Origin of the sequence: Paenibacillus monticola, from assembly GCF_009664975.1 — a bacterium.
Lineage (GTDB): Bacteria > Bacillota > Bacilli > Paenibacillales > Paenibacillaceae > Paenibacillus_AQ > Paenibacillus_AQ monticola.
The window spans coordinates 345,341-403,011 of the sequence record NZ_WJXB01000002.1 but is presented as its reverse complement, the minus strand read 5'-3'; the positions used below and the strand labels follow the sequence as shown (position 1 = coordinate 403,011).

The following is a 57,671-nucleotide window of genomic DNA, read 5'->3' as shown; positions in this document are numbered from 1 at the left end:
AGCAAATATCATGTTCGACAGCACAATACCAGCCGGAAGCACGATCAGACTGCAAAAGGATACAGCCAATACCTCGCAGTATGCGATCGACTTTGTCAGTCTGGAGCAGGTAACACTGATTGCCAATCCAGATCCGGCTAAATATGCAGTACCTACTGGCTTCACGCATCAAGATGTGCAAAATGCGCTGGATAAAGTCCGTATGGATACAACTGGAAACCTTGTAGGTGTATACTTGCCTGCGGGTACGTATGAGACCTCCAGCAAATTCCAAGTCTATGGCAAAGCGTTAAAAGTCATTGGCGCTGGACCATGGTATACACGGTTTGTCGCTCCTACTTCTCAAGCGAATACGGATATTGGATTTAGAGCAAGCGATACGGCTAACGGATCAACCTTTGCGAATTTTTCGTACTTTGGCAACTATACCTCCCGTATCGATGGTCCTGGTAAAGTATTTGACTTCGCGAATGTCGCCAACATTACGATTGATAATATCTGGACCGAGCATCAGGTATGCATGTATTGGGGTGCAAATACCGATAACATGGTGATCAAGAATTCCCGTATCCGCAACACCTTCGCCGATGGAATCAATATGACTAACGGCAGCACAAACAATCTGGTGTCCAATAATGAAGCCCGGGCAACGGGGGATGACAGCTTCGCGTTATTCTCGGCGATTGATTCCGGCGGGGCGGATATGAAGGACAATGTCTACGAGAACCTGACTTCAATCCTGACCTGGCGTGCAGCGGGTGTAGCGGTCTATGGTGGTTATGCCAATACCTTCCGTAACATTTACATCGCAGATACGCTTTGTTATTCCGGGATTACCATCAGCTCGCTGGACTTTGGTTATCCGATGAATGGATTTGGCGCCTCTCCAACTACGAACTTCCAGAACATTTCGGTTGTGCGGGCAGGTGGTCATTTCTGGGGATCACAGACCTTCCCGGCGATTTGGGTCTTCTCAGCCTCCAAGGTGTTCCAGGGTATTCGCGTCAGTGATGTGGATATTATCGACCCAACCTATCACGGCATCATGTTCCAGACCAACTATGTCGGTTCCACAGCCCAATTCCCGGTCGCTGACACGATATTCACGAATATCACCATTTCCGGTGCGCAAAAGAGCGGGGATGCTTTCGATGCGAAATCGGGTGTCGGCATTTGGGCCAATGAAGCGGCTGAAGCCGGTCAAGGTCCGGCAGTCGGTTCGGTTACCTTTAACAATCTGAAGATTACCAACACAGTAACCAATATTAAAAATACGACATCAACCTTTACGATTAACGTTAATCCGTAACCATGTACGATTACAGTTAGCATGAGAAAACCGTCTTCCGCTTTTATAGGGGAGGCGGTTTTTAGGTTGGATTTCGTATGCTGGCTTATCCCTTGGAATCGACAGGAGGCAGTGGTCGCGCTACAATGGGGGTTAAATAGTAGGAATGAAGGAGGCTCTCCCATGTCGCAACGGGTAGTTAACAATATCATCGAGCTGATCGGAAATACACCAGTCGTAAGGCTTAACAGGTTGACTGGACCTCTCGATGCCGAAATTTATGTGAAGCTGGAGCTCTTCAATCCCAGCGGCAGTGTAAAGGACCGGGCGGCATACAACCTGATTCTGCAAGCAGAAATAGCAGGATTATTGAAGCCAGGGGGCACCATTATTGAACCCACGAGTGGCAATACAGGCATCGGACTGGCGATGAATGCGGCAGCAAAGGGCTATAAGGCCATTATGGTTATGCCTGATAATATGACGAAGGAACGGATTAATATTCTAAAAGCCTATGGTGCAGAAGTTGTGCTGACTCCTGCTGCGGAGCGAATGCCTGGGGCCATTGCCAAAGCTCTTGAGCTGGGGCAGCAGGTTGCCGACAGCTTTATTCCGCAGCAGTTCGAGAACAAAGCCAATGCAGATATCCACCGAACTACAACTGCTCTGGAAATTTTGGAGCAGCTGGAGGGAAGACTGGATGTATTCGTCGCTACTTCAGGTACTGGCGGTACCATAACCGGAACTGGTGAGGTGCTGCGCCAGCATCTTCCGGATATCCGGATTGTTGTCGTGGAGCCACAAGGCTCGCCGGTACTATCCGGCGGCAAACCTGGACCTCATAAGCTGGTTGGCACCAGCCCGGGATTTATACCAGCCATTCTAAATACAAAGGTTTACGATGAGATTGTTCAGGTCTCTGATGAGGCTGCACTCGATACAGTGAGAGCCATGGCTACACAGGAGGGAATATTGATCGGCCCCTCCGGTGGAGCAGCGGTATGGACAGCGCTGCAGGAAGCAAGGCGTCTTGGTCCCGGAAAACGGGTGCTTTGTATTGCCCCCGATACTGGAGAGCGTTATCTCAGCATGGACATATTCTGATCTTTTGCCTGGAGGAATGCGTATGAATAGACACTTAGGGAGTTTCGTTGTTCTTCTTATGCTGGTAGGCTGCTCAGGACCAAACACGAATACAGCGGCAGTAGATCCGACTCCGATATCTACACAAGCGCCTACACTAACACCTGCTTCAACACCTTCTCCAACAGTAGAGCTTTCGTCTGCTTATCTAGAAACGGGGCATCTAGGGGCGATTTTCGGTTTTGCCGACGGGGATGGCAAGCACCTGCTTGTTACGGGGCAGGATGAAGGGAAAGAGCAGGAAATGGCGCTGCTGAATAAGGCAATTGGCAACAATGGCCAAGTGCTTACCATAAAATTCGAGAAATGGCAGGCAGGGAACGAGCAGAATAACGGCAGAGAACTGGCGCTTAATTTCATTAACCTGCCTGGCTATCTTTTTACTTTGGAAGAAGGCAGCGCAGTCCCGGATGAAACCTATTATGTGGTAGATGCTGCGGACTTCAATCTGCAGTCGCTTTTACCGATAAAGCTAGCGGGTGTGAATCAGGAAACAGCTACGGCAGAAGACAGTGTGCGAAGCAGTATGGTGGAAGCAAAAGGTCGGGAAGTCTTGCATCTTTGGAAGCTTGCGGATGTGTCTGTAGAGCAGGAACTATTTCTCGTTCAATTCGTAAAACAAGACGATAATATGCTATTCTGTCTCGTTCTGAAAGATAGTAATGGACTAGTCTTTGCTGATTACCCAGCTGTACTTCAGGATGATGGAAACTCAGTGTGGCGGGTGGATGATGGGGGTGAAGTCACACCGGAGATGTTCTCGTTGCTATTTGCAGCCCAAACCGCAAACGGTCTAGTGCTTGGGCTGGAGTGGTGGGGAGCAGAAGGGGTGAACACCTTTTTATTGCATAAAGATGGGGTTTCATTCAATGAGATGGACATCCAGTACAGCCGGTACACCTCTCCGATATAAGATGAACAGGTGCATCGAGAGATGCATCTGTTGTTGCTGGAAAGATAAGGATTTATATGTTTCACGTGCTCTTTCAGAGAACGGGGAAACCGTTTCTTCTTAGATCGCCAACTCTATTCGTAATTTAAAATACTTATATTTGTAACATTATTAATACTTAGATAGCTTGAATATAGCCCGAAAGAGTCATGTGAATGATGCGGGAGCGATGATATTCTTATCCGTAACGTTAATGGGAGGGGACAGCAACGTATAAACGAATCAAGTTAATGATCCTGCTGATTCCTACACTGATGGTTGGGATCTGGGAGATCTTACGCCATCAGCTTCTGATGCCTTATCTCTCCATGAATGTGGGCAATTATTTAACGCCTATTCTCGTGTTTGTATTCACTATTATTTTGCTCGTTCCCTTGTTCTCGATTATGGAGCGCAACCAGCAGGAGCTGGAGCGGGAACGTGCGGCGAAGGATGCCATGGAGGCCCGGGAAGGACTAGCCAAGTCGCTTCATGACGGGATCGCTCAATCCTTATTTCTGTTATCTGTCAAAATAGATCGGCTGGAGCAGAACCGCAGAAACGGAGAAGTCAGCGAAGAAAGTGTGCATCAGATTCAGAAAACCGTACATGAAGTGAATCATTATGTGCGGCAAGCGATCGCTGATCTGAAGGTTCCTTTCTCTGATCCGCAAGCGCTCTCACTGGAACAGTCGGTGCAAGCCCAGCTTGCTGGGATCGCCAATGAGGTAATGATTGAAGTTTCGCTGGATTGGAGCCTGCCTGATGATATCTTCACACCTTTGGAGAAGGTCGAGCTGTTGTCCTGTATCCGTGAGGCAATTATTAATGTGCGCAAGCACACACGGGCAGCGAAGGTATCCATCTTCGGTAGTGGTGACAAGTATCGCTGGAGAGTCGCGATTATGGACAATGGCGGAGGTTTTCAGCAAGACCCCTATTCCGAGAGCGGCAGCTACGGGCTGCAGATTATGCAGGATCGTACCGTAGAGATGGGTTGGAAGCTGCGACTGGAATCGGGGAGTGAAGGGACACTTGTAGAGATAACCAAAGGGGGAGCTTCATGATGAATCGCTGCCGAGTCCTGGTCGTAGATGATCATGCGCATGCGCGTGAAGCGATGTGCGAGATTTTATCCATGGATGATAGCTTTGAGGTAATTGGAGTAGTGGAGAGCGGTGCTGAAGCCATTGTGTTTACGGGCCAGTGGATGCCTGATCTGATTCTGATCGATATTGGGATGCCGGATATGGACGGACTGGAGACTACACGGCGCATTAAGCAGGAGTACCCCTATGTCAAGATCGTTATCGTTACAGTCTCCGATGATATCGCCTATTTATTCGAAGCGTTGAAGCAGGGGGCACAGGGCTATTTGCTCAAAAATCTATCCCCCTCCACCTGGATTGAATATTTGCGGGCCATCGTTAGTGAAGAGGTTCCGCTTAGCCGGGAGCTGGCTTTTCAAATATTGAAGGAGTTTGCAGTTACCTCTCAGACAGAGGAAAGAGAGGCATTGACCGCGCGCGAGAAGGAAATACTGAGCTGTGTATCCTCCGGTTCGCCGAATAAGGAGATTGCTGCAAACCTCGGAATATCGGAGCACACGGTAAAAAACCATCTCAAAAATATTCTGCAGAAGCTCCAACTCCAGAACCGGACGCAACTGACACGTTATGCTATGGAGCAGGGCCTGGCTTCGCGGGAGCGGGATTTCCCCCATTACAAGAAATAGCCAGCATCCTAAATAATGAAATGAGGGTTACCGTGAAAAGCTTATATCACAAAATGATGACTCTAATCGCCCCAACAGCTGCAATCCTGCTGTTGTTCGCGGCCGTTGCTAGTGCCCATGTGTCGGTAGTTCCGGCACAATCGAGTACTGGAGCATGGGAGACCTATACCCTAAAAGTCCCTTCAGAAAAAGCTGTGGCCACCGTGCAAGTGGATCTGCGTATACCCGAAGGCGCAGCATTCAAGCAATATGAATCTACGCCAGGCTGGGATGTTACCATCGAGGGCAATAAGGTTAGCTGGAAAACAACCGGAGAAGGGATCCAAGCAGGACAATTTCAACGTTTCTACTTCACTGTCCAGAATCCTGCTGCTGCGGGAGAACTCGCATGGGACGCCTACCAGCATTATGCGGACGGAAGCCTAGTAGAGTGGTCCGGGGAGGAAGGGACGGAAACTCCGCATGCGATTACCGCGATTGTTCAAGCTGCAGTTGGAGACAGCCATTCCCATGATTCCATGAATATGGATGGGGATGAGTCGATGGTGACGGATGAACAAAAGTCCTCTTCTTCTACTTCGCCAATCGTTTATATCGCATTAGTAGCCGCTTTGTTGGCGCTGGTACTGGCTATAGTTGCTGTATTCAGACGACGGAACGTGTGACTTTCCTAATTGATATGTATTCCTAATCAAAAAACCTGATGACCTTAGATGGTTATCAGGTTTTTTTGTCTTGAAGGAGTGGAGTAGGTTCATTTTGTTGCTAGCGGAACATGTAAGTGTGTCTTTAATGTGGTTTGATATCGATGATTTCAAGTGCATTACTGATAAATTCGGCCATATTGCTGGCGATCAGGTGTTAACCGATTTTTTTCTGATTCTGCAGAAAGCTGCTGGTAACGGTACATTGGTGGGAAGATTCGGTGGTGAGGAATTTGCAGTGTTCTTAATGGGGATGGACAAACAGCAATGCAGCAAAATGGCCGAACATCTACGGGAATCAATCGAAAGTGCAACCATGTGGTTATATATGGGAAGCCAGGTCAGCGTTACTACAAGCATGGGTATGGTGTTTACTGCGAGTGACAGAGTTGAAATCGAAGAGTTATATCAACGTGCCGATAAAGCCTTTTATGGGTCAAAAGAGATGGGGAAGAACAGAGTTACTTTGGATGAGCTAAACTAATGGATTTGACTTCTAGCTTGGCTGGAGGCTATCGTTAGTAATAGAAGGTTAAGGAGGAAAGGCAAGTGAAGGACTACAAATCTATCGTTATCATAGGAGCAGTTATTATTATATTGATCTTAGTAGTGGTTGGATTGGAATGGTTAAAACGCTTGGAGAGCCCTGCCGCTTCCGCGGTGCCGTATGATATAGTGACTACCATTAAGGGAGATGCTGGAACTAGCCGAGCATTTACCTGGTATACCGGGGACCCGGATGCAGCAGGCAGGCTTGAGATTGTTAAAGGCGAGAAGACCTCTTTTACTACGGGTGGCGTCAGAAAAGTAAAAGCGGATAGTGCATCCCTAAAGACGGATATTGGCAAGCGGGGTGTACATAAAGCAGAAGCAACGGGGCTTGAGCCGGGGACAACCTATACCTATAGAGTAGGCAGCGGAGTAGAGGGAGCATGGAGCACAGCCGCTGTATTTACTACAGCGGAGAATGGAAACGACAGTGTTACCTTTATCAATGTAACGGATTCCCAAGGGGCAGCAACGGCTGATTTCAAGTTATGGGGAAACACCTTGGATAAAGCAATCAAGACCTTCCCGCAAGCCAGTTTTATTATGCATAACGGCGATTTGACGGAGAACCCGGAGGATACTGCAGGCTGGGATGAGTTTTTTGGCAACGTGCAGACCTGGATTGCTGAGATTCCACTGATGCCGGTTACTGGCAACCATGATGAGGTAGAGGGTGTTGCGGATAACTTTACCTCACATTTTAATCTGCCGGAGAATGGTGCGAAGGATTCTATTGACGGAACCTCTTATTCCTTCGATTACGGTCCCATTCATGTAACGGTGTTGAATACGGAGAGCAATCTGAAGAAGCAGAGTGAATGGCTGGAGGAGGATCTTGCAGGTACGGATAAGCAATGGAAGATCGTCGCCATGCACCGTCCGGCTTATGGAGGGAACACCTACAAGAAGGTGGAGGATTGGACGGAGATTTTTGATGAATATGAAGTCGATCTGGTCTTGCAAGGGCATAATCATGAGTACTCCAGATCTTATCCACTATTGGATGGGAATATTGTGCCGGAAGGTGAGAACCCCGTGGGGACCGAACGTGGAACAGTCTATGTAGTGACCAATGCCGCGGGTGCGAAGTTTAATGAGCAGAAAGAGGAACAGTTCTACCACTCGGTTCATTTTCAGAACAATAAGCAAATGTTCGCGGGGATTACAGTCACCGGAGAAACATTGACTTACCAAGCGTATGATGTGGATGGCGTAATGAAGGATGAGTTCGTGCTGAAGCATTGATAGTTTATTTATTAGTAGACCTTTGAGAGTTATCTTCAAAGGTCTTTTTTTTGAACAATAATACAAGAAATAACAAATGTAATATTTAATGAGAAAACGGTACGATAATAGGCTACCATTTTCCGCCAAAAATAACCATTTTCACTAACTATTGATAAACTATTCACCTTATAATGGAAGCGTTAACAATAAATCATAGGAGGCGTAAAACGTGATTCGTAACCGTATCCGAAGAATGGGATTAATCGTCTTGCTTTCCGCAATGGTAGGTTCTTTATTCTCAGCGTTTCCAGCAACAACCCGTGCTGCGGCAAGCGAAGCCTACAATTGGAAAAACGTAGCTACGGGAGCTGGAGGGGGCTTCGTACCCGGTATTATTTTTAACCAGAGCGAGCCCAATCTAATCTATGCAAGAACGGATATCGGAGGAGCTTACCGTTGGAATCAGGCAACCGCAAGCTGGACTTCGATCAGTGATTCTGTAGGCTGGGTGGACTGGAACAAGAATGGTGTTGACGCTCTGGCAACCGATCCAATTAATCCGGACAAAGTTTATATGGCAACAGGGACGTATACGAATAGTTGGGACAACAATGGTCAGATTATGCGGTCCAGTGACCGCGGCAATACTTGGCAAGTAACTACGCTGCCCTTTAAAGTCGGCGGCAATATGCCTGGTCGGTCGGCGGGGGAGCGTCTCGTCATTGATCCGAACAAGAACAGCATTTTGTATTTTGGGGCGCGGAGCGGCAACGGACTGTGGAAAAGCACGGATTCTGGCGTCACTTGGGCAAAGGTAACTTCTTTCCCCAACGTCGGAACCTATATTCAGAACCCAACACTAGAATACGGCAATGATCTCGTTGGGCTGTCCTGGATCACTTTTGATAAGAGCACGGGCACACTTGGCAATGCTACACAAACTATTTATGTAGGTGTAGCTGACACGGCAAGCAGTGTTTACCGGAGTACAGATGGCGGAGCCACCTGGTCGGCTCTGGCTGGTCAACCCACAGGCTATTTGCCGCATCATGGTGTTCTTTCAGCGACAGGCGATCTCTACATCACTTACAGTGATGGCGTGGGTCCATATGATGGAGCTAAAGGTCAGGTCTGGAAGTTCAATACGGCTAGCGGGGTGTGGACTAATATCAGCCCATCCACCGGCACGGATAATTGGTACGGGTTCGGCGGACTGGCTGTAGATGCCCAGAATCCGAATACACTCATGGTGTCCTCATTGAATGCCTGGTGGCCGGATGAGGTTATTTTCCGCAGCACGAATGGTGGTTCGACCTGGAGCCGAATTTGGGATTGGGGCAATTATCCGGAACGGACTTATAAATTTAATATGGATATCACCGCTGCACCTTGGCTTGGCAATGCTAGTAACTCGACTTCTCTTGACCCTTCACCAAAGATGGGCTGGATGATGGGTGATCTGGAGATCGATCCATTCAACTCCAACCGGATGATGTATGGTACCGGAGCTACGATCTATGGTTCGAATAACCTGACCTCTTGGGACACCGGGGGAACAGTGAATATCTCAGTTATGGCTAAAGGTGTGGAGGAAACAGCAGTGTTGGGTCTAATTAGTCCGCCTTCAGGAACTTCCCATCTAATCACTGCACTTGGCGACGTATCTGGCTTCCGCTATGAGACGGATTTGACACAAGTGCCGGCCAAAGCGCAAACAAGTCCATCCTGGGCAACAACTAATAGTATCGATTTTGCGGAGTTGAATCCGTCCTTCGTTGTACGAATAGGTGGTGCGGACAAGGAAAAATCTCCAAGCATGAAATCGATCGGCCTGTCTAATGATGGAGGGGCGAATTGGTACATGCCCAACGCTGAGCCCTCTAATGGAACTATAACTACGGCGGGTCAAGGACAGGTTGCCGTATCTGCGAGTGGTACTTCCATTGTGTGGAGCACCTCGGACATTGGAGTATATTATTCCAAAAGCTCAGGAAACTCGTGGACCGCTAGTGCCGGATTGCCGGCAGGAGCAAAAGTGGCTTCTGACAGAGTAAACACGAACAAGTTCTATGCGTTCTATGCGGGAACCTTCTACATCAGTCTGGATGGCGGGGCAACCTTTAGTGCCACTGCGGCAGCGGGCTTCCCAACCAATAATGTAGGCGGTTTACAGCCGAACGAAGCCCAGATCAGCATAAAGGCTGTACCGGGAATTGAAGGCGATATCTGGTTTGCTGGCGGCAATACGGTTGAGAACATCTATGGTTTGTGGCACTCTACGAATTCAGGAGCGAGTTTCACCAAGCTGACGAATGTGCAGGAAGCCGATCTGATTGGCTATGGAATGGCTGCGCCAGGTCAAAGTTATATGGCATTGTATACCGTTGCGAAGATTGATGGCGTTCGTGGAGTGTTCCGTTCGGATGATGTTGGCGCCAGTTGGGTGCGGATTAATGATGATGCCCACCAGTATGCCAAAATCAATATGGCGATCACCGGCGATCCAAGAGTATTCGGCAGGGTGTATCTCGGAACGAATGGACGGGGTACTCTGTATGCCGATCCGGTAAATCCGCCAGCCAGCAGTTCTATTATTACACCAACAAGTGCAAGCTTTGATAAGAAGACCGCGAATCAGACGGATATAGCGGTGACCTTAACCCTAAATGGCAATACCTTGAGCACAATCAAGAACGGAACGGTCAGTCTGGTAGCCGGGACGGACTATGCCGTTAGCGGCTCAGCCGTGACGATCAAGAAAGCGTACTTGGCTACCCAAGCTGTAGGGACAACAACGCTAACCTTTAATTTTAGTGCAGGAGTAGCACGAACACTAGCCGTGACTGTAGTGGATACAACTGTAGCACCAACAGCAACGCCGACCGCTACCGCAACACCAACAGCAACGCCGACCGCTACCGCAACACCAACGGCAACGCCGACTGCTACCGCAACACCAACGGCAACGCCGACTGCTACCGCAACGCCAACGGCAACGCCGACCGCTACCGCAACACCAACGGCAACGCCGACCGCTACACCCACTACCGGTCTCAAAGTTCAGATGTATAATGGCACCTTGTCTTCTTCTGCCAATACACTGAGTCCAAAGTTTAAGTTGGTTAACACGACTACAAGCGCCATCGGACTTTCCAATGTGAAATTGAGATATTATTACACGATTGATGGAGAGCAAACACAGAATTTCTTCTGTGACTGGTCACAGGCTGGAAGCGCGAATGTGACCGGAGCTTTTGTGAAGCTGCCCACAGTTAAGACTGGAGCGGATTATTATGTGGAGATAGGATTTACTAATGATGCCGGATCTTTGGCGGCTGGTGCAAGCCTGGATATTCAGGTTCGGGTAGCAAAGTCAGATTGGAGCAATTACACCCAGACGGGAGATTATTCCTTTAATGCGGTGAGTACGAACGCAGTGGATTGGATTAAGGTGCCTGCCTATATTACAGGTAACCTTGTATGGGGGAACGAACCCTCCTAAAAGTAAAAGACGGATACAAAAGGACCGTACAAGCTAACCCTTGTCCGGTCCTTTTTGTTATACATCATAACGTCTGCCCACTGTCCACTGTAACTATCTGTCCAGTCATTGCTTCCTGTTCCAACGCGGAGCAGATAAATTTGGCAATATCTTCAGGCGTAGCAATACGCTGCAGCAGCAGATTAGGCGCCAATTTGTGCATCTGTTCTTCTCTGCCAGCCCACCATCGGGTCGCGACGGCGCCTGGAGCAATACAGTTGACTCTAATCTCAGGAGCCAAGGCGCGTGCTAATGATTTTGTAAGCCCATGGACAGCAGCTTTGGATACAGCATAAGGAAGGGAAGATCCTAATCCTGTCTGGCCCGCGATGCTGCCGAGATTGACGATCGCTCCTTGTTTATTCTTCTTCATATAAGGAGCAACGGCTCGGGCGCAGAAGAACATACCTTTGACATTCACATCAAATAACGTATCCCAAATCTCCTCTGTAGCGGCTTCCAAATTATCTAGGGGAATATGACTTGTGATACTGGCGTTGTTCACCAGTAAATCAATCGTGCCAAATTGCAAGGCGATTGTATCTACCATATGGCGTACTTCCTGATCCTTCGAAACATCAGCCTGTACAGCGATAACTTGCCCGCCTTGATGAGTTATCAGCTGTACAGTTTCTTGAGCCTCTGCTTCAGAACGGGAATAGTTTACTGCGAGGATTGCCCCGCGCCGGGACAACTCCAGGCAAACAGCCCTGCCGATTCCCGTACCCCCGCCTGTTACCAGGGCCACTTTATTTTTTAATTCCATTCTTATCGCCTCCATATGATGATGTATGCTATACATTAAGAGTATTTCATTTAATTGAATTTGTATAATTGAATTAATTGAAGATTTAGTTCAATAGTATTGAACTGTCTAGTGGAGGGAATAACTTATGGATCTCAAAATATTAAAAACCTTCCAAACCATCGTACATTCCGGAAGCTTTAATCGCGCGGCAGAAGAACTGAATTATGCCCAGTCTACCGTTACGATGCAAATGCAGAAGCTGGAGGCTGATTTGGGGGTTCAACTCTTCGTACGTGGGAAGCAGATTACTTTAACGGAAGCAGGCAGGTTGTTTCATGAACAAAGTATACCTATCGTTAAAGATATGGAGCGATTACTGAATAGCTTGGCAGATTTGAAAATAGGCGAAGCCGGCAGTATTCGTGTAGGGGTTACGGACCCGTCCGCCAGTTACCGCTTCCCGCAGCTGTTACAACAGTTTATGACTCATTTTCCTAAGATCAAATTGTCTGTGGATATTGCAGGCACATCGGTTCTCAGTGAGCGGCTTCTCCGTGGAGAATTGGATTTCGCGCTATGCTCGGCACCGGAGCTAGAGAAGGAGCTATATTTTGAGCCGCTGTTTACCGAGGAATTCGTCTTGTTAATGCCGGAACAGCACCCGCTAGCCCTTCAGCAGATTGTTACATCAGAGGACCTCCGGGGTCACCGTTTACTCATTACTGCTGCCAATTGTCCTTATCGCAAAAAACTGGAAAGTGTGCTGCAGGAATCCGGCGGCCCCCCAATGAATACCATGGAGGTCGGAAGCATGACCGCTCTGAAATATTATGTGGAGAGTGGATTAGGGATTGCCCTGGTGCCCGAAATTATGCTGAATCCGGCTCCTGCCGGAACCGCGGTCAAGAAGCTTGCGGGGCAGGACATTAATATGAGCTGCGGCATTCTTTGCCGAGTCGCCGATTATCCATTGAAGCAGGCGAGCTTAAGGCTGCAGCAATTTTTACGGCAGGAGTTAACGAAACAAAGCCGAGTGTAGCTGAGAAAAGGAAAGGTGAGCTGAGATGAGTGGAGCAGAGACTAAGTTGGATTTAGAGCGGATTGTGTTTATTGGCAGGACATTTGAGGAATATATGCGGATGTTCAAGCTGGAGCGGGAGGAGTTAGTCGGGCGTCGAATCCTCGATTGTCCATCAGGGGCCTGTTCGTTTACCGCTGTAGCACAGCGATTTGGAGCTGTGGCAACTGCAGCAGATATCACTTATTCCTACTCCGCTATAGAGCTTGAACAGAAGGGGCTGCAGGATATTGAACATGTTATGTTCCAACTGGATAAGGTGCAGGATAATTTCCGCTGGGATTTTTTCAAATCCATTACTGATTTAAGAGAGGCTAGAACTGAAGCGCTAATGACCAGCACACATGATAGACAACAAGCTCAGGAGCGGTATGTTCCTGTTACTCTGCCTGTGCTTCCGTTCTGTGATCAAGCGTTTGATCTGACGCTATCAGCCCATTTCCTGTTTATGTACGGCGATCGGCTGGACTATGACTTTCATGTGCGGACATTGCAGGAGTTGATGCGTGTGACGCAGGGAGAGATTCGGATCTTTCCTCTGGTTGATCTATCCGGCAAGAGATATGAACACTTGGACAGCCTAATGGAATATATTATCAGCCAAGGCTGGAGCGTTGAAGAAATAAAAGTTCCCTATGAGTTTCAAAAAGGTGCGAATCAAATGTTGCGGATAACACGTGGAGTATAAGACTATGACCCTAACCAATCCATTTCATAAGTACAAGGCTGCGCTATTGTCCCTTCCGCTGCATAAAGCTCTGACGATAGAGGATTTGCTTATTGAACCCTTTTTGATGGAGCGGCATGGGAAGCTAATACGAATGGGTAGGATAGTTCAATCACCTTGCCGGATACCTCAGGCATACGAAGATCGCGAAATATGAAAGGGTCGAAACAAATTAAACCTTTAAACCTGAAAATAATTTAGCGAAATATAAAAGAACCTAAATGAAAGTCCCCCAAACGAATCGGTTTGGGGACTGATCATTACCGTCAATGGAGAATTACATACGCCGATCATCAATTCAAACCCTCTAACAAACGTCCATCATCATGCCATTGACCATACATTTTATTTTGTCTGGTGAATTTGATGAACTTATCTAATCGTTTGTTGAATAATTCGGCATCTTTTTTATAGCTTTGGATCGTGTCGATTCGGACGGTTCGGTACAGGACCGGGAATTTGGTGAAATGCTCGTACACCACCGCATCCTCTTTCAGCCTTTGCTCAATGAGCGGATCTATTCTGAACGAATCCGGATGCAGATCCGGAAGGACGTTCCTGCCCTCCTCCGTCATCAGCCCCAGCCTTTCGAGACGGCGGGCCCGCTCTTTATTTAATTCGGTCCAGGAGCTTTTCGGTCTCCTCGGAGACAGTCTCTGCGCGAACTCCGTCTCAGAATATTTCTTTGTCGTTCCGTCGATCCAGCCAAAGCATAAGGCCTGTTCGACTGCGTCCAGATATAGCAAGATACCCGGTGTCGGTTTTAAACTGATGATCACCCAGCATGACCTTTCAGTCCTTCCCTTTTCGCTGAGCCAGGCTCTTAAGTCTTCTTTGGTTCTTACGTCAAGCAGATTGTCGATTTCCATAAGGCGACGCAGCTCCTTCTTACGACTGCTTCATCAAGAGCACACGATCCAGAAACTTGTCCGCATCGCTGTTAAACTTCCAGAGTATTCCGAATCGATCGACAAGCATACCAAAGCATGAAGACCAAGGCACTGAGGATAAAGGTGCGATCACGTGGCCGCCGACAGACAAGCGACTAAAGTAGGATTCCAGCGCTGGTTTGCTTTCGTTCGCGATGCTGATAAGCAGATTGTTTCCTTTGACCAGATCGCCCGCCTCTTGTTTCATCACAGACAACAGATCTGATATCATAATCTTTCCGCCGGCAAACGCGATCGATGACTCCATGATCATGTCTAATTCATTTTCCGGCAAGGGAAAGTTCGGATCCTGCGGGAGATCACCGTATTTCACTTGCTTTACTTCTTCTGCATTAAACACCTTCGCATAAAAATCGATCGCTTGTGCTGCATTTCCGTCAAAATTCAAGTACGCGATTACTGGCATGTTTAAAACCTCCTCTTGGTTTATATAAACAGTGTACGCTATAATAGGTGACAGCTAGTATGTCGCCTATAGGGAGCGGACAGGAGAAAAAAATGGAGAAAATCGAGCGGATGATAGCAATCGTAATGATCCTGCTTCAAAAGGAAATTATCTCGGCCACGGCGTTTTCACGGTTATTCAATGTATCTAAACGAACCATTCTCCGCGATATGGAGACGCTGTGCTTGTCGAATATACCGATCTATTCAATTCATGGGGCGAAAGGCGGCTACGCCATTATGGATGAATACAAAATCGATAAACGACTTTTAAGCAGCAGCGACTTGGAAAATATATTGGTTGCCCTGAGCGGCCTGGAACAAATCTTTATAAGCCTGGAGGTTGAAGTCACAATTAAAAAAATCGAATCGATGGTTCGTGGCACAGTGCTGAAAAACACCATTCATCTGTCCTTCCATGACTGGAACGGTCGTGATGAGATGCAGGAGGCCCTGAGTTTATGTCAACAAGCGATAAGACAGCACGTACAAGTGACCTTTGACTACATTGATAAAAATGGCGTGCCGACCGCTCGGACGGTCGAACCGTACCAGCTTCATTTTAACGAGATGAGCTGGTATCTAATCGGATTCTGCTTAACGCGCATGGAGTATCGAACCTTCAAGTTGTTCAGAATCGACAATCTGGTACTGGACAAGAAGTCATATGTTCCAAGATCGGACGCAGCGGACCAGGGGTTCGCAGAAGGAATATGGCCGAAACTTACTAAGGTAAGGGCGCTGATCTCGCCTGCGATCAAAGATCAATTCATTGAGAGGTACGGCAGCAAGTGCATCGAGCCTCATAGTGCCGAGTGGCTGTCGGCAACGATCCATATCCCGCAAAATCAAATCAGCTTTCGACATTTATCCGGCTTCGGAACGGAGCTTAAAATCGTAGCGCCCCTCTCATATGTGGAAGAGTTCCAGCGATATGTAGCGGAAATACTCAACCATTATCGATAACAAAAAGAGAGACGAATCCACCCCTCTGAGAACTATTAGTCGTTGGGAAAAGGAAAGGGGTTATCAGGAACGCTTTACAAATATCGGGGATTATTTCTAGATCGCAGAAACTGACTCAGTGGTAGTAGGATATATCATAGGAACAGTTCATGAAAGCGATGAAGTGTATGTTCATCCCGATCATCGGAGCGACAATAGCGGACATTTAATGGTTGATAAATTGCTCCAAACTGCTGAAAGAAAATCTATTAATCGTTCAATAGTGTATTCCGCGAGCAAACAGTGGCAGAAAATCATTGGTTTACGAAAAGCATGGTTTTAATATGTGGTTTGTTCAAATGTACCGTTAGCCACACTTGATAACGCTAACAGATAATGTTAGTTCAACAGCATAGCGGCAGTCTAATACTTTGTTCTTTGGACACTTATACTTTGATAAAAAAAGAAAACATCAGGACATACGCAAAACCCCTATTATTGATAGTTCATCAATAGTAGGGGTTTACGTTGTAATTACTATACCCATGTTCTTCTCAGACTCCTTATCCTATCCTTTGTTCTCATTCGATAGAAATCGTCCGAGGCGGCAACTTTTGGCCTATCCTGTTCGATAAATCTTCTCAATTCCATGCTCTTGTACCGAATAGGATTGATTATTCATCATTTAAGCTGTAAGAAGCTCATACCATTTCGTTCTAGAGATGAATTTGAAATCTTTACCGTTAGGATAAAAGATATAGTATCAATCTCAGAGGCTACGTCTACTAAAGATTGCTTTTCGAATAGATTTTACCTTTCCGCTAAGTTTTCCTTCTAGTAGAATGTTTTTCCTCGAGTTGATAGTTAAACTATACTTCCATTCTGCAGATTAGTAAAAACGCAAATAGTTTAAACTAGGGTATATATTCAATACATCGCTCTTGAAAGCGCTTTAATGCGGTCTCTTCCTTTGTTTTTCATTTGCTGGAGAGGTGATCTCGCCTGAATATAGAAATATATAACTTATATACATAATCGAGGATAAAAAGATGGAGGGCCACTATGCGAAAGAGAAATTATGTTCTGCCTTACATAGGGTTGGCAATAATGATAACGGGTCAGATTATTCAGATCAAAAGTGAATTTGTAAAGATGGGAATGTTGCACTTTGGCAGAACTATGACTATAGTTGGCATTTGTATAATGATTGTGGGGTTAGTTATTCGAGAAATTCAGAAATACCGTTTGAAGCACGGCAACGATATGGAGGAATAAATGATGAACCTATTCCAGATGACAACTAATCCTCATGGAATTGAACGTAAGCGTGAGTTTCTGAATGATAATTTTGTATGTATAGGTTGGCCGGGGATTGGTGATTTAACGAATATTAGTGCCGATGAACTCCAGAATAAGCTAGAGCAGACTTATCAATATAGCGAAGAAGAGATGAGTGCATCGCTTGCGGCTATTCACTGTTTCATACATACCATGCAAGACGGGGATTATGTGCTGGTTGCTGATGGCGATTGGGTACATCTGGGAGACCTTGGCGATTATTTCTACTATGAAGTATATGATACTCCGGAGGATGGCAAATGTCATCGGCGGGGTGTTACCTGGTTAAAGAGCCTTCCTCATTCCGTGCTACATGCCGGAGTCCAGAAATGGCTCACAGAAAGCGAGCCGATTTCACAGTACAAAGGACCACTGCCAAGTGCGCGACTGGATCTGTGGATTACGGCTGGAGCGGCCCCAGAGGCCACCCAACTAACGGAAAAAGGCCATGTTCAGGTGGATGAAGGGACGCTCGCCGAAGCGCTGGATATCTTGAAAAAGGCACTTCACAGTGAAGACTCGGAGCGGCGGGAACGGGCAGCGATAGCACTTCTGAACTATGCTAAATGAAGCTGACGTGAAAATAAAGCGTTTACCATATATAATGAGTATGATTAAATAGCATGTATGGTACCCTATCAAATAATTGAATTCACATGGAGGCAATCATGAGTATTTTCTATGATACGAAGGAACGGATCTTTCATCTGCAAAGTAAAGAAACCAGCTATATTATTCAACTGCTCCATACAGGCATTCCTGCTCATGTATATTGGGGTAGGAAAATTCGCTCCGGGGGATTGTCCACCATCCTGCAGCGGGCCGAAAGATGCTCCTTCTCGCCAAGTCCGTTTCCCGAGGATATGACACTTTCCTATGATACTTTAGCGCAGGAATATCCGGCTTATGGCGTAGGGGATTTTCGGCATCCCGCCTATCAGATTCAGGCGGAGAACGGCACGACGGCCTCAGAGGCTATTTATGACAAGCACCGGATTTATAAAGGCAAGCCATCTTTGGAAGGATTGCCGGCTACCTATACCGAGCATGAGGACGAAGCTGAGACACTGGAGTTAGAACTGCTAGATACTGTTGCTGGGCTACGGATTATTTTAAGCTACACCGTGTTCGGGGAATTGAACGCCATTACCCGCTCGGTTCGTTTTGTAAATGAAGGAATAAACTCTCTGAAGCTGTTGCGTGGGCTTAGTATGAGTGTGGATTTCCGTGACTCCAATTACGATCTGCTCCACTTGTCCGGCTCATGGGCGCGGGAACGATATGTAGAGCGTAGAGCGCTGGCTTCTGGCATGCAGGGTGTGGAAAGCCGCAGAGGTTCTAGCAGCCATGCGCAGAATCCCTTTATTGCTTTACTCTCCAAGGGTGCGGATGAGGATCATGGAGATGTGTATGGCGTCAGCTTGGTATATAGCGGTGGATTCTCCGCTCAAGTTGAGGTAGAGCCGTATAAGACAGCACGCTTGTCCATCGGTATCAATCCCTTTGATTTCAACTGGCTGCTGGAAGCGGGCCAGTCGTTTCAGACTCCTGAAGCCGTAATGGTCTTCTCGGCCGCGGGGATCGGCGCGATGTCAAGAACTTATCATAAGTTATACCGTACCCGCTTGTGCCGTGGCAGCTTCCGCGACCAGACACGACCGGTATTGGTGAATAACTGGGAAGCCACCTATTTCGACTTCAATGCAGAGAAGATTGAGGATATTGCCCGTGCCGGCAGCGAGCTGGGCATGGAATTGTTTGTATTGGATGATGGCTGGTTTGGACATCGTGACGATGACCGCAGTTCACTGGGAGATTGGTTCGTAGACGCTAAGAAACTGCCAGCAGGGCTTGAGGATCTGGCCCGGCGGGTCAATGAGCTGGATATGCAATTTGGGCTCTGGTTCGAACCGGAAATGATCTCGCCGGACAGTGAGCTGTACCGCCAGCATCCGGATTGGTGTCTACATGTGCCAGGCCGCCGCAGAACTGAGGCGCGGATGCAGCTTGTGCTTGATTTCTCGCGCGCAGATGTGTGTCAGGCGATCGGTGACCGGATTGCTGATGTCTTGCGCAGTGCGCCGATTTCCTATGTGAAATGGGATATGAACCGCAATATGACCGAAATTGGTTCCGCGTTGTTGCCTGCCGAGAGACAACGGGAAACGGCGCACCGCTATATTCTGGGCCTTTACGGTGTACTTGAACGGATAACCTCAGAGTTCCCGAACGTACTCTTCGAGAGTTGCTCCGGCGGCGGCGGCCGCTTCGATCCAGGTATGCTCTATTACATGCCCCAGACTTGGACAAGTGATAACACGGATGCGATCAGCAGACTCAAAATCCAGTACGGAACCAGCATTGTATATCCGCTCAGTTCAATGGGTAGTCATGTCTCGGCTGTGCCAAATCATCAGGTACACCGCAATACTTCATTAGAGCTGCGTGGGCATGTCGCTATGTCCGGCAATTTTGGCTACGAGCTGGATTTAACGAAGTTTTCAGATGCAGAGAAGGAAACCGTGAAGGAGCAGGTAGCTCTATACAAAGAGCTCCGTACACTTGTGCAGTTCGGAGAACAATACAGACTGCGTAGTCCTTTTGAAGGCAATGAGACAGCTTGGTTAATAGTTGCGGAAGATAAATCGGAAGCCGTTGTGGTTTATGCACGGGTCCTGGCTGAACCGAATGATTCCTTGTATCACCTGCGTCTGAAAGGTCTTGATCCGGAAGCGGATTATGAGTGGATTGAAGGAGGCGGCATATATGGTGGAGATCATCTGATGTATGCTGGATTACCGCTGCCTGACCTGCATGGAGACTTCCAAAGTATTCTATGGCGCTTCAAAAAAGTCTCAGATGGAGCAGCAGCAAAATTATAATTAATCAGCCTGAACCTAAAAAGCGGTCCTTTCGGAAATCATTCCGGGAGGACCGCTTTGCTGTATTTAATTTAACTTAGAAAAATTCAACAAATTCATTAACCGGCTTGCGGTAACCACGTGGTCTGACCTTTTGCTGGTTGTCTTTGCCGATCGTGATCAACATAACGGGAACCATATTATCCGGCAGGTTCAAGCTAGCACTGATTGCTTCGGCGTTGAAGCCGATCATAGGACAAGTATCCCAACCTTTATCTTTGGCAATCAGCATGAACTGCATGGCTGACAGGGAGGCATTTCGGATAGCTTCATCGCGCTGGAAGGCGTCATTTCCTATGTAGGCGCCATTAATGGATTCGATAACTCCGTCGTATTGCTCAGGGGTCATCGCTCCCAGCAATTTAAGCCCATTATAAATTTCTGGAGCTTGCAGATAGGCATGTTTGTCTCCGAGGACTACAATGACAGCGGAGGCCGAATGGATTTTATATTGTCCGTAGGCACCTTCGCGAATTTTTTCTTTCAAAGTATCATCGGTGATCACCATGTAATGCGCATGCTGCAGATTATATGCCGATGGTGCAAGCCGGGCGTAAGAGAACATCTCTTCCAGCTCACTATGAGGAATTTTGACACCCTCCACAAAATTATTAGCCGATCTGCGGGATTGAACCAACTCTGAAAAAGTACTCATAAGGTATGCCTCCATAATCTATTTTGGTTAACAATAATCAACAACTGATATTAGTAAATAAACTTACTATTTGTTACTTACTCAACATAACACAGCTAATATGGGTCGTCAATGATCAAACACATTTTTTTTTAACTTTTAGTGTGAAATGATGTTAAATATTAGGATTTCACCCATTTGATTAAGTAAAGGACAATGCTGAAGGAGTGGCGATTTTGAGCGACATAAGAGAGAAATTACGGATTGACCTGCAACGAATCGAAGATAATCAATACCTGCTTGGAGAAGGTGAAGAATTGTGGGACTACATTACATTGATGCTGCAATATATTGGGGACCCTCAAACGGAATTGCGGGACGAGCTGATATATCCGACCTTCTATGAATGGATCAGCGTGAGAAGATTGTTTACCGAAGTGGAGCTGCTTGATATGTTGTCTGTGCTGATTGATGAGCAGCATCTGTTTTATCATATCGGCAGTGAGGGAGAAGCGTCAGTATTTACTAGGACATTCTCTGTACTGGTCGTCACACTGATTATACAGCGGCATATACAGCAACCGTTCATAGACAAAAGCGGGTTTGTACGCCTGACTTCGGCCTTGATTCGATACTACAAAGAGGAGAAGGATTTGCGCGGATATGTGGAAGACGGAGGCTGGGCACACGCTGCAGCCCATGGAGCGGATGCACTTGAAGAATTAGTGCAATGCCCGGAGAGTGATGCATCGGTACAGCAGAAGGTATTAGCAGCTATTCAGGGGATGTTGTATAACGGGCGGTATTCATTCAGCGATGAAGAGGATGAACGGATCGCCAGCATTGTGGATGCAGTTATCAAATATGATAGGCTTCCGCAACAGACGGTTTCTGATTGGTTCGGGCAGTTGGAACAATGCGTAAGCTGGCCCAAAACACGGAATCAGGTTATAACACGGGTTAATTCAAAGGATTTCCTGCGTGCACTTTATTTTCGATTAATTCATCATCATCACGGAACTGATCTTATTACTGCCTTGCTTACAACAGAAGCTAAGCTAAATAAATTCGTGCAATATTAGAAGAAATGTTTGTCCGTTTTTCAATTTGAGTTTGATATAATGGATGAGGAAAAATAAATACATATTCAGTTCTTGAGGAGGATTCTTCACATGGGATTTAAACAAAACGACGTCGTCTTGTTTCAGGGCGACAGCATCACAGATTGGGGACGGAATTACGAAGATGCCTCATCGCTTGGCGTAGGGTATGCACTGATGCTTGCCGGTCGATTGGGTCATCTGTATCCCGAGAAGAATCTTACGTTTATAAATCGCGGAATCAGCGGCAACCGTGCGGTGGATTTGCAGGGACGCTGGGCTAAGGATTGCCTTGAGCTGAAACCGACTTGGGTGTCTATATACATTGGAATAAATGACACTTGGCGCTTCTTTGACCCAGGTGAGGAAACTACGCCAGCGCAATTTGAAGCAGCCTACCGTGATCTAATAGAGCGTACCAAGACAGCTCTGGATGCTAAGCTGGTGCTTATTGAGCCCTTCGTATTGCCTGTTCCAGAAGACCGTAAAAGCTGGCGTCAGGATCTGGATCCTAAGATCCACATTGTGCGTGAGCTGGCACGTGAATATGGTGCGCTGCTTGTACCGCTTGATGGTCTGTTTGCGGCGGCGTCCGCAAAGGCTGAGTCTGCGTACTGGGCACCGGATGGTGTACATCCTTCACCTGCTGGACATGCGCTCATTGCGGATGCCTGGTTGAGAGCAGTAGGGGTGTTAAGCTAAGCCGGACACTTGAGTCATATCTGTAAGATTTCTCTTGATATGAAAGGCTGGAACCGTTATCCAACTAGCGGATTCGGTCTTTTTTTCAAATTGTAAAACAATAATAGCCCCAGTAATGGAGCTTAAAAGGAGAATATACAATGAATGAACTAATTGCCGACGTTATCCGGTTCCGCGATGTGCGCGGCTGGACAAAGCGCAACAACCCTAAAGATATCGCGATCTCCATCAGCCTTGAAGCTTCGGAGCTTCTGGAGCATTTTCAGTGGGGGGACTGGCATGAACCGGCACAGAACAAACGCGAAGAAATCGGGGACGAGCTGGCGGATGTGCTCATCTACTGCATTACAATGGCGGATAGCATGGATTTCGATATCGAGACCATCATTCGCAACAAAATGGTCAAGAATGGGCAGAAGTATCCGCTTGATCCGAATTAATTCTGAAAATTGATGCGCAGGGAGTATCTCAATCTCTGTACAGACATTTCTCTTCACTTCTGGACACTGTTATAATTGGGTTATACATATGTCTTGGAGGTGGTTACCATTAGGCGGTTATTTCTAATTGTACCTTTACTTTTAGGTTTGGTATTAAGCGGATGTCAGAATGCATTTGGATTCATTAATGCGAAGTGGATCACCGAGATTTCCCTCAGCCAGCATCGGGTTGGACAGGAACAGCAGGACCCGATTCAGGCCAAAGTATATACAGAAGCTGCGTTTATTAAGACAATGGCGCAAGCGATGAACACAAGTAAGAAACTTTCCGGCGAGCTAGATTACGAACCTGAATTTGATATGGTGCTGACTTATGGAGATGGTTATACGGAACAGTACTATCTGGCTCTGGGGGAACAAAAGGGATATAATGGTCTGCTTGTTTCTGCTGAGAACAGCGGCAAAGGCTACTCGATTCCGGTAAAAAACTCCGATATACTCAGAGATCTCATCTCGGGATCCTCTGATACCACTGGTGCAACATCTGTAGATGCTAAGGTCTCAGTCACAGGTCCGATGACCCTCTCCCACAACGACTTTACTATCGGGCAATATGGTTCCAGCAATAACTCTATCTATAAGTTGTTTACATTTGGTAAAGATAATGCCATTGATGAGCTAAGGGTTGAGCCTGAGGCTGAGCTAGTTATCAGCAGCCCTGAGAGGTATTCCGTAATGCTGGATAGAGTAGATGAGCATAGCTTTAAAACAAGCTTTTACGATAATGCAGTGGGCAAGCAGGCGGAAAGTGTTTTTCAGTGGGACGGGACATCATTTCAGAAACTGAACAAGTAAAGATGCGAGAGGAAAGTGAGCTAGATGACGAGTGACACAGAGAAGGACTTGATCGGATTAAAAGCAGCGGGCAAAGTGGTAGGCTATACTATTGCTGAAATGAAGAAAAAAGTAGTGCCCGGCATGACGACGGCCGAGCTTGATCAGCTGGGCGCAGAAATACTGGAGCAATTTGGTGCCAAGTCCGCTCCCAAGGTTACATACAATTTTCCAGGCAGCACCTGTATCAGTGTCAATGAAGAGGTAGCACATGGGATTCCAGGCCCTAGAGTGATTGAGGCTGGTGACTTGATCAATATCGATGTCTCGGCTGAACTGAATGGGTATTATGGAGACGCTGGTGTTTCTTTTCAACTGCCTCCATATGATGATAAGATTCTGCACCTGTGCCGCAGTACGGAAGAAACGATGATGAGTGTGATCAATCATCTCAGAGCTGGCATGAAGGTTAATGAGATTGGCCGAGTGATGGAACAGGAAGCCCGTAAACACGGATATAGAGTAGTGCGAAATCTGTGTAGTCATGGGATCGGTAAGTCCCTGCATGAGAAACCTTTTGAAATTCTGCCGTTTTACAATCCGCGGGGGACTGCAATTCTGAAGGAGGGACAGGTGATTACGATTGAGCCATTTCTCTCTACTGGAGTAGATTATGTAGAACAGCAGGCAGACGGCTGGACACTCAGTGTGGGAGACAACAGTAGAGTAGCTCAGTATGAGCATACCATTATCGTGACCAAGGGTGAGCCGATTATTCTGACAAGCGCGTAAGGGAGGGTTAACAATGGGGGATTTACCGCGAGTAAGCAATGCCTTTTTGACCTTTATGAAGGATGCGCCGGAACAGCAGCAGGCATGGATGGAGACCGTTCAGAAACTTGAGGCAGCAAGCAAGCTTGACCCCAAAACGGAAGAGATCGCCTATATTGCGGTTCTTGCCGCAGCTAGACTGGATAGTGGGCTGCCCTTTCATGTGAAACATGCGAAATCACTAGGCGCAACTCGTGAGGAAATTATAAGCGCAGTCCTGATCGGTCTTCCGGCAGTAGGGAACGTTGTGATTCAGGCTTTGCCTATCGCGCTGCAAGCTTATGATACGGAGTAGAACAATCGGAGGGACCAAGGATGAGTGGGCTCAAGAATACGCTAGCGCCATTTCAGCAATGGATCAACGATAAGGAACAGTGGGAAGACCTTGCCGGATATATGCGGCAGGAGAGCAATCTGCCTGGACCACGGGCCAATCTGGGTCTGGCAGAGAGCTTTGCACAGCTTTATAGCCATTCGGCAGTAACGGAAATTGCCTGGGATCTACTTCTAGTTTGGGCTAATATTGCCGAAGCAGATGCAGGGACAAATGAGCCCCGCGAGTTTTTGCCGTTCAATGCCGTCTGTGCAGCCGGAGCGTATTATGGGTATGCAGAGGAAGAACGGCGCTGCGTAATTCAGGCTATGATTCAATCCGCCATGAATGATTCCAGGTGGCGGATGCGCGAAGCGGCGGCAATGTCCATGCAAAACATCGGAGAGTTTGACTTTTCACTCCTGCGGCAGCTGTTGGATACATGGAGAGTGGATGCTAACATGCTGGAGCAGCGGGCTTTTGTAGCAGCATTGGCTCATCCGCCCTTGCTTAAGATACAAGAGAACACCGTGTATTGCCTTAATCTTGCGGCTGGAATTATGGAGGAATTACTATTAAGTACGGGAGTGCCAAGCGACCGGGAGCATTTTCGCGTATTATCCAAAGGGCTGGAATATAGTCTCAGCGTATTCGTAGCGAGTGAACCGGAGGCTGGATTTGCTATGCTGCGGCGTTTCGCAGAGAGCGGCGATGCTCGGATCAGCAAGATTGTGAAGAGTAACCTAGGTAAAACAAGGCTGAGTAAAAAATATGACCAACAGGTTGCTGACCTCCTCTTACTCATGGGGTTGACAAGGGGCTGAAATGTAACTATTATTGTTGCATCTACTTGTCACCTGACAAGAAGAAACGGCTTTGCCGTCCTTTTAGGGATGGCATCCGTTTCTTCGAGAAATATAAGGATAAGTTATCGTGTGCAACATATAAATTCTTATATTTGGACAAAAGGAGTGACTCCCATGAACATCAGCACCCGATTTGCGGTTGCTATTCATATTTTGACATTGATCGACAGTAATAAAGACGGTAAAAGCACATCGGAATGGATAGCCAGCAGCGTCAATACTAATCCAGTAGTTATCCGCCGGATAACTAGCATGCTTCACAAAGCAGGTCTGGTGGACGTCCGCCCAGGCGTTGCAGGAGCCAAACTTACGCGTAGTGTAAGCGAAATTTCATTACTTCAGATCTACAAAGCGGTAAATGCGGTGGAAGAGGACTCCCTGTTCGCTGTACATGAACATCCCAATCCCGACTGTCCCGTGGGCAAGAACATCGCGGGTGCGATTGTCCCCGTGTTCTCACTCGCCCAGAAAGCGATGGAGAGTGTCCTCCAAGAGGTTACGCTAGAACAAATAGTAAATGAAATCCCTGTTTCTTAAATTTTTTATATTATAGTGGTGCTGAAAGATCAGAACGTGACAACGTGCTTCTGGTCTTTTTTTGCGTAGATAAGTAGCATTATATAGCGAATAATGGAGAAAGAAGGGATTGGAGGATGAATATTGAATATATAGAGAAATAAAATGTAAGGGACGTGTTTCAATGGAAGCGGTTAAACAAGAAGAGAAATATCAGTATCGGCCTTTAGGCAAATCGGGACTAGGGGGATGGCTAGTTCTAATCCATATCGGACTCTATGTTACCATGATAATGTTATTGGTACAGTTATTTCAGTATTCCTTACCAGCCTTTGGAGCTGAGACTTGGAATACACTGACTTCCAAACAATCTGAATATTATCATGTTTTGTGGAAGCCTGTAATTATATTTGAAGCCCTATATAACTTCACTTTTCTCGTATTTTCTATATATATCTTATTTAACTTCTATAGTAAAAAGATGATATTTCCCCGGCTCATGATTATCTTTTATAGTGCTAGTCTGATCATTGGCATCATTGATTTCATTCTCATGTATCAAATTCCCCTTGCGAGGGAACTTGGTAATGGGGAATCTATAAGAGGTATATTTAAATCTGCCGTTGCATGTGCGATATGGATTCCTTACTTTACTAAATCAGATCGAGTTTATAATACGTTTATCAAATAATTCAAGAACAGGAGTTAGACAAATGAAGTGCTATAGACGGATCAAAGTCGGCGGCCAAAATGGATGTGTTGATTCAGGAAATCAGACTGCTGCGGAAAGATATCAAGAATAATAAGCATATCATTGATAAGAAAGTATAAACCCAAATAAACTAAACAGCTGTATACAAGCTGCTAGGAACAAACGGAGGATCTAAGTGGATAGCATTGCAATAATCTCTGATATTCATGGAAATATAACGGCTCTGGAAGCCGTATTGGCTGACATTCAACAACGTGGGATTACTAGAATATTTTGTCTTGGGGATATCGTCGGTAAAGGGCCGAACTCTGATCTGGCGCTTGATATAGTCAAAGAGCATTGCGAACTAATCATTATGGGGAACTGGGATGATCTAATGACCCGGGAAAGTGAATATACTGCAGCAAAGTGGCATCAACAAGTTATGGGTAAAGCGCGTTTGGATTACTTGGGTTCGCTGTCCTTTTCAATTGAATTTATGATGAGCGGTAAATATATACGATTGTTCCACGCTTCACCTCGCAGTTTGTATGAACGAGTCCAGCCTTGGGATGATTACGACAAACGAATCTCATTATTCGAATCCTCAGAGTTATGTGCAGAACCGAAACAAGCAGATGTTGTTGGCTATGGAGATATTCATAATGCGTATCTTCAGAACCTGGAGGGTAAGATTTTATTTAATGTGGGGAGTGTGGGAAATCCACTGGATTTAACGCAAGCTTCATATGTAATTATGGAGGGGGAGTACGGAGCTTTGTCTCTGGCACCTCTGAATATACAATTTATAAGGGTACCCTATGATATTGAGTTAGCCATTCAGCAGGCCGTGGATGTAGATATGCCTATGTTGGAGCCCTATATGAAAGAACTTAGAACCGCCAAGTACAGAGGGCTTAAAGACTAATTGTAAGTTTGATCCGACATTTTTCATAGGTAAGGTGAGAAGATGGCAGCCAAAGATTATGGTATGGAATTATTTAAAGGAACAGCCTCCTATTATTCACGGTATCGCCCCTTATATCCTTCATCACTTGTTCGGTACTTAGTGGATCAATTTGCACTGGATGGTGCAGGGCGTATGCTCGATTTAGGCTGTGGGAGCGGTCAGTTTGCCTTGAGATTCACGGATTGGTTTCAACAAATTATGGGCCTAGATACTGAATCTGAGATGCTTGATGAAGCAAAGCGCTTAGCTACTGAATTTCGGGTGGATAATATTCAATGGTTAAATGGCAAGGCGGAGGATATAACCGCGGAGTTTGGAGAATTCCGGCTTGTTACGATTGCGAAAGCCTTTCATTGGATGGATAGGGATAGAGTGCTGGATCTTTTGTACAATAACGTTGCCAGTAACGGCGGGATTGCAATAATAGATAATAGTCATAAAAAAGAGGAGCCGCAGAGCTGGCAACAAAAAGTGAACGAAGTTGTAAGGCGTTGGTTAGGGGAGGAAAGAATAGCAGGAAACAGTACATTCACTCCTCCAGGAGAAAACTATGAGGACATCCTTTCAAGATCTCCATTCAAAAGAGTGGAAAGTCATTCATTGCCGAGCTACACTCACATCTGGACTATCGATTCGATAATCGGCAACCTATACTCCACTTCGTTTGCATCCAGGCGTCTGTTAGGGAATAATGTGGATCTCTTTGAAAATGATATGCGTCAGACTTTGGATGATTTCTCTACTACTGGGCTATTTCAAGAAGAGCTATCTGTTGACATTATACTTGCCTATAAAGAGTAAAAAGATATTTAAAGCAATCACAAATGTAGCACCACCACCCGCGGTATCTTTTACCGTTAAGGTTCCCTTATGAAGCTTTACGATCTCATAGGCAATGCAAAGACCTAAACCAAAGTGTTCTTTGCTGCTATATCCGGCAATTCATCGCTTGTTCTGGAAAGTACGGTTTCACTGCAGGAAGACGATAAAGAAGGTATCTTATTATCCAGTGATGTTGCGTATGCCTTATTTGGCACTACTGAAGTTACAGGCTATAAAGTTACTCTAGACGATCAAGAATATACGATTCGAGGATTGTTAAGAGATGGAGTGTCTACTGTTGTAGTTCCACTTGATAGCCAAGCAGAACTGACCGTTAAAGCGCTGGCTGCAGATACAGACGGTATGGATAAAATGGAGCGAGAGGCAGTCATAGGCCGTTTCACCGACCAGCATGGTATAACCGCCAATCCAGTAGATTATCAAATATTTAAGAGTCTGGCCGTCTTGTTATCCGGGATATTACCCGTGATTATTTCCTTCATAATCTGTATAGCATTTATAACAAGAGCTGCTGTGCTAAAAAATAAGCCGTTCTTCAGAGTGCTCTTTTGGGCTGGAGCCGTTCTGTCCTTGGTTACCGCTATATTCCTAAGCACTAAAGGTCCGGTAACGATCCCTCCAAGTTTGATCCCAAGCCGCTGGTCAGATTTTGAATCTTGGAAAAGGGTATATGAAGCGAACTTGAAAGAGGTTACACAGGTTATTTATATTCTAAAAGAAAAGCCCGAGATTCAATATTTAACACCGTTGTTAAAGGTGCTGGGCTTCAGTGTATCCGCAGGATTATTGCTGTGGGTATCGAGCATCGGAATGAAGATAGATTCAATACGTAAATGTTTTGGATATGTAGCTATTAGTTTTATTCTGGTATACCTTGTGATCCTTACAGTGGATTCTCAAGATTTATTTCTTGATAATCAACGGATCCTTTGGTTGCAATATCCCTATTTTCTACTGGGTAAATATCTCTTGGAATTATCTAATCAATATATTGGAAAAGTAAGAAACCTTGATCAGTCTTAATGATCAAGGTTTCTTCTTGACTAATATACATCCCGCGAATACCGTTTGCTTAACGACATGTCTTTCACGTAATCATCAATCGCATCCGCGTTCATCCCACTATGCTGCAGAATGATTTTCTTAAGCGTAGCATCGACCTCTTTGGCCATCTTATTGGCATCTCCGCATACATAAAAGTGAGCACCTGCTGCAAGCCATGCCCATAACTCCGCCCCATGCTCAATCATACGATGCTGAACATAAATTTTTTGAGGCTGGTCACGTGAAAAGGCGGTATCCAGACGATTCAGGAAGCCTGCTTTCTGCAGGTCCTCAAGCTCATCCTTGAAGAGGAAGTCACTATCCGCTCGCTGTTCTCCAAAGATTAACCAGTTCTTGCCCTTGGCCCCGATAGCTTTGCGCTCCTGTAGGAAGCCGCGAAAAGGGCCGACTCCTGTACCCGGTCCGACCATGATCATCGGTACATTCGGGTTGGATGGTGGGCGGAAATGGGCCGCCTTTTGAATGAAAATCGGAATTTCAGTATGCTGTTCGGCATGGTCAGCGAGGAAGGTGGAGCATACCCCTTTGCGGGATTTTCCGTTTACTTCATAACGTACGGTCGATACCGTTATATGCACCTCGTCTGGATTGGCCTTCGGGCTTGATGATATGGAATACAAGCGCGGCTGCATAGCTTTGAGACATTGGATAAATTCAGTCGCAAGAATAGTTACCGGAAACTCCTGCAATAAATCGACCAGCTGATGTCCCCCCAGCCATTTCTTTAGTTGTGTTTTATTCTCACTCTTAAGAAGCTCACCCAACATGCTGCTGCGCGAGTGTTCCTGAACAAACTGAAGCATTCCGACTGTGATATGGGTGATTTCGAAGTGCCGAAGCATCGCCTCAACGATGGGCATCTCTCCACGGTCTTTAACCATCACTGGGACTGAAGGGTTAAGCTTGATGGCGGCTAAAATATCCTCGACGAGCGCTGGACAGTTAGTCGGCCAGATGCCCAGCGCATCACCGGCTTCAAATTGCAGACCCGTGTTCTTGAGGTTGAACACATATTGGCGTATTTCTTTCTCGGAATTCTCTTTATTCAGCCGGCGATTGGCCAGGATAAACGTCTGAAGGGGATGATTGCGGTCATATCTATTTCCCCCCACAAGCTCGACAGTAGCAGCTGATTGTGCTGCGGGTTCCGATATTATGTCGCTGATCATGCGATCCCTAGTTGGGGTGGTAGCTGACTCAATTAATGACAACTCGACCGCACTTAGCCACGATGCACTTTGCTCTTCATAGTCTGTATCGCAATCGATGCGATTCAGGAGCCGCTGTGCGCCAAGCTGCTCCAAACGGACATCCAGGTTGCGCCCGAATCCGCAGAACTGGTCGTAACTAGAATCGCCGAAAGCAAGAACGGTGTAGCGAAGATCGGATAGTTGAGGCGCGTTATTTGCGTTCAGGGCCTGCCAGAAGTATTCGCCGTTATCTGGAGGATCGCCAGCCCCGAAGGTGCTGGCCATGAACAAGACAAGATGTTCCTTAGGGAGATCTGCTATGGAATAAGCATTCATATTTACAAGCCGTATGTTATGACCGGAGTCCTGCAGCTTCTTAGCGTAGTTGATTGCTGCATTTTCCACCGTTCCGGTTTGTGAGGCCCAAAGAATAGTGACGGGCAATTTACTTACGCCCTCTACCGAAGGTGAGAAGGTAACGCCGGACTCTGGTGAGGCTGGTAGTGTAGATGTCGGAATGAGTCCTGCGTCAGGAAGGTAGGTTCGGGAGAACATACCCGCCAGCAAGCCATCCATCCAATACCTTGTGGCCGGTTCAAAAGGTGCAGTGGGAGGCAAGACGGGAATGCCCGGAGCTAATATCGAATCCTTCGTGCGCAAACTGGCTAAAAATCCGGAAATGTATATTTTCTCATGATCGTTCAGCGTCAGGGTTGAAGTAGGTTCAATACCTAGCATGCTGCCTAGCAGATCCACTTGCGCCATATATGCTTCCTCCTTCACTTCAGCTTCGAGAGATTGGATGGGTGCTCGGACAAGAGAGATGGCACAAAATTTAAATTCAGGCTGAAAGGATATGGGATCGATCGCATCGTTAGTGACGTCGTTTATGGCCAGATTGTCGCCAAATAAATCATTCCAGTGGAAGGGAGCGAAGCTGTTGCCCGGACGAACCCTGTCGGTAATAACCGCTGGCAGCCTAGCAAAACCTCGCCGTGAGCGTACTTCTACAAGATCTCGCTCGTTTATGCCAAGTGTTGCGGCGTCTTCGGCGTGAATTTCGATAAAGGGACCCGGGTTCAGCTTGTTTAAGGTAGGAATCTTCCCCGTCTTGGTCATGGTGTGCCATTGATGCTGCAGACGACCCGTATTGAGTACAATAGAATATTCGCTGTCCGGCATCTCTGCAGGCGGCAAATAGGGACGCGCCAGGAAAATCCCTTTTCCACTTTCAGTCGGAAATACGAGGCGTGGGCTACTGCTGTCTGCATGTACTTTAAGCGTTTGACTGACCCCATTATTCAAATAGCGGATCGGATTTCGATCACTTGGGCTGTCTGGGGCGCAGGGCCATTGCATAGATGTTTCGTGTAGTCGATCATAAGTAGCACCTCGGATGTCATATCCGGTTTTGGGATTCCAGGCCTGTTGGATTTCTTGATAGACTTCAGCTGCGGAGGTGTAAGAAAAAGCGGCAGCGTAGCCCATTTCACAAGCTACCCGAGCGATGATCTGCCAATCGGGCAATGCTGCTCCAGGTGGATCAACGGCCTTTTGCAGCAAGGTTAAGTTGCGTTCGGAATTGATCATTATGCCTTCGCCTTCTGACCATAATGCACCAGGCAGCATAATATCTGCATATCGGTTAGTCTCGGTATCCAGAAATGCATCCTGTGTAATAACCAGTTCAGCCTTTTGCAAGCCAGCGATGACCGTCTTCCGATTGAGAACGGTGGCCACGGGGTTCGTACAGATAATCCAACAGGCCTTGATGTCTCCAGCCTGCATACTCTGAAACATGGATACGGTGCCAGTGCCTACTTCGGTCCTCAGCGTGCCTTGAGGAATATTCCACAGATCCTCGATAAACATACGGTCGGCTTCGACTAACACAGAACGTTGCCCAGGTAAACCCGGCCCCATGTACCCCATCTCCCGGCCGCCCATTGCATTCGGTTGACCGGTGAGCGAGAAGGGGCCACTGCCGGGGCGGCATAGGGTTCCAGTTGCTAAATGAAGGTTGCAGATGGCATTCGTATGCCATGTACCGTGTGTACTTTGATTAAGACCCATAGTCCAGCAGGTCATCCACTCAGGCGATTCGCCGATCCATAAGGCGGCTTGGCGGATATCCGCTGCGGGAATCCCTGTTATTTCGCCTACCCGCTCCGGTGAATAGTCTTCCAAAAAGTCGAGCATATTCTCCCAACCAAAGGTAAATTCAGCGATAAAGTCCGGATCGGTATGCCCGTTCTTGACCAGCAAGTGCAAAATACCATTAAGCAGGGCGAGATCCGTTCCGGGTTTGATTTGCATATATAGAGATGCTTTATCTGCAGTAGTATTGCGGCGGGGGTCTACGACAATCAGCTTGGCTCCTGCTTTGACCCGATCCATGACCCGCAGGAACAGAATGGGATGACAGTCAGCCATGTTGGCCCCAATGACGAAAAACAAGTCCGTTTGGTCCATATCCTGATAAGAACCTGGTGGACCATCCGATCCAAGTGAAAGCTTGTAGCCGCTGCCGGCACTCGCCATACATAAGCGTGAATTGGACTCAATGTTGTTCGTGCCGACGAAACCCTTGGCCAGTTTATTGATCAAGTACTGTGCCTCTAGGGACATTTGGCCGGACACATAAAAGGACAGGGCATCTGGACCATGCTCGTCAAGGATACCACGCAGACGATGGGCAGTCTCAGTGATTGCCGCATCCATTCCGGTGCTGAGCAGTTCTTTTTTTCGAGATAGACGTGTATACGCGGATTCCATTCGTCCAGATTCTGTGATGGCTTGAGCACAAGTCTTTCCTTTGGTACACAATCTGCCGAAATTGGCAGGGTGCTCTTTATCACCTGTGACTTTGACCACACGGTTATCGGATACTTCGAGCACAATTCCACAGCCAACACCGCAATAGGGGCAGACGCTTTTCACTTTTGTAGTGGTCATGTTGATGTTGGTTCACCCCCAGGGAAGTGCTCTAAGCACGAATTTAGTTTCATTCAAACAGTCTTAGAAGTTAACCCCAGATTCCTTGGTAGCCCAAGACTTTTTCCAAGAGCGGGTTACAGCGAAGAATACCATTGTTGTTACTAGAACGATGGAACCTATAACCAGAAATCCAGTCACGTGAGAGCCTGTAGATTCTTTAAGTGGACCCAGTATGTACTTGGGCAATATATATCCGCCTAAACCACCTGCAGCCCCGACGAAGCCCGTAATGACTCCAATCTCCTTGGAGAAACGTTGCGGAACAATCTGGAACACCGAGCCGTTACCCATACCGAGGCAAGCCATCATAACACTTGTATAAAGAAGCATCAGAAGGAAGGAATCAGGCATTGTCGCAATTGCAAATGCACATACAGAAATGACACTGAACAACATCGTCAGGAATCGCATTCCGCCAATTTTGTCGGCAATCCAGCCCCCAACAGGTCGGAAGAAGCTGCCTGCTATAACCGTTATGGTAACCAGGTAACCAACCTGTACTTTGGTTATACCACCGGCGTGAACATTATCACCGTAGACATCATAGAAGAAAATGCTGGCGTAGCTGGCAAACCCGACAAAACCGCCGAATGTAATCGCGTAGAAAATGGAGAACCACCAGGTATCCGCAAATTTTAATACACTGAGGTAATCCTTCAAGGTTTTAGGTGCAGGGGCGTTTGGAGCATCCTTCACTAATACTGCAAACACAATAATGACAAGGACCAAAGGGATAATTGCAATTCCAAAAACATTATGCCATCCGTAAGCCTGAGCGATCTGAGGTCCGAAAAAGGTAGCTAGCGCAGTACCGCTGTTTCCCGCTCCTGCGATTCCCATGGCCAGACCTTGATATTGTGGAGGATACCAGCGGCTGGCCAAGGAAAGCGCTACTGCAAAGCTGGCACCTGCGAAGCCGAGCAAGAATCCAATGGATTGAATTTGAAGCAAACTAGTACCGCCTAACCAGCCCCAGAGAAGTGGAACAATGGAAAGTATCATTCCGATAAGCCCTGCTTTTTTACAACCAATACGATCTGCTAATATTCCCATCGGTATTCGGAAGAAGGAACCGCCCAATATGGGGATGGCTACCATAGTCGCTTTCTGAGTATCGGATAAACCAAAATCTTTGGTGATATAGAGTGACAAAGCCCCACACATGACCCAAATCATAAAGCTGACATCAAAATATAGAAACGCTGATATCAAACTTGGAAAATGGCCTGATTTCCGAAAACTTTTTGCTTCCATCGTAAATTCCCCCTTAAATGTGTAGACGAAAAGAGACCGACTAACAGAACTCGCATACCTGCGAATTTAGTTAATCGGCCTCATTGCCGGTGCAGCCACGCCATCGTGACTGACTTTTTTAATTGTCTGAATAGCTGACACAACATTGTGTCATTTGGTTGTTGGAATCTTATATTGCTACTATAGATAGCTTTTAGGTTCATGTCAATAAATATAACTTATAAATTTAAAATAAATAAATTTTAGATGATTTTGTGGCTTTTTTATTAAATTGCGTGATGAAACATAACATATAATTGAATTATGAATTGTGAGTGGAGGTAATTGACAAACATATAGAATGTTACTATAATTAGTATAGCTACTATGTAATTGGAATAGTTGTAATATAGAATGATAAGAACTTGATTAGTATATGAGGAGGAAGTTATATGACAGCAGCTACAACTTTACATCCTGACTTTACGATAGGTCTTGTGCAGATTAGAGTAAGTAATTTGGAACGCTCATTAGCTTTTTACCAGAATATTGTAGGTTTAAGTATTTTACGGCAGGCTGGACGTGAGGTGGAGATGACCGCTGACGGTCAGAATGTGTTATTGATTCTGCGTGAGATTGAGAATGCTAAGGTGCTGCGTCGGAATTCGGTAGCAGGGCTGTATCATTTTGCGATACTTGTTCCGAATCGTCCGAGTCTTGGGTTGGTCATGCGCAACCTGATTGCTACAGGTATTCATGTGGGCCAGGGAGATCATTTGGTCAGTGAAGCGCTATATATTCAGGACCCTGATAATAACGGCATTGAAATTTACCGGGACCGTCCCCGGGATACATGGGAACACGATACAGAAGGCCATGTGAAGATGGCTACAGACCCCGTCGATGTAGACGGACTGATGGCTGCTTCAGCAGGCTTGCCTTGGAATGGACTGCCAGCAGGGACAGTTATGGGGCATGTTCATTTTCACGTTGGTGATCTTGGTCAGGCCAAGGTATTCTATGTTGATCTGTTAGGGTTTGAGCTTACCGCTCATTATGGGGATGCAGCTATGTTCATCTCGGCCGGAGGTTATCATCATCATATCGGTCTTAATATTTGGGCGGGTCAGGGTGCGCCAGCGGCCCCGGTGGATGCAGCAGGTATTGATTATTTCACTCTTTTGCTGCCCAATGAAGAAGAGCGTACGGCTGTGGTAGAACGTGTGCGTCAGGCGGGATATGCTGTTGAAGATATTGGTGGCGTACCTGCGTTTAGAGATCCGTGGAACATTGGCATTAGATTGATTGTGAAGAAAACACTATAAATCAGGCTGAAGTTTGACCCTGTGATTAGAAAAAGAAGGCAAAGCCCGTTCAATCCGGCTGTGCCTTCTTTGTTATATAGGTCAATGGTTACCTTCCCTGAGCCAATTCAGCAATACGATGGTTTACGTCTCCGCGGTACAATCCCCCGTGATAGCAAATTACAGTATCAATGTCATAAGCAGCAAGCTTGGCCAGAGAGCGAAGTGCTAACGCCATATCTGGTGTAGCTGTACGATCGGGTCCGTGCAGTTCGCCATTTAGGACGGTTAATGCATCAGCAGCAATAAGCGTGCGGCTCTCCTGATGGTAGAGGCTGAGATGTCCGGGACTGTGACCTGGTGTGTAGATGACTGTAATCCCGCCGGCAAAAGGCAGGATGTCACCGCCTCCAATGGTTTGATCTACTCGTCCTTTGGGCGGATGGGACAAGGTGAACAGGAATTTCTGCCGCCATTCCTCTGGCACATGAGGCGGGATCATCGCAGCAGCAGCTAAGGCTTCCGGCGTATGTTTGAGCAGCATTTTCTCTCCCTCGATATAGGGCTTCTCCAATTCATGGGCTAGCACATTCAGCACTGCATCCTCCTCTGCCAGCATGTCAGGTAGGCTGCCGATATGATCCACATCCTGATGGGTTATCACAATTGTGCGCAGCCGCTCCCAAGGGACATCGGCTTGTTTAATAACCTCTTTGAATTTGGACAGCAGGCCAGGATATCCCGTATCTACCAATACAGCCGTTTCCTCATCCCAGAGTAATGTAGGGTAGATGGTGTTGCTTCCTCCCATAATCTGCACTGAAATCTCTAACATTTCAATTCCTTTGGCAATATGCATGATATCCCTCCGTTATTTCGTATATAAGAGTTATGCCGTAAGGCTAATGCATAGTTTACTTAAAATATTTTCATTAATCAATAAAATGGTTATATATTATATCACATATAAATATTTTTGTCAATGATGTCTAAAAGGACATTCTATGAATTCTTTGGAATTATGGAAAGTCTGCTTTCCATTTTATGGTGCCTGTGATATTATTTAATGGAAAGCTTGCTTTCCATTAAGGCCGCAGGGGGTATTCTCGTGAAGAACAGGCTCGAAGAAATAAGGAAGCAGCGAGGCATCAAGCAAGAAGGGCTTGCCGAAGCTTTGGAGGTTTCAAGACAAACTATAGGTTCGCTTGAGAATGGACGTTATAATCCGTCTATCCTGCTTGCTTTCAAAATTTCTAGATATTTCAAATTGAATATTGAGGAAATTTTTATATATGAGGAGGAGTAGGGGAATGCATAAGAGTAAAATAGAGTTGTACGCAATTATAGCCCTTCTGGGTGCAGCTTCTGTCTATCTGGGCGGGTTTGTGTTCACTGGAGAAGCACTCAAAAGTCTCTCTGGATTATGCATAGGTCTGGGAGCCGCACTATTTTGTCTGGGAATCGGTAATTTAATTGGCTTGTGCGCAAGAAAAAGAGTGAAATAAACGATGAGCGAAATACTCGAATTAGAGAAAAGGTTGGAGCGCAAATTAACCGAATTGTCTTATATGCGCTTACTGTTATTGTTTTGGCACTTGGATTTATGGGCACGAATGTGATCATCATTATCATGATATCTTCAGTGTTGCTCTTGGAGCTTGTGCTGGCCATTATATTATCCAATTACTATTCCAAAAGAATGTAGAGAAGTATAATTACAACTACCATCTGGGAGCTGATGAAGATTGGAGACTTTTCTTGCTGTACTTGTGCTGCTGGGATTAATTGCAGTGTCAAATATAGTGAACCGTTTTATTCCGTTCGTACCGATTCCGCTGATCCAGATCGTCCTTGGCGTAATTGTCGTCCTGTTACCGTCAGGCATTCATATGTCGCTGGAGCCAGAACTATTTCTGGTCCTATTTATTGCCCCGCTGCTATTCAATGACGGAAAGCGGACGCCGCGAAACGAGCTATGGAGCCTGCGTGCTCCGATCCTGATGCTTGCTCTTGGGCTGGTATTCGCTACCGTGTTTATAGCCGGATATGCTATTCATTGGATGATCCCTACCATCCCCTTGCCAGCGGCATTTGCTCTGGCGGCTATTCTCTCGCCTACCGATGCCGTTGCAGTAAGCGCATTGGCCGGAAGGCTTCATCTGCCCAAGAGTATTCACCGTATTCTGGAAGGTGAGTCGCTGATTAATGATGCCTCAGGACTTGTGGCGTTCAAGTTCGCCATTGCGGCAACAGTAACCGGTGTGTTTTCTTTACGACAGGCGACTTTCAGCTTTATTCTCATTGCTATAGGGGGGTTAGTAGCCGGGGCATTATTAGCTTTCTTGCTCATTCGCCTGAGTGTATTTATCCGCAGATTGGGCATGGAGGACGTCACGATCCATATGCTGCTGCAAATCCTGACTCCGTTTATTATTTATTTGGTCAGTGAGGAAATTGGAGTATCCGGCATCTTGGCGGTTGTTGCTGGAGGTGTGATTCATGCGATCGAGAAAGACCGCGCCACATCTCCGCAGTATAAGCTGCAATTAGTCTCGGCCAGTACCTGGTCAGTCCTGTTGTTTATACTGAACGGGATGGTTTTTCTCATCCTCGGTGTATCCATTCCTGACGTGATTGAAGTGATCTATCGCGATGACGCTGTGGATAACCTGTTGGTGGTCGGTTACGTCTTGGCGATTACTGCGCTGCTGATAGTGCTGCGCTTTCTCTGGGTGTATCTGTTCTCCTTATGGGGAAGCAGGCTGCGAAAAATGGAGAAGGTGCCCATGAAATCACATCTGATTACCTCGATCTCGGGTGTACGGGGAGCGGTTACTTTAGCAGGTGCATTCTCGATCCCTCTGGTGCTGGGTAATGGCTCTTCATTTCCAGAGCGGGATCTGATCATCTTCATAGCCGCAGGCGTTATTCTGATGTCGCTGCTAATTGCCAGTGTCTTCTTACCGCTGCTCGCAGGCAAGAAAGAGGCTGTAGCTGATGCCACTCTCATGGGTTCGGAGCAAGCCGCCAGGTCGGCTGTAATGAATGCCGGGATGACACTGCTGCGAAGCATGATGACGGAAGACAAGCAGGAGTCGGCATTGCCCGCGTTGACAGAGTTCACCGACCAAATCAAGAGACTAGGCAGCACAGAGCAGGATAACACTCCCTTGTCGGAGCATTTCCGCCAGCTGGTGATTAAGACCCGAATCATTGGGCTGCATGCTGAGCGCAAAGAGCTGAATCGTTTGCTGGAGCAAGCGGAGATCTCGGCTCCGGTGGCGCTGAAGATGGAGGAGTTGCTCGATCATACTGAAGGTTTTCTGGCCAGTACCCTGAACTCGCAAATTAAAATCTCCGTAACAGAGGTTCGGCGGCTATTCGCCGGCTTATTCTCGGGCCAGCGCGAAGGAGACGATGTACAGCAGGCCGTTCAATACGCTGAAAGTGCCAAAAAAGCTAAGATAGCGATGTGCAGCGCGGCCATTGAAGCTGTTAAGAGCCAGTTGAACGCGGATAATCAGGAAGCTTCTCAGCAGGTTATGGGCAAATATGAGCAGATAATGGCCAGGCTGAGACAGGGAAACGGCTGGACGAAGGATGGACTAGTAGATGACCAGAAGCTTGAACTGAAGCTAAAAGCCATTCAGGAGCAGCGGGATAAGGTTCAGCAGTTGTATGAGCAAGGAACGATTAACCGTAAAATCGCCGGCAAGCTACGCCGGTACGTGGATCATTTGGAAACTTCAATATGGGAGGATTAACTTAAACTATGAGTGATGTAACTGCAAGTGGGCTGTCATTTCCTGAAATCAAGGAAGAGCATCTGCCAGAAGTGCTGGATATTTATAATTATTATGTGCTGAACACTACGGTTTCTTTTCATATGGAGCCTTTAAACTTAGCTGAAATGCGGAACTCTGTGCTAAATGGCGATGTACGCTTCAAGTCCTATGCTATTCTGCGCGAAAGTGAGCTGCAAGGTTATGTACTGATCACCAGACATAAGAACAAGCAAGCCTATGATGCCACTGGTGAGATTAGCATCTATTTGAAGCCGGGCTGTAGTGGACAAGGAATAGGTGGGAGTGCACTGCGATTTATTGAAGAACGGGCCGTTGAACTGGAGTTTCATGTATTGGTGGCTACCGTATGCGCGGAGAATGAGAGCAGCCTAAAGCTTTTCCGGAAAAATGGATATGAGCAGAGCGCCTATTTCAAGGAAATTGGCACCAAATTCGGCAGAAGATTAGATATTGCCAGCTACCAGAAAATCATCGGCTGAGACGTTCTCATAACATAAAGAACCTCCATTTTCATAGGTATATTTATCATGTGTAATGTGAATATATATCGAAAAATGTCGAAAAAAGTTTGGCTGAAAGGCTTGGTAAATCTGTATTAAATCTTTCTATCATGTATAATTTATGAATGCAGGGACGTCTTGCCGTCGCCAAAGTATTCAGTCATTCAGTACATGAAAGAGAGAAGTGATTTATATGAAACCAATCGCTTGGGTAACTGACAGCACCAGTACGCTCGATCCTGAATTCGCCAAGAACAATCATGTATATATTGTTCCACTACGCCTCCTGGTTAATGACGAGTGCTACAAAGAGAATATAGATATTACCTCCGAACAATTTTATGAAAAAATGCGCCAGCATGAGCGGGTAAGCAGTTCACAACCGCCGATAGGTGAGTTTATTGAACTGTACGAACAATTGAAACAAGAATACGAGGAAATTATCGCCATTCATTGTTCATCAGATCTTAGCGGTACGTTCAGTACCTCTATGCAGGCTGCTGAGATCGCTCAAGCGAATGTCGTTGGAATTGACTCCAAGGTAGGCGCCTATCCGATCCGTGAAATGATTATGCGGGGAATTCATTGGCAGAACATGGGCCTCTCGGTGCAAGAAATCAAAGAAAAAATCGAGAATATCATTCAGAATATGTCCTTTTACTTGATTCCATCCAACCTGACTCAGCTTCATCGCGGCGGGCGGGTAACTGGCTCTCAGCTTGTGCTCAGCCAACTGCTGCGTATACATCTGCTGTTGCGTTTTGATGATGGGAAAATTATTGTAGAAGAGAAGATCCGTACCTTTAAGAAGACCAAGCAGAAACTGCTCGATAACTTAAAGAAGGATGTTGAGCTGATCACAGACGTATGTATTATGCATGCTAACAATATGGAGGAAGCACTGAAGCTGGAAGAAGAAATTAAGAAGATGGCTCCAGCCTTACGGACAGAGATTATGACCTTTATTCCTGTTGCCGGCATTCATGCGGGTGAAGGTACGCTCGCAATGGCCTGGATCAAGAGCAATAGTATCAATAGCATAAACGCCTGATTTCGTAGCAAAAGGGTGCCACTAAGCCGGAAATGGCTAATGGCACCCTTTTGCTTTTGCTGTGTACGGGATCATCTGCTTCTCCGCAGAAACATTTGTCCAAGCACTTCACTAAGCACAAGCCCGGCGGCAATGGCTCCGGAGAGCAATAAAGCTTGAGTAGCAAACTTTACAGCCTCGATATAATCATTCTCCACGAACTTCCGCATCGCGTCATAAGCAATTCCACCCGGGACAAGCGGAATCACGCCACCGACACTGAAAATGATCACGGGCATCTTGAAGGAACGGGCAAAAATTTGGCTGATGAACCCGACAACTACGGTAGCCCCGAAAGTCGCAATGACCGCTTCCCACTGCTGGGCCAGCAGTAAATAGACCATCCAGCTCACCATGCCGGCAATTCCGCATTGCAGCAGCGCGCGCCTCGGCGCATTGAACAGAATGCAGAACGTCGCAGTCGCGATAAAACTGGTTACTAATTGCAAAATCATAAACAGCTAACCTCTTTCACATAGGTCAAGAAGAAACGGCTTCGCCGTCCGTTTATAGACGGTACCCGTTTCTTCGAGAAATATAAGGATAAGTTTATCTTGTGACTTTTTAGAAAAGTGACAGCACAAGCCCGATGCCTGTTCCAATCGCAAACGCAGTCAGAAAAGCATCCGCACCCTTGGATAAACCGGAGACCAAGTGGCCAGCCATCAAATCACGGACCGCATTGGTGATGAGCAGCCCTGGTACAAGCGGCATCACAGTGCCGATAATGATTTTATCCATCTCATGCCCTACACCCAATTTAACGGAAAAGAAGGCAAGCAGCCCGATCAGGAAGGAGGCAGTAAATTCCGCGAAGAACCTGATTTCGACTATTCGATGCAAGTAAATGACGGCAGTATAACCAAGCCCAGATATGAACAGTGCCGGAAGCGCATCCCATATGCTCCCTTTAAACATGATCGTAAAGCAGGCGCCTGTCAGGGCAGCTGCGGCAATTTGCAGCCAGACGGGATAAGCATGTGAAGAGTCATCCACAATACCTAGCCGTTCGCGGGCTTCAGCCGCGGTGATTTGACGTTCACTGAGGCGGCGTGAGATATCATTGACCTCGGACACCTTTTGCAAATCGGTCGTTCGCTCCGCGATTCGAAATAGCTTGACCGGTTCCAATCTACTGGTAGTGAACATGATGACGGTTGGCGTTACGTAGCTATGCGCTCCCGGAAAGCCGAGGGACGCAGCCATCCGTGTCATTGTGTCCTCTACGCGGTAAGTTTCCGCACCGCTTTGCAGCATGATTTTCCCTGCTAGGAGGCATAAGTCAATAATCTCATGTATAGAAGTGTTGCTATTATTGCTGGTGCTATCCAACTCTTCGGATCCTCCCCTGGAATGTTATATATCCGATTGTCGCCTCATTAGTGGAAAAGATCAACCCTTAATCCTTTTATTTAAAATATTAATTTATAAATCAGGCTGTAAAACCAAAATTAACGTTGACCGCACGTGACTCAAGCTGCTACGGGTTCGGAGGGTTCCTCCGACCCTCCGCTCTGTTCACGTAAAGTAAACTGCTGATTTCTTACGAAAGCCCAAAATCAAAAATAGTACTTGATTTAGAAGGACTTATTTCCAACAGGTTTAGGATTCAAGGGTTAACAGGCCAGTAGCCACTCCGCCGGAGGCAATGGTCAAGATCGAATGCAGGAAGGTTTCCTTGGAGATCAATACCCCTCCCGCGCTAATAATCAAGGCATCTGACAAGAAAATGATGACCCCCACATTCATCGGAATATACCTCGTAATGTAACGGGCAAGCAGATCCGTGCCTCCCGTACTTGCTTTGAAGCGAAGCATCAGTCCCAGACCACTACCCATCAGAAAGCCGCCGATTATGGCACTGGAGATAGAGCCAAGCTCAATATAATACAGGAAGTAATACTGAAACGGGCCAAGCAATTCGATTAGGAAGGAGGAAGATAACAGACCCAATACACTATTGTAAAAAACATCCCGATCCTTGAGCCAAGCAAGTAGGAATACCGGAATACTGCAGAGTATAATTGCTGGCCCGATTTTGGCACCGGACAAATAATTGATAATAAGGGCTATCCCGATGATCCCGCCATCCAGAATTTTGTAAGGGACAAGAAAAAAGTTGGTCCCTACGGCAATGAATAAGCTTCCCACCAAAATGATCACGTATCTAGGCCATGACCGCATATTCAACAACTCCAGAGTAAGGCATGTCTTATGAATATGCCTGTTCTTCCAGAAAATTGCTGAACAAGCAAAAAATCCTGCTTTCGCAGGATTAAGAGTTGAATCGGAACTTAAGATCAGAGCTCAGGCATGCACAGGCTCTTGTCTTTTCAATTGAAGGGGTGGCGGAATCAGCCAGCCCTTTTGTTTATTCATTTTTAGAAGGGCGAGACCTAATGCTGCCATTTGGGCATGTGTTTTTAAGAACAGGGCTCCGATGTCCTCCCGTATGGCCATCCCAATGATTTGGCTGCATTCGTTCAGGCTCATCGCGGCACCAGCAGAGATCGTGGCGGCGATTTCCGGATCGGAGAACCGGGCACCGACAGGAATATCCTCAAGTTTAACGGATGGGCGGTCCGGAAGTAGCGGGAAGGGGGTAATTCCATTGGCTTTGAGGAGCTTGTCGCAATTCTTGATCTCCAGCTGGGCCTGATCCATTAAATCATCAATCATTTTCTTCAAGTCCTGATCTCCGGCGTGATAATGAAAGGCTTGCAGCGTAGATAATGTCATTTTGGCTTTGGCGGAAAACTGCCACACACTGAAAATTTCACCATAGTGCATCGGTTCGTCTTTAGGATTGCCGTTTAGGATTCCCATATTTGCATAGCTCCTTTATAGATAAGTATGAATGTTAAATTAGGTTGTCCGCCAAGATTTGTTTTATTCGAGAAAAATGCTACCGGGAATAACGCTTGCGAAAGCGCAGCGGAGAGATGCCAATTTGCTCTGCAAAGCGCCGTGAGAAATAAGGGGTGCTCTCGAAGCCGGTACGCTCCGCTATCCCTGCTATAGAGATCTCTGTCTTCAACAGTAACAGCTTGGCCTGTTCCAGACGGTAATCTGCCAAATATTCCAGCGGCGTCAGCCCATACACGCGCTTCATACAGCGGCCGAGATAATTGTAATGAAAATGCAGCGCTTCCGATAGTGACGCATTGGTAACGGGCTCCGCATAATGATTGCGGATGTACGCCTCTGTTTGCTCAGCGATTTCCACGGCATGACTCCCTGCGGCATCATGCTGGGCCAGGTCCATCATCCGCAGCATCTCTTCAAAGATCCGCTGCTGCTGCCAGACTGCACTTGAACGTCGTCCATTAGCTAGCTGCAACAGCATTTCTGCTTGACCACTGTGTTCAAAGGAACCTGGAAGCGGTCCGAACTGTGGTACGCGTATCGTATAGGGATGTGTGAGAAATTGCTGAAAGTGAGTTTCACGGTTGACAAAGACAGGTTCGCCCTCGGCCACGATCCATTCCCCAACGGTGTGAAAATGAATCCATACGAACGAGGTGGTCTCCAGGCAGGGCTTGACGGAATAATGATAGCGGTCAGGCAGCAGCAGCAGGGTAGTCCCAGCCGTGACCGCCCATTGTTTGTCCTCTTCGCCGATATATAAACAACCCTGCTCGACAAGCAGTAGGTCAAATTTGCCCATACAGTTCCGGTTTGGATGCTGACCTCCAGGCTGATATACCGTACGGTCACATTCTAGGAAATAGGGAAAGGGAGGTGCAGCCAGGTGAATATATGAAGGACTGAATGTCATTATTTTTCCCACTCCAAGCTTCATTTATTTAGTGTGAAATAGTACAAAAATGCAGTTGCTTATGTTTGTATTTTTTATTTATTTTACAGTCTATAATTGCAATTAGCGAGGATGAAATAGACGGAGAGGAAGAATGAGATGAGCAAAGTGACGATTAAGGACGAATTCTGGGGACGCTATATTCAGCTGGTGCAGGATGTAGTGATTCCGTATCAATATGAGGCTCTGCATGATAGGGTACCGGAAGCGGAGCCCAGCCATGCGATAGCTAACTTCGAGATTGCTGCCGGCAGGAAGAAAGGTGAATTCCACGGTTTTGTATTTCAGGATAGTGATGTAGCTAAGTGGCTGGAGGCGGTTGGTTACTCGTTGACCATTAAGCGCGATGCTGTGCTGGAGCGGCAGGCAGACGAGGTGATTGATCTCATCGGTGAAGCGCAGCAGGCAGACGGGTATTTGAATACTTATTTTACGATAAAAGAGCCCGGTAAACGCTGGACCAATCTGAATGATTGCCATGAGCTTTATTGCGCCGGGCATTTTATTGAAGCCGCTGTATCTTATTATGAAGCCACCGGTAAAAGAAAACTGCTCGACATTATGTGCCGGATGGTCGACCATATTAATTCCGTCTTCGGACCAGAAGCAGGTAAGCTCCGTGGGTATGATGGGCATCAGGAGATTGAACTGGCTCTTGTTAAATTGTATCGTCTAACAGGAGATGAGAAATATCTGTTGCTCAGCAGTTTTTTTATTGACCAAAGAGGACAGCAGCCACACTTTCTGGAGCAAGAATGGGAGACGCGCGGGCGAATAAATCATTGGGTCGGAAAGACGGACACACTGGATCTAAAATATAACCAGGCCCATCTTCCGGTAAGAGAGCAGAGTGTGGCTATAGGCCACTCCGTCCGCGCTGTATATATGTACACAGCCATGGCTGATTTGGCGGCACTTACAGGTGACGAGGCTCTGCGCAAAGCTTGCGTTAGACTATGGAACAATCTGGCTGATAAGCAGATGTACATTACGGGTGGAATTGGCTCCACACATGCTGGTGAAGCATTCACGTTCGATTATGATCTGCCGAATGACACGGCGTACGCAGAGACTTGCGCCTCGATTGGCCTGATTTTTTTCGCTCAGCGCATGCTGCGGCTGTCACCGGATGCACAGTACGCAGATGTGATGGAACGAGCGCTATATAACAATGTACTTGGCTCCATGGCGCAGGACGGCAAACATTATTTCTATGTTAATCCGCTGGAAGTATGGCCGCAGGCCTGCAACTGTAACCCGGATAAACAACATGTGAAATCTGAACGTCAAGGTTGGTTCGGTTGTGCTTGCTGTCCGCCTAATGTGGCTCGGCTGCTGACCTCGCTGAATCAGTACATTTACACAACCCATGGCGACACCCTCTACACCAATTTGTATATTGGCAGTGAGCTGAATACGAAGCTCGGCGATACGCAGGTTGCGATTCACCAACAAAGTAATTATCCATGGGAAGGTACAGTGACTATGCAGGTCAATCCGGCAGCAGCGGCGGAATTCGGAATTGCGCTGCGTATCCCTTCCTGGAGTCAGGGGATGGAGATTAGAGTGAATGGCGAACTGCTGAATATGGCTATGGACGTAGAGCAGGGCTACCGGATCATCCGCAGAGTATGGGCAGCAGGGGATGTTATTGAAGTCCAAGTGCCTATGGAGGCGCATCGTGTATATGCTCATCCGTTGCTGCAGGCCGATGCCCATAAGACCGCCATTCAACGCGGACCCTTGGTATATTGCCTCGAAGGCACCGACAACGGCCAGTCTTTAAGTCCGATTTCTATAAGCGAGGCAGGGGCGTTCACGGAAGCTTTTGACAAGACGCTGCTCGGCGGAGCGGTAGTGGTTGAAAGCAGTGGCTTTTGTGTGGAGCAAGAGAGCTGGAATGGTGGTCTCTACGGCAGAGATAAGGCAATGGTTCAACCCGTTACGCTCAAGGCGATTCCTTATTATCTATGGGGGAACCGCGGCAGCGGGGAGATGAAGGTGTGGATTCCGGAAGGCAAGGCGTAAGCTGCTAGTCGCGCGACAAAAAAAGCAACCCGACTCGTACCGCTATTTCTAGCGGACGAACGGGTTGCTTTTTTTAAAATCTGAATTGGCTGATCAGGCAGTCGCCTTCTTAACCAAGCTCTACAACAACTGTATGCACAGCACCGTCGCCCACAGGAGCGATGATGTTGCCTTCTACAGCTGCGCCATCCAGTGTAATACTAGCTACACCTTTGGATACGTGGTTCGGGTTCTTGATCTGGATCACATAAGTATCTCCACGGAAGACACGGGTGATTTCGAAGCTGTCCCACTCGGTAGGAATACAAGGATCGATCTTCAGACCATTGAAATCCGCTTGAATACCGAGAATCGATTGAGTAATCGCTACATAGTTCCAAGCCGCAGTACCCGTCAACCAGGAATTCTTCGCTTCCCCGTGACGAACCGCATCTTTACCAGCGATCATCTGGGAGTAGACGTAAGGCTCGGTACGGTGAATCTCACTGATATCCTCCAGGTAGGAAGGAGCGATCTTCGCATACAGTTCAAAAGCTCTGTCGCCATGGCCCAGCATAGTTTCAGCCATCATAATCCATGGGTTATTGTGGCAGAAAATACCAGCGTTTTCTTTGTAGCCTGGCGGATACGTCGAAATTTCACCCAGGTTCAGATAATACTTGGAGTAAGGAGGCTGTTGCAAGACGATACCATATTTAGTATCCAGACGTTCTTTAACCGAGGTAAGAGCTTTTTCGGCTTGGCCATTCTCTACGCCGATACCAGCCATAACACACATCCCTTGTGGCTCGATAAAGATTTGTCCTTCTTCATTTTCCTTACTGCCGACTTTGTCACCGTAGTGGTCATAAGCACGCAGGAACCAGTCGCCATCGTAGCCATGCGTAAGGGTAATTTCACGCATGTTCTCGATTTTGTCTTCAGCATCAGTAGCAATGTCGCTCAATCCGCGCGTCCGGCAGATCTCAGCATAATCCGGTCCAACGAAGACGAACAGGCCCGCGATAAAGACGGATTCAGCTACGCGGCCTTCGATGTTGGCTGTCGTCTGGAAGGATTCACCTGGTTCTGTTGAGAAGCAGTTCAGGTTCAGACAGTCATTCCAGTCCGCCCGGCCGATCAGCGGCAAGCCGTGAGGTCCGAGATTATTGGTGACATGCTCGAAGGAAAGTCTCAAGTGCTCGAACAGAGTCGCGGTGTTGTTCAGGTCGCTGTCAAACGGAACCTGCTCATCAAGAATGGAAGTATCGCCAGTTTCTTTGATGTAGGCAGCCGTTCCGGAAATCAGCCATAGCGGATCATCATTAAAGCCGGTGCCGACTTCGTTATTGCCTTTTTTGGTGAGTGGTTGGTATTGGTGGTACGCGCTGCCATCTTCAAACTGCGTAGCGGCGATGTCGAGAATACGTTCGCGTGCACGCTCAGGAATTTGGTGTACAAATCCGAGCAAGTCCTGATTGGAATCGCGGAAGCCCATCCCGCGGCCAATACCGGATTCAAAGTAAGAAGCGGAACGGGACATGTTGAAGGTAACCATACATTGATACGGGTTCCAGATATTAACCATGCGATCCAGCTTGTCGTCGCCGCTCTTGATCTGATATTTGGACAGCAGGTTATCCCAATGGGCAGCTAAGTCAGCCAGTGCAGCGTCCACTTGAGCATCTGTAGCGAATTGTTCAACAACAGCTAATGCCGGTTTTTTGTTAATAACGTTCAGGGATTCCCATTTGTCGTCTTCTTCATTCTCAATGTAGCCGAGTACAAAGATGAAGCTTTGCTCTTCGCCTGGTTCAAGCGTAATGTTCAGCGCGTGGGAGCCGATAGGGGACCAGCCGCTGGCTACGGAATTACTTGCTTCTCCGGCAGCTACGACTTGTGGACTTTCCAGGCCATTGTACATGCCTACGAAGGCTTCACGGTCGGTATCGAAACCGTCGATTTTTTTGTTCACAGAGTAGTAAGCATAGTGATTTCTGCGTTCGCGATACTCTGTTTTGTGATAGATCACGGAATCCTGCACTTCAACCTCACCAGTGCTGAGATTGCGTTGGAAGTTAGTCATATCGTCCTGAGCATTCCACAGACAGAATTCAGCAAAGGAGAACAGCTTGACTGATTTTTGCGCAGTGCCCGTGTTCTTCACCACTAGACGATGTACTTCAGCATTGTGGCCAAGGGGTACAAAAGCAAGCTGGTTAACAGAAATTCCGTTACGTTCGCCAGTAATCGAAGTGTAGCCCAGGCCGTGGCGGCATTCGTAGAAATCGAGATCGCGTTTAACCGGCATCCAGCCCGGGGTCCAGAAATCACCATCATCATACAGGTAGTAGTAACGTCCACCCGAATCCATCGGGATATTGTTATAGCGGTAACGGGTTAATCTTCTGAGACGAGCATCTCTATAGAAGGAATAGCCACCAGCAGTGTTTGAGATGAGGCCGAAAAATTGCTCGTTGCCGAGGTAGTTAATCCATGGGTAAGGCGTTTTAGGAGTGTTAATTACATACTCTTTACGAGTGTCATCAAAAGTTCCGAATTTCATGTGAGAATAGTCTCCCTTCGATTGTGAACGCGCGTTTATAGATCTGAAAAAAAAGTCCCTCGGGGTAAAGGGGTTTTTTTCGAAAAACCTGAGTCATGCATAAAACAGCTTACTGCTTGGGCGGTTGGCAGGAATCTCTGGCAATCAGCCGTGCCGGAAAACTGATCGTGCTAAAGGTCGGCTGCTGTGAATCGCACAGCTCGATCACCTTCTCTACGGCAGCTTTGGACATTTCGTAGATCGGCAAGCGGACGGTGGTTAACTTGGGCTGAATGCGCGAGGCCATCTGGATATCATCGAAGCCGGCAATCGACATCTCCTCAGGAACAGCTATATTCTGCTCAGAGAACGCTTCCATCGCTGAAATAGCCATGTCGTCGTTCGAAGAGAAGAAGGCCGTTGGTAAAGGTCCACCGGAAGCCAGTAGCTTCTTCACCTCATCATAAGCCGTCTCTTTCAGGAAATCCCCTTGCAGAATGAAGTTCTCATTCAGCGGAAGGCCATGCCGCTTCAGCGTATCCTCATAGGCCATGTAGCGTTCCCGTCCAGAATACGTATTCATTCGTCCGCAGATGATGCCGATCTCTGCATGTCCAAGGCCAATCAAGTATTCGATGGCTTCCGTTGCGCCCTCATAATCCTTGGAGTTCACAACAGCTAGATGATTACGATCGAGATGTTCTGACATAATCTCTGAAATGTCATAATCGATCAGCACGAGCGGGGAGTCAAGACCCACCATTTCCCGGACAATATCAATATCCTTCTGAGTGCCGACGATGATGCCGCCGTCAATCCGCTTCTGCAGGAAAGCCTGCTTCACTTTCAGGAAATCGTCGGGAGAGTATACAGTGTGAATCAGCACATAACAGCCGCGGGCATTCGCCGTATCCACTACGGCATCGACGAATGGAGCGAAGTAGTTGTTCTGATAGATCCGGGTCGTATTCTCTTTCTCGTTCATGCTGATGGCGAATAGCCCGATAGTATCCGTCTTCTTGCCGGCTAGAGCCCGTGCAAAGCTGTTCGGCTCGTACTGATGCTGTTCAATTACCTTCAGTACCTTAGCACGGGTCTCTTCAGGGACATTGGAATAGTTGTTGATCACGCGGGATACCGTGCTTCGGGAAACCCCAGCCAACTTGGCTATATCTTCGCTGCGCATATTGGCCCCCTTTTACCGTTGCTCCATCTTGTAAACACGCGTTTATGAATTTATTGTAGAATATATCCGTACAGAAATCAATCATAAACTTAAGTGTTCAAAGAAAATAAAGTAATAGACTGGCCTCTCCTCATTCTGAACGTGCTCAAGGGCCTGATTGGATAGCTTGCCGTCTATTTGACGGATTAGAGACAAGGCAGCTTGTTCTCCAGTTCTTTTAATTGCACATCATAGAGTGCCATCTTGTAGTTGATTTTCTCCAGGGTCTTGATGATCTGCATCAGCTGTTCCTCTACCTTGACCTTATGATCGGCCATCAGCTGTCTGCGTTCAAGAAGAGTGTTGTCGCCGTCTTGGAAGTAATCCAGATACTGCTTCAGATCGGCCAAAGACATCCCGGTCGAACGTAGCGCGACAATGGTCTCAATCCACTCAATGCTGGACTCATCATAGAGGCGGTTCCCGTTCTCATTGCGCTCGGCGAAAGGCAGCACCCCCTGTTTCTCATAGAAACGCAGTGTATGGGCGGGAACACCTGTTTTTTGCGAAACTTCCTTAACCGTATAGGACATGATAGAACTCCTTTGCCGTAATGTTAAAGTAACTTTAAGCTATTGTACTACCGAATGACTATGTATTCAATCCGGGAATCCCTGAAATAAAAGGTTTGTGGATAGAAATCCTTTATTTGAAGCCGTTTTTTTATGGATTTGACTTAGATAATACTTTAACCTCTATGCTTATAAAGCAAGCAAAATTAAAAGCTGAGAGGATGAATGAACAATGAGTTCAACTAAGATATGGTTTGTAACAGGCGCTTCCAAAGGGATGGGGTTGACACTGGTTAAAAAACTTCTGGCTGGGGGAGCTAAAGTAGCTGCAACATCCAGAACAGTGGCCGATTTAGAGCAAGCCGCAGGCCAGCATGAGAATCTGCTTCCTATACAGCTCAACCTTTCAGACGAGCAGGCGGTTAAAGAGGCCATTTCCGCTACTATTGAGCATTTCGGCGGTCTAGATGTTGTCGTCAACAATGCGGGTTATGGGCAGGTTGGAATCTTTGAGAAAATATCGGACGAATATGCGCGCCGAAATTTCGAAGTGAATGTATTCGGCACCTTTAATGTGGTCCGTCAAGCCCTGCCTCAACTAAGACAGCAGAGATCGGGACATATTATCAATTTCTCCTCGACGGCAGGCTATTATGGTTTTGGGGGAAGTTCGATCTATGCGGCATCCAAATTTGCGGTGGATGGTATGAGTGAGGCGCTGGCGCAGGATGTTCAGCCCTTTGGCATTCATGTCACGGCGGTGAAGCCGGGCTATTTCCGAACTAACTTTCTTTCTAAGGGCTCATTGGGTGTGAACGCGACGAATCCCATCGAAGATTACAAGGCGCAGCGGGAGGCCCAGGAGGCAGCCGTGAGTGCATATGACAATAACCAGCCGGGAGACCCGGAAAAAGCGGTGGACCTTCTTATTCGAATCACCGATTCCGCCAATCCGCCGCTGCATTTATTCCTTGGCAAAGATGCGTATGAGGTCGCCCGCAACAAAATCTCCAGTGTGCAGAAGGAGCTGGATGCATGGGAAAGCGATGCTACGGCAACTGATTTTAGCTGAATCGCTTTCTATTTCTAAATAAAGGGGGCGGGGTCACTAGGGTACCATTGATAAAGTAATCACAGTCATTCGTTTGTATAAGAAATCCCAAGAGAAAGTGCATTGAACTCGGAAATGCCCATAAGCTATTATTGTCGTTGTAGTTATTGAGAATTATTATCAACGATAAAAAGGCAGGAGTGGGGAGAAAGATGTATAGATGGAGTCGAATGACGATGTGGTCAGCGGTGTTGCTGGTAATGATGATGGGGCTCGCAGCATGCGGTGCCGATAATAGTGCATCCCTGGAGGTAGCAGGACAGGCCAGTACAGAGAACGTGCAGCCAAGTGCAGCACCGGAGAGCACAGAGGCAAGCGTAGAGGAGGAAGGTGCAACCCGCATAGTAACCGATGAGTTCGGTGAGGTTGAAGTTCCGGCGCATCCGCAGCGTGTAGCAGGGATATATGTAGAGGATTATCTCAAAGCTTTGGGAGTTACACCTATCGTACAGTGGTATCACCCAAGCTGGGGCAAGCAGGATTATCTGAACCTGGATGTTCCATTATTCGATATCTCGGGCAGTCTGGAGGCACTGCTAGATCAGAACCCAGATCTAATTATCGTGGATGGTGCAGTGGATGCGGAGAAGTACGAACTATATTCCAAGATTGCTCCAACCTACCGTTTGAAGGAAAGTATTCTGCAGGACTCTGCCGAAATTCTGAAAGCCGTTGCAGATGTTATGAACATCCCGGAGAAATCCGAATCCGTGCTAGCTGATTACACAGCAAAGGTTGCGGATGGCAAAGCGAAATTGCAGCTTGCGCTCGGTAAAGAGAAGGTAGCGGTTCTTCGGCTGAATGTAGCGGAAAAAAGTATTGCATTGTTTGGTGTCAAGAACAGATATACCGGAGTAATCTACAGCCAGTTTGGACTTGAGCCTATTCCCCTGGCAGCTAATATGACAGAATTCCAGTCCATTATTTCAGAGGAAGTGGTTCCCGATCTTGAGGCAGATCATATTATCATATTCCCGGACAACGGAACCTGGGATGATCAAGTGAATCAGGAAGCCTACAAAACACTGGAAGGTCCGCTGTGGCAGAACATTCCGGCAATCAAAAACGGCAATGTGTATAAAATGGAGCGCTCCCACTGGCAATCCGGGGCCATTACGGCGAACTCCATGAAACTGGACGACTTGTTGAAATACATGGTCAAGTAAGCAAATTAGGTGAGAAAATGAAGAAAGCGGGTCAACTTTGGTTGATCCGCTTTCTTTTTTGTTTTACACTAAAGAATGAAAATGATTCTCAATTAGGAGGAATAGTGAGATGGCGGAGAATACCGGAACAGGTAAGTATGAGGCGCTATTCTATTCCTTAAATCATATAGAGCTGATTCATCAGCCTTGTATAAACAAGAGTGGAATTACGGTCTTTCAGGACAATACTTTGATTATTGTAAAGGAGGGCCAAGGCCAGATCATGCTGGACGGTGCTTATGTTCCTCTGGAACAAGGAGCTGGCGTGCTGTTGGAGTCAGGAATGCTTGGCCGGATCGAGAGTGGGGAGGGCGGAATTAGCTTTTACCAATTGAAATTCGAAATCATTAGTAGAGCCGGGTACAGCATCAGTCTTATAGATACGCCTTCCAATAGTGGGTTGATCCGCTGCGGGATGGTAACTTGCCAGCCCTTTTCCCAATGTCTGCTGCTGCTGGATAGCTTATATCAGAAACGTTGCTCCACGGAAGAGATTGAAGGGTTCGCAAGTCATACCCGCTTTCAGGAGCTGCTGCTGCTTATTTTTCGGGCCAATCCCCCAGCACCCATGGAACAGAACGTGAAGAGTGGAGTGCAGCGCACCATCGATTATGTGAAGGAGAACTATAAGGAGACGCTGACCGTCGATCAACTCGCAGCCATGGCGGGTACTAGCCGTTCCCGTTACACGCAGCTGTTCAAAGAGATTACCGGGCAGCTTCCCCTGGATTATATGAACGCCATTCGGATTGAGCATGCCCAACAGCTGCTTTTGCTCACGAGTGACCGCCTGTATGACATTGCACAAGCTGTAGGCTATAGCAATGAGTATTATTTTAACCGGCGGTTTAAAGGGACGATTGGCATTGCACCCGGACAATACCGGCGATACCAACAGCAGGATAGGCGCATCTTCGCTCCGTTTCTGGAGGATCATCTGCTGGCGCTGGGGATTGTTCCAGTGGTGCAATATTCTCATGCATTATGGGGGAAACAGGATTATCTGGGCCTGAATCATGTACCCGAATTCGATATTTCGTCCGGTGATTGGGGGGCGTTGTCGGATCATAAGCCGGAGCTGATTATGCTGGATAACGCTAGTGAGCGTTGGAGTCTGGAACAATGCCGCCAGATTGCTCCACTGTTCAAACTGCCGCTAGGTAGTGAGGATTGGCGTTCGACACTCCGGTTCATGGCGGCGATTTGTGGAAGAGCGGACAGAGTCCGGGATATTACGCTGAATTATGAGCATAAGGCTCAAGAAGCTAGTAGCCTCCTGCGTCGCTCTGTCCGCACACAAACAGTCGCTGTGCTACGTATATCTGCTTGCGCTGTCGTTTTGTATGGATGCGGGGAGCTTGGTTACATCGGAAATGTGTTATACAGGGATCTAGGCTTGCAATCTCCTCCGCTGGTTCAGAAGTGGACCCGGGGAGAACGGCGTGTTAATCTTACCCGCGAGATGTTGTCCCGCCTGAATGCGGACCACCTGTTCATCACCTTTGACAAGCAGGAGGGAGAGGGCCGCGAGTTGCTGGACACCCCACTCTGGCGAAGCCTGCCTGCGGTCCGCAACCGCTGCGTCTACGAGGTAGACTTCATGGCCTGGATGAATTATGGCGTGCTGTCGCACAGCCGGAAGATTGATGATGTTTTGAAGGTGCTGGCGTGAAGGCGGGGGGTTGTGGAACCATAAGGCGGAGCGGGAGCGTATGTCCTGCTCTAAATTCATTTTGGTAATAAGAGGTAATGAGGTGCAGCTGTCGAATAAGTGTTAAAGTGTTAACGTATACATAAATAATTTGTGTACGTAGCTAATCCATGATGTAAACGCTAACAAAACTTGCAGGAGGTGAACAAACAGATGAACGGAACAAAAACACTGCTTTATCAGATTCTCAAGAGCATAGAGGCTGGAAAAGAACCAGCATTGGAAGATTTTGAAGGAGCGACACTGGGCAGCTTTCACAGCGCTCTAGAACAGATTATTGAAAATAAGCTTGCCCATAACGTTAGCTTTTCGCATACAGGAAAAGGGAAAAAGACTGTACTAGTCGCACATACGAATGGTTCTGTATTGACTGCGCAAGGTATCAACTATATCCACATGCAGGATAGCAGAAGCTAGGTAGAAAATAAGCCTGTGTGGAACGAGGAACCCGATCACTGAACGGTGTTGCGCTTGTACCTGATGCTTTTTGAGCTACTTTAATTGGCCAACTGGTTTATTAAGCATATCACTTACTTACAAGTGTGAAGAAAAGGGTGGGGTTCTTGAAAAAAATACTTAATTGTTGTTCGAGTCGCAGTAGAGTCCGTCAAAGAAGCACCTTAACCGGTGCTTTTTTTGTTTTCTATATAATATATATTGAGCACGAAATGGGCGTCGCATAAGATTTCCAGTATACCCAAGCGATCAAAGGTAATTCGCATATTTTAAGATGTATTCAATTATAAAGGAGGAATTACCTGATGGCTCTGTATGGTGGTGCATGTGGAGGGAATGAAGGTCCAGTTGGTGGAGTAGGATGCGGTGTTGGTGGTGGATTTACGTCTACTGCAGCGATATTGGTTCTGTTCATTCTGTTAGTAATTATTTCTAAAACATTCTTGATATAATTTTCTAAACTACAAAGGCCGAACCTATTGTAATCATCCGTCAGCAAAATCTGGCGGATATTTTGTTGGTTTGCGAACGAACGGATATTGCTGTTGAAATTGATTTTTTTCAATTAAAGGGTTTTTATTCCAAATGCCGAATTATGGTGTGAGGAGGGGATGATGTTGATAAGGAAAATGATCAAACATGGGGATATTAACGGGCTACAGTATGTGGGAGGAGTCATTTCGAATGACACCAAGACGTATTATGCAATCATTCAATGCTGGGGGGAAGAAGGCCCGTTCCAGGTGTCTATGAAGGAATGTTTCAGCATCAAAGATGGTGAGGAGCATATCCTTGGAGCCTGGGCCGACTTGATGAAACAAGAAGCATAAACAACCCAACAACTAAATACATAAGTTTAATACGTAGGTCACTGCTAATAGAGAGTGG

The 57,671-nt window shown here is 47.0% G+C and carries 58 protein-coding genes (1 of these 58 cut by a window edge); 42 read left to right on the top strand and 16 right to left on the bottom strand.

Going from position 1 to position 57,671, the window contains the following annotated elements:
- From GJB61_RS06345 to GJB61_RS06305, 9 genes are all read left to right on the top strand, one after another.
- Positions 1-1,309, top strand: partial view of a galactose-binding domain-containing protein gene (locus GJB61_RS06345; RefSeq protein WP_154117621.1) — the end only. Its footprint begins 2,573 nt before the window's first position; only the last 1,309 of its 3,882 coding nucleotides appear in the window; its start codon lies beyond the left edge, outside the window; the stop codon is at positions 1,307-1,309.
- Between the two features lie 162 nt (positions 1,310-1,471).
- Complete coding sequence (gene cysK / locus GJB61_RS06340) at positions 1,472-2,392, top strand: cysteine synthase A (protein WP_154117620.1); 921 nt, start codon at positions 1,472-1,474, stop codon at positions 2,390-2,392.
- Between the two features lie 22 nt (positions 2,393-2,414).
- Positions 2,415-3,344, top strand: coding sequence for a hypothetical protein (locus GJB61_RS06335; RefSeq protein ID WP_154117619.1), 930 nt, complete (start codon positions 2,415-2,417; stop codon positions 3,342-3,344).
- A 269-nt stretch (positions 3,345-3,613) separates the two neighbouring features.
- On the top strand, positions 3,614-4,429 hold the full coding sequence (locus tag GJB61_RS06330; RefSeq protein WP_154117618.1) for a sensor histidine kinase: 816 nt from the start codon (positions 3,614-3,616) through the stop codon (positions 4,427-4,429).
- Entirely contained in the window at positions 4,429-5,097 is a 669-nt protein-coding gene (locus tag GJB61_RS06325; protein WP_154118146.1) for a response regulator, read from the top strand. Before GJB61_RS06330 ends, GJB61_RS06325 begins: the two co-directional genes overlap by 1 nt.
- 53 nt (positions 5,098-5,150) lie before the next feature.
- Positions 5,151-5,762, top strand: coding sequence for a YcnI family copper-binding membrane protein (locus GJB61_RS06320; protein ID WP_229521506.1), 612 nt, complete (start codon positions 5,151-5,153; stop codon positions 5,760-5,762).
- Between the two features lie 118 nt (positions 5,763-5,880).
- The gene (locus tag GJB61_RS06315) at positions 5,881-6,285 is read left to right on the top strand and encodes a GGDEF domain-containing protein (protein ID WP_338115686.1); all 405 of its coding nucleotides are present in this window, start codon (positions 5,881-5,883) and stop codon (positions 6,283-6,285) included.
- 65 nt (positions 6,286-6,350) lie between these two features.
- Positions 6,351-7,595 (top strand): purple acid phosphatase family protein, encoded by a 1,245-nt coding sequence (locus tag GJB61_RS06310; RefSeq protein ID WP_338115685.1) that lies wholly within the window; start codon positions 6,351-6,353, stop codon positions 7,593-7,595.
- Positions 7,596-7,830: 235 nt separating this feature from the next.
- Entirely contained in the window at positions 7,831-11,079 is a 3,249-nt protein-coding gene (locus GJB61_RS06305; protein WP_154118144.1) for a X2-like carbohydrate binding domain-containing protein, read from the top strand.
- 64 nt (positions 11,080-11,143) lie between these two features.
- On the opposite strand, the gene GJB61_RS06300 is transcribed toward GJB61_RS06305, so the two are convergent.
- Positions 11,144-11,884 (bottom strand): SDR family NAD(P)-dependent oxidoreductase, encoded by a 741-nt coding sequence (locus GJB61_RS06300; protein ID WP_154117615.1) that lies wholly within the window; start codon positions 11,882-11,884, stop codon positions 11,144-11,146.
- 127 nt (positions 11,885-12,011) lie between these two features.
- Here GJB61_RS06300 and GJB61_RS06295 point away from each other — a divergent pair, with 127 nt between their 5' ends.
- Positions 12,012-12,905: a LysR family transcriptional regulator gene (locus tag GJB61_RS06295; RefSeq protein ID WP_154117614.1), complete on the top strand. Its 894-nt coding sequence runs from the start codon at positions 12,012-12,014 to the stop codon at positions 12,903-12,905.
- Between the two features lie 25 nt (positions 12,906-12,930).
- Positions 12,931-13,632, top strand: coding sequence for an SAM-dependent methyltransferase (locus GJB61_RS06290; RefSeq protein WP_154117613.1), 702 nt, complete (start codon positions 12,931-12,933; stop codon positions 13,630-13,632).
- A gap of 332 nt (positions 13,633-13,964) precedes the next feature.
- Here the strand turns inward: GJB61_RS06290 and GJB61_RS06285 are convergent, their stop codons facing one another.
- Both GJB61_RS06285 and GJB61_RS06280 read right to left on the bottom strand, forming a co-directional pair.
- Complete coding sequence (locus GJB61_RS06285; protein WP_154117612.1) at positions 13,965-14,540, bottom strand: YdeI/OmpD-associated family protein; 576 nt, start codon at positions 14,538-14,540, stop codon at positions 13,965-13,967.
- Between the two features lie 19 nt (positions 14,541-14,559).
- Entirely contained in the window at positions 14,560-15,027 is a 468-nt protein-coding gene (locus tag GJB61_RS06280; protein ID WP_154117611.1) for a VOC family protein, read from the bottom strand.
- A 92-nt stretch (positions 15,028-15,119) separates the two neighbouring features.
- On the opposite strand from GJB61_RS06280, the gene GJB61_RS06275 reads away from it, so the two are divergent.
- The 5 genes from GJB61_RS06275 (at position 15,120) to GJB61_RS06255 (ending at position 20,230) form a co-directional block, all read left to right on the top strand.
- Positions 15,120-16,031, top strand: a complete 912-nt coding sequence (locus GJB61_RS06275) for a helix-turn-helix transcriptional regulator (protein ID WP_154117610.1) — start codon at positions 15,120-15,122, stop codon at positions 16,029-16,031.
- A gap of 100 nt (positions 16,032-16,131) precedes the next feature.
- Positions 16,132-16,353, top strand: a complete 222-nt coding sequence (locus tag GJB61_RS32510) for a GNAT family N-acetyltransferase (RefSeq protein WP_420819734.1) — start codon at positions 16,132-16,134, stop codon at positions 16,351-16,353.
- Between the two features lie 719 nt (positions 16,354-17,072).
- A complete protein-coding gene (locus GJB61_RS06265; RefSeq protein ID WP_154117609.1) occupies positions 17,073-17,285 on the top strand; it encodes a hypothetical protein in 213 nt (70 codons plus the stop codon).
- Positions 17,286-17,918 carry a hypothetical protein gene (locus GJB61_RS06260; RefSeq protein WP_154117608.1) on the top strand — a complete coding sequence of 211 codons (633 nt, stop codon included), beginning with the start codon at positions 17,286-17,288 and terminating at the stop codon, positions 17,916-17,918.
- A 98-nt stretch (positions 17,919-18,016) separates the two neighbouring features.
- Positions 18,017-20,230 carry an alpha-galactosidase gene (locus GJB61_RS06255; RefSeq protein ID WP_154117607.1) on the top strand — a complete coding sequence of 738 codons (2,214 nt, stop codon included), beginning with the start codon at positions 18,017-18,019 and terminating at the stop codon, positions 20,228-20,230.
- 76 nt (positions 20,231-20,306) lie between these two features.
- Here GJB61_RS06255 and GJB61_RS06250 read toward each other — a convergent pair whose 3' ends face one another.
- Positions 20,307-20,924 carry a nitroreductase family protein gene (locus GJB61_RS06250; protein ID WP_154117606.1) on the bottom strand — a complete coding sequence of 206 codons (618 nt, stop codon included), beginning with the start codon at positions 20,922-20,924 and terminating at the stop codon, positions 20,307-20,309.
- 215 nt (positions 20,925-21,139) lie between these two features.
- Here GJB61_RS06250 and GJB61_RS06245 point away from each other — a divergent pair, with 215 nt between their 5' ends.
- From GJB61_RS06245 to GJB61_RS06195, 11 genes are all read left to right on the top strand, one after another.
- Positions 21,140-21,985: a DUF2785 domain-containing protein gene (locus GJB61_RS06245; RefSeq protein WP_154117605.1), complete on the top strand. Its 846-nt coding sequence runs from the start codon at positions 21,140-21,142 to the stop codon at positions 21,983-21,985.
- Between the two features lie 90 nt (positions 21,986-22,075).
- Positions 22,076-22,705, top strand: coding sequence for an SGNH/GDSL hydrolase family protein (locus GJB61_RS06240; RefSeq protein WP_154117604.1), 630 nt, complete (start codon positions 22,076-22,078; stop codon positions 22,703-22,705).
- 140 nt (positions 22,706-22,845) lie between these two features.
- Complete coding sequence (locus tag GJB61_RS06235; RefSeq protein WP_154117603.1) at positions 22,846-23,145, top strand: nucleotide pyrophosphohydrolase; 300 nt, start codon at positions 22,846-22,848, stop codon at positions 23,143-23,145.
- A 99-nt stretch (positions 23,146-23,244) separates the two neighbouring features.
- Positions 23,245-24,000, top strand: coding sequence for a YhfM domain-containing protein (locus GJB61_RS06230; RefSeq protein ID WP_229521505.1), 756 nt, complete (start codon positions 23,245-23,247; stop codon positions 23,998-24,000).
- A gap of 24 nt (positions 24,001-24,024) precedes the next feature.
- The gene (gene map, locus GJB61_RS06225) at positions 24,025-24,771 is read left to right on the top strand and encodes a type I methionyl aminopeptidase (protein WP_154117601.1); all 747 of its coding nucleotides are present in this window, start codon (positions 24,025-24,027) and stop codon (positions 24,769-24,771) included.
- Between the two features lie 13 nt (positions 24,772-24,784).
- Positions 24,785-25,105, top strand: coding sequence for a carboxymuconolactone decarboxylase family protein (locus GJB61_RS06220; protein ID WP_154117600.1), 321 nt, complete (start codon positions 24,785-24,787; stop codon positions 25,103-25,105).
- A gap of 20 nt (positions 25,106-25,125) precedes the next feature.
- Positions 25,126-25,947, top strand: a complete 822-nt coding sequence (locus tag GJB61_RS06215; protein ID WP_154117599.1) for a hypothetical protein — start codon at positions 25,126-25,128, stop codon at positions 25,945-25,947.
- Positions 25,948-26,103: 156 nt separating this feature from the next.
- Positions 26,104-26,526, top strand: coding sequence for an Rrf2 family transcriptional regulator (locus GJB61_RS06210; protein ID WP_154117598.1), 423 nt, complete (start codon positions 26,104-26,106; stop codon positions 26,524-26,526).
- Between the two features lie 163 nt (positions 26,527-26,689).
- Entirely contained in the window at positions 26,690-27,196 is a 507-nt protein-coding gene (locus GJB61_RS06205; protein ID WP_154117597.1) for a DUF2569 domain-containing protein, read from the top strand.
- 196 nt (positions 27,197-27,392) lie between these two features.
- Complete coding sequence (locus GJB61_RS06200; protein ID WP_338115684.1) at positions 27,393-28,124, top strand: metallophosphoesterase family protein; 732 nt, start codon at positions 27,393-27,395, stop codon at positions 28,122-28,124.
- Between the two features lie 42 nt (positions 28,125-28,166).
- Positions 28,167-28,967 (top strand): class I SAM-dependent methyltransferase, encoded by an 801-nt coding sequence (locus GJB61_RS06195; protein WP_154117596.1) that lies wholly within the window; start codon positions 28,167-28,169, stop codon positions 28,965-28,967.
- Here the strand turns inward: GJB61_RS06195 and GJB61_RS32340 are convergent.
- Positions 28,932-29,051, bottom strand: coding sequence for a hypothetical protein (locus tag GJB61_RS32340; RefSeq protein ID WP_338115723.1), 120 nt, complete (start codon positions 29,049-29,051; stop codon positions 28,932-28,934). The two genes, GJB61_RS06195 and GJB61_RS32340, sit on opposite strands and share 36 nt — an antisense overlap.
- 30 nt (positions 29,052-29,081) lie before the next feature.
- Between GJB61_RS32340 and GJB61_RS06185 the strand changes: the two genes are divergently transcribed.
- Positions 29,082-30,032 carry an ABC transporter permease gene (locus tag GJB61_RS06185; protein WP_154117595.1) on the top strand — a complete coding sequence of 317 codons (951 nt, stop codon included), beginning with the start codon at positions 29,082-29,084 and terminating at the stop codon, positions 30,030-30,032.
- Between the two features lie 20 nt (positions 30,033-30,052).
- Here GJB61_RS06185 and GJB61_RS06180 read toward each other — a convergent pair whose 3' ends face one another.
- The gene (locus GJB61_RS06180) at positions 30,053-34,219 is read right to left on the bottom strand and encodes a bifunctional nitrate reductase/sulfite reductase flavoprotein subunit alpha (RefSeq protein ID WP_154117594.1); all 4,167 of its coding nucleotides are present in this window, start codon (positions 34,217-34,219) and stop codon (positions 30,053-30,055) included.
- Between the two features lie 63 nt (positions 34,220-34,282).
- Positions 34,283-35,515, bottom strand: a complete 1,233-nt coding sequence (locus GJB61_RS06175) for a nitrate/nitrite transporter (protein ID WP_154117593.1) — start codon at positions 35,513-35,515, stop codon at positions 34,283-34,285.
- A gap of 431 nt (positions 35,516-35,946) precedes the next feature.
- On the opposite strand from GJB61_RS06175, the gene GJB61_RS06170 reads away from it, so the two are divergent.
- Positions 35,947-36,819: a VOC family protein gene (locus tag GJB61_RS06170; protein ID WP_154117592.1), complete on the top strand. Its 873-nt coding sequence runs from the start codon at positions 35,947-35,949 to the stop codon at positions 36,817-36,819.
- Between the two features lie 88 nt (positions 36,820-36,907).
- Here GJB61_RS06170 and GJB61_RS06165 read toward each other — a convergent pair whose 3' ends face one another.
- Positions 36,908-37,657, bottom strand: coding sequence for an MBL fold metallo-hydrolase (locus GJB61_RS06165; protein WP_154117591.1), 750 nt, complete (start codon positions 37,655-37,657; stop codon positions 36,908-36,910).
- Between the two features lie 249 nt (positions 37,658-37,906).
- On the opposite strand from GJB61_RS06165, the gene GJB61_RS06160 reads away from it, so the two are divergent.
- From GJB61_RS06160 to GJB61_RS06140, 6 genes are all read left to right on the top strand, one after another.
- Positions 37,907-38,104 (top strand): helix-turn-helix transcriptional regulator, encoded by a 198-nt coding sequence (locus GJB61_RS06160; RefSeq protein ID WP_338115683.1) that lies wholly within the window; start codon positions 37,907-37,909, stop codon positions 38,102-38,104.
- 4 nt (positions 38,105-38,108) lie between these two features.
- Complete coding sequence (locus GJB61_RS31550; protein ID WP_229521504.1) at positions 38,109-38,303, top strand: hypothetical protein; 195 nt, start codon at positions 38,109-38,111, stop codon at positions 38,301-38,303.
- Positions 38,279-38,503: a hypothetical protein gene (locus tag GJB61_RS31545; RefSeq protein ID WP_229521503.1), complete on the top strand. Its 225-nt coding sequence runs from the start codon at positions 38,279-38,281 to the stop codon at positions 38,501-38,503. The genes GJB61_RS31550 and GJB61_RS31545 overlap by 25 nt, the downstream gene beginning before the upstream one ends.
- A 40-nt stretch (positions 38,504-38,543) precedes the next feature.
- Positions 38,544-40,562, top strand: a complete 2,019-nt coding sequence (locus tag GJB61_RS06150; protein WP_154117589.1) for a Na+/H+ antiporter — start codon at positions 38,544-38,546, stop codon at positions 40,560-40,562.
- 8 nt (positions 40,563-40,570) lie between these two features.
- A complete protein-coding gene (locus GJB61_RS06145; RefSeq protein ID WP_154117588.1) occupies positions 40,571-41,083 on the top strand; it encodes a GNAT family N-acetyltransferase in 513 nt (170 codons plus the stop codon).
- Positions 41,084-41,297: 214 nt separating this feature from the next.
- The gene (locus GJB61_RS06140) at positions 41,298-42,155 is read left to right on the top strand and encodes a DegV family protein (protein WP_154117587.1); all 858 of its coding nucleotides are present in this window, start codon (positions 41,298-41,300) and stop codon (positions 42,153-42,155) included.
- A gap of 71 nt (positions 42,156-42,226) precedes the next feature.
- Here GJB61_RS06140 and GJB61_RS06135 read toward each other — a convergent pair whose 3' ends face one another.
- The 5 genes from GJB61_RS06135 to GJB61_RS06115 all read right to left on the bottom strand — a co-directional run bounded on the left by GJB61_RS06135 (position 42,227) and on the right by GJB61_RS06115 (position 45,861).
- Positions 42,227-42,649, bottom strand: coding sequence for a threonine/serine exporter family protein (locus GJB61_RS06135; protein ID WP_154117586.1), 423 nt, complete (start codon positions 42,647-42,649; stop codon positions 42,227-42,229).
- 109 nt (positions 42,650-42,758) lie between these two features.
- Positions 42,759-43,526, bottom strand: coding sequence for a threonine/serine exporter family protein (locus GJB61_RS06130; protein WP_154117585.1), 768 nt, complete (start codon positions 43,524-43,526; stop codon positions 42,759-42,761).
- Positions 43,527-43,796: 270 nt separating this feature from the next.
- A complete protein-coding gene (locus tag GJB61_RS06125) occupies positions 43,797-44,378 on the bottom strand; it encodes a YitT family protein (protein WP_154117584.1) in 582 nt (193 codons plus the stop codon).
- A 123-nt stretch (positions 44,379-44,501) separates the two neighbouring features.
- On the bottom strand, positions 44,502-45,020 hold the full coding sequence (locus tag GJB61_RS06120; RefSeq protein WP_154117583.1) for a DUF3231 family protein: 519 nt from the start codon (positions 45,018-45,020) through the stop codon (positions 44,502-44,504).
- Between the two features lie 79 nt (positions 45,021-45,099).
- On the bottom strand, positions 45,100-45,861 hold the full coding sequence (locus GJB61_RS06115) for a helix-turn-helix transcriptional regulator (protein ID WP_338115682.1): 762 nt from the start codon (positions 45,859-45,861) through the stop codon (positions 45,100-45,102).
- A 249-nt stretch (positions 45,862-46,110) separates the two neighbouring features.
- Here GJB61_RS06115 and GJB61_RS06110 point away from each other — a divergent pair, with 249 nt between their 5' ends.
- Positions 46,111-48,039 (top strand): glycoside hydrolase family 127 protein, encoded by a 1,929-nt coding sequence (locus GJB61_RS06110; protein WP_154117581.1) that lies wholly within the window; start codon positions 46,111-46,113, stop codon positions 48,037-48,039.
- A gap of 109 nt (positions 48,040-48,148) precedes the next feature.
- Here GJB61_RS06110 and GJB61_RS06105 read toward each other — a convergent pair whose 3' ends face one another.
- From GJB61_RS06105 to GJB61_RS06095, 3 genes are all read right to left on the bottom strand, one after another.
- Complete coding sequence (locus GJB61_RS06105) at positions 48,149-50,584, bottom strand: glycoside hydrolase family 94 protein (protein ID WP_154117580.1); 2,436 nt, start codon at positions 50,582-50,584, stop codon at positions 48,149-48,151.
- A 109-nt stretch (positions 50,585-50,693) separates the two neighbouring features.
- Positions 50,694-51,749 (bottom strand): LacI family DNA-binding transcriptional regulator, encoded by a 1,056-nt coding sequence (locus GJB61_RS06100; RefSeq protein ID WP_154117579.1) that lies wholly within the window; start codon positions 51,747-51,749, stop codon positions 50,694-50,696.
- A 185-nt stretch (positions 51,750-51,934) separates the two neighbouring features.
- The gene (locus tag GJB61_RS06095; RefSeq protein WP_154117578.1) at positions 51,935-52,321 is read right to left on the bottom strand and encodes a MerR family transcriptional regulator; all 387 of its coding nucleotides are present in this window, start codon (positions 52,319-52,321) and stop codon (positions 51,935-51,937) included.
- A gap of 211 nt (positions 52,322-52,532) precedes the next feature.
- Here GJB61_RS06095 and GJB61_RS06090 point away from each other — a divergent pair, with 211 nt between their 5' ends.
- The 6 genes from GJB61_RS06090 to GJB61_RS06070 all read left to right on the top strand — a co-directional run bounded on the left by GJB61_RS06090 (position 52,533) and on the right by GJB61_RS06070 (position 57,613).
- Positions 52,533-53,372: an SDR family NAD(P)-dependent oxidoreductase gene (locus GJB61_RS06090; RefSeq protein WP_154117577.1), complete on the top strand. Its 840-nt coding sequence runs from the start codon at positions 52,533-52,535 to the stop codon at positions 53,370-53,372.
- Positions 53,373-53,563: 191 nt separating this feature from the next.
- A complete protein-coding gene (locus tag GJB61_RS06085) occupies positions 53,564-54,577 on the top strand; it encodes an ABC transporter substrate-binding protein (RefSeq protein WP_154117576.1) in 1,014 nt (337 codons plus the stop codon).
- Positions 54,578-54,686: 109 nt separating this feature from the next.
- Positions 54,687-56,288 (top strand): AraC family transcriptional regulator, encoded by a 1,602-nt coding sequence (locus tag GJB61_RS06080; protein ID WP_154117575.1) that lies wholly within the window; start codon positions 54,687-54,689, stop codon positions 56,286-56,288.
- A gap of 192 nt (positions 56,289-56,480) precedes the next feature.
- A complete protein-coding gene (locus GJB61_RS06075; protein WP_154117574.1) occupies positions 56,481-56,744 on the top strand; it encodes a hypothetical protein in 264 nt (87 codons plus the stop codon).
- 344 nt (positions 56,745-57,088) lie between these two features.
- The gene (locus tag GJB61_RS31115; protein WP_195724252.1) at positions 57,089-57,235 is read left to right on the top strand and encodes a sporulation protein YjcZ; all 147 of its coding nucleotides are present in this window, start codon (positions 57,089-57,091) and stop codon (positions 57,233-57,235) included.
- A 177-nt stretch (positions 57,236-57,412) separates the two neighbouring features.
- Positions 57,413-57,613, top strand: coding sequence for a hypothetical protein (locus GJB61_RS06070; RefSeq protein WP_195724251.1), 201 nt, complete (start codon positions 57,413-57,415; stop codon positions 57,611-57,613).
- Positions 57,614-57,671 lie beyond the last annotated feature (58 nt).

Excerpts from the sequence above, each read along its gene's own strand:
- GJB61_RS06285 (WP_154117612.1), bottom strand. The coding sequence starts at position 14,540 with ATGGAAATCGACAATCTGCTTGACGTAAGAACCAAAGAAGACTTAAGA.
- GJB61_RS31115 (WP_195724252.1), top strand. The coding sequence starts at position 57,089 with ATGGCTCTGTATGGTGGTGCATGTGGAGGGAATGAAGGTCCAGTTGGT.
- GJB61_RS06215 (WP_154117599.1), top strand. The coding sequence starts at position 25,126 with ATGAGTGGGCTCAAGAATACGCTAGCGCCATTTCAGCAATGGATCAAC.
- GJB61_RS06165 (WP_154117591.1), bottom strand. The coding sequence starts at position 37,657 with ATGCATATTGCCAAAGGAATTGAAATGTTAGAGATTTCAGTGCAGATT.
- GJB61_RS06140 (WP_154117587.1), top strand. The coding sequence starts at position 41,298 with ATGAAACCAATCGCTTGGGTAACTGACAGCACCAGTACGCTCGATCCT.
- GJB61_RS06100 (WP_154117579.1), bottom strand. The coding sequence starts at position 51,749 with ATGCGCAGCGAAGATATAGCCAAGTTGGCTGGGGTTTCCCGAAGCACG.
- GJB61_RS06180 (WP_154117594.1), bottom strand. The coding sequence starts at position 34,219 with ATGACCACTACAAAAGTGAAAAGCGTCTGCCCCTATTGCGGTGTTGGC.
- GJB61_RS06220 (WP_154117600.1), top strand. The coding sequence starts at position 24,785 with ATGGGGGATTTACCGCGAGTAAGCAATGCCTTTTTGACCTTTATGAAG.
- GJB61_RS06290 (WP_154117613.1), top strand. The coding sequence starts at position 12,931 with ATGAGTGGAGCAGAGACTAAGTTGGATTTAGAGCGGATTGTGTTTATT.
- GJB61_RS06110 (WP_154117581.1), top strand. The coding sequence starts at position 46,111 with ATGAGCAAAGTGACGATTAAGGACGAATTCTGGGGACGCTATATTCAG.
- GJB61_RS06175 (WP_154117593.1), bottom strand. The coding sequence starts at position 35,515 with ATGGAAGCAAAAAGTTTTCGGAAATCAGGCCATTTTCCAAGTTTGATA.
- GJB61_RS06195 (WP_154117596.1), top strand. The coding sequence starts at position 28,167 with ATGGCAGCCAAAGATTATGGTATGGAATTATTTAAAGGAACAGCCTCC.
- GJB61_RS06300 (WP_154117615.1), bottom strand. The coding sequence starts at position 11,884 with ATGGAATTAAAAAATAAAGTGGCCCTGGTAACAGGCGGGGGTACGGGA.
- GJB61_RS06250 (WP_154117606.1), bottom strand. The coding sequence starts at position 20,924 with ATGAGTACTTTTTCAGAGTTGGTTCAATCCCGCAGATCGGCTAATAAT.
- GJB61_RS06275 (WP_154117610.1), top strand. The coding sequence starts at position 15,120 with ATGGAGAAAATCGAGCGGATGATAGCAATCGTAATGATCCTGCTTCAA.
- GJB61_RS06125 (WP_154117584.1), bottom strand. The coding sequence starts at position 44,378 with ATGCGGTCATGGCCTAGATACGTGATCATTTTGGTGGGAAGCTTATTC.
- GJB61_RS06075 (WP_154117574.1), top strand. The coding sequence starts at position 56,481 with ATGAACGGAACAAAAACACTGCTTTATCAGATTCTCAAGAGCATAGAG.
- map (WP_154117601.1), top strand. The coding sequence starts at position 24,025 with ATGACGAGTGACACAGAGAAGGACTTGATCGGATTAAAAGCAGCGGGC.
- GJB61_RS06325 (WP_154118146.1), top strand. The coding sequence starts at position 4,429 with ATGAATCGCTGCCGAGTCCTGGTCGTAGATGATCATGCGCATGCGCGT.
- GJB61_RS06320 (WP_229521506.1), top strand. The coding sequence starts at position 5,151 with ATGATGACTCTAATCGCCCCAACAGCTGCAATCCTGCTGTTGTTCGCG.
- GJB61_RS06265 (WP_154117609.1), top strand. The coding sequence starts at position 17,073 with ATGCGAAAGAGAAATTATGTTCTGCCTTACATAGGGTTGGCAATAATG.
- GJB61_RS31550 (WP_229521504.1), top strand. The coding sequence starts at position 38,109 with ATGCATAAGAGTAAAATAGAGTTGTACGCAATTATAGCCCTTCTGGGT.
- GJB61_RS06120 (WP_154117583.1), bottom strand. The coding sequence starts at position 45,020 with ATGGGAATCCTAAACGGCAATCCTAAAGACGAACCGATGCACTATGGT.
- GJB61_RS06330 (WP_154117618.1), top strand. The coding sequence starts at position 3,614 with ATGATCCTGCTGATTCCTACACTGATGGTTGGGATCTGGGAGATCTTA.
- GJB61_RS06135 (WP_154117586.1), bottom strand. The coding sequence starts at position 42,649 with ATGATTTTGCAATTAGTAACCAGTTTTATCGCGACTGCGACGTTCTGC.
- cysK (WP_154117620.1), top strand. The coding sequence starts at position 1,472 with ATGTCGCAACGGGTAGTTAACAATATCATCGAGCTGATCGGAAATACA.
- GJB61_RS06255 (WP_154117607.1), top strand. The coding sequence starts at position 18,017 with ATGAGTATTTTCTATGATACGAAGGAACGGATCTTTCATCTGCAAAGT.
- GJB61_RS06115 (WP_338115682.1), bottom strand. The coding sequence starts at position 45,861 with ATGGGCAAATTTGACCTACTGCTTGTCGAGCAGGGTTGTTTATATATC.
- GJB61_RS06335 (WP_154117619.1), top strand. The coding sequence starts at position 2,415 with ATGAATAGACACTTAGGGAGTTTCGTTGTTCTTCTTATGCTGGTAGGC.
- GJB61_RS06210 (WP_154117598.1), top strand. The coding sequence starts at position 26,104 with ATGAACATCAGCACCCGATTTGCGGTTGCTATTCATATTTTGACATTG.
- GJB61_RS06260 (WP_154117608.1), top strand. The coding sequence starts at position 17,286 with ATGATGAACCTATTCCAGATGACAACTAATCCTCATGGAATTGAACGT.
- GJB61_RS06090 (WP_154117577.1), top strand. The coding sequence starts at position 52,533 with ATGAGTTCAACTAAGATATGGTTTGTAACAGGCGCTTCCAAAGGGATG.
- GJB61_RS06105 (WP_154117580.1), bottom strand. The coding sequence starts at position 50,584 with ATGAAATTCGGAACTTTTGATGACACTCGTAAAGAGTATGTAATTAAC.
- GJB61_RS06145 (WP_154117588.1), top strand. The coding sequence starts at position 40,571 with ATGAGTGATGTAACTGCAAGTGGGCTGTCATTTCCTGAAATCAAGGAA.
- GJB61_RS06205 (WP_154117597.1), top strand. The coding sequence starts at position 26,690 with ATGGAAGCGGTTAAACAAGAAGAGAAATATCAGTATCGGCCTTTAGGC.
- GJB61_RS06085 (WP_154117576.1), top strand. The coding sequence starts at position 53,564 with ATGTATAGATGGAGTCGAATGACGATGTGGTCAGCGGTGTTGCTGGTA.
- GJB61_RS06235 (WP_154117603.1), top strand. The coding sequence starts at position 22,846 with ATGAATGAACTAATTGCCGACGTTATCCGGTTCCGCGATGTGCGCGGC.
- GJB61_RS06170 (WP_154117592.1), top strand. The coding sequence starts at position 35,947 with ATGACAGCAGCTACAACTTTACATCCTGACTTTACGATAGGTCTTGTG.
- GJB61_RS06305 (WP_154118144.1), top strand. The coding sequence starts at position 7,831 with ATGGGATTAATCGTCTTGCTTTCCGCAATGGTAGGTTCTTTATTCTCA.
- GJB61_RS06080 (WP_154117575.1), top strand. The coding sequence starts at position 54,687 with ATGGCGGAGAATACCGGAACAGGTAAGTATGAGGCGCTATTCTATTCC.
- GJB61_RS06095 (WP_154117578.1), bottom strand. The coding sequence starts at position 52,321 with ATGTCCTATACGGTTAAGGAAGTTTCGCAAAAAACAGGTGTTCCCGCC.
- GJB61_RS06295 (WP_154117614.1), top strand. The coding sequence starts at position 12,012 with ATGGATCTCAAAATATTAAAAACCTTCCAAACCATCGTACATTCCGGA.
- GJB61_RS06070 (WP_195724251.1), top strand. The coding sequence starts at position 57,413 with ATGATCAAACATGGGGATATTAACGGGCTACAGTATGTGGGAGGAGTC.
- GJB61_RS06240 (WP_154117604.1), top strand. The coding sequence starts at position 22,076 with ATGGGATTTAAACAAAACGACGTCGTCTTGTTTCAGGGCGACAGCATC.
- GJB61_RS06280 (WP_154117611.1), bottom strand. The coding sequence starts at position 15,027 with ATGCCAGTAATCGCGTACTTGAATTTTGACGGAAATGCAGCACAAGCG.